60 protein-coding genes, 1 tRNA gene and 2 pseudogenes (2 of these 63 running past the window's edge) are annotated in these 53,935 nt (G+C 64.0%); 37 read left to right on the forward strand and 26 right to left on the reverse strand.

What is annotated here, in order from left to right:
- A protein-coding gene (locus IVB54_RS16680) for a carboxymuconolactone decarboxylase family protein (protein WP_247362381.1) crosses the window boundary here: on the forward strand, positions 1 to 4 show its 3' end. It extends 653 nt beyond the left edge of the window; only the last 4 of its 657 coding nucleotides appear in the window; the start codon falls outside the window, past its left edge; the stop codon is at positions 2 to 4.
- Positions 5 to 150: 146 nt separating this feature from the next.
- On the opposite strand, the gene IVB54_RS16685 is transcribed toward IVB54_RS16680, so the two are convergent.
- The 3 genes from IVB54_RS16685 to IVB54_RS16695 all read right to left on the reverse strand — a co-directional run bounded on the left by IVB54_RS16685 (position 151) and on the right by IVB54_RS16695 (position 2,364).
- Positions 151 to 1,146, reverse strand: coding sequence for a dienelactone hydrolase family protein (locus IVB54_RS16685; RefSeq protein ID WP_247777370.1), 996 nt, complete (start codon positions 1,144 to 1,146; stop codon positions 151 to 153).
- A 79-nt stretch (positions 1,147 to 1,225) separates the two neighbouring features.
- Complete coding sequence (locus IVB54_RS16690) at positions 1,226 to 1,819, reverse strand: hypothetical protein (RefSeq protein WP_247392992.1); 594 nt, start codon at positions 1,817 to 1,819, stop codon at positions 1,226 to 1,228.
- A 140-nt stretch (positions 1,820 to 1,959) separates the two neighbouring features.
- Positions 1,960 to 2,364 (reverse strand): DUF4260 domain-containing protein, encoded by a 405-nt coding sequence (locus IVB54_RS16695; protein ID WP_247362385.1) that lies wholly within the window; start codon positions 2,362 to 2,364, stop codon positions 1,960 to 1,962.
- 149 nt (positions 2,365 to 2,513) lie between these two features.
- On the opposite strand from IVB54_RS16695, the gene IVB54_RS16700 reads away from it, so the two are divergent.
- Both IVB54_RS16700 and IVB54_RS16705 read left to right on the forward strand, forming a co-directional pair.
- A complete protein-coding gene (locus tag IVB54_RS16700; protein ID WP_007603066.1) occupies positions 2,514 to 4,046 on the forward strand; it encodes an acyl-CoA carboxylase subunit beta in 1,533 nt (510 codons plus the stop codon).
- Positions 4,047 to 4,170: 124 nt separating this feature from the next.
- Positions 4,171 to 4,518 (forward strand): hypothetical protein, encoded by a 348-nt coding sequence (locus IVB54_RS16705; RefSeq protein ID WP_247336092.1) that lies wholly within the window; start codon positions 4,171 to 4,173, stop codon positions 4,516 to 4,518.
- 10 nt (positions 4,519 to 4,528) lie between these two features.
- Here IVB54_RS16705 and IVB54_RS16710 read toward each other — a convergent pair whose 3' ends face one another.
- A complete protein-coding gene (locus tag IVB54_RS16710; protein ID WP_018456483.1) occupies positions 4,529 to 4,681 on the reverse strand; it encodes a hypothetical protein in 153 nt (50 codons plus the stop codon).
- Between the two features lie 96 nt (positions 4,682 to 4,777).
- Entirely contained in the window at positions 4,778 to 5,425 is a 648-nt protein-coding gene (locus IVB54_RS16715; protein ID WP_247362387.1) for a glutathione S-transferase family protein, read from the reverse strand.
- 128 nt (positions 5,426 to 5,553) lie between these two features.
- On the opposite strand from IVB54_RS16715, the gene IVB54_RS16720 reads away from it, so the two are divergent.
- Positions 5,554 to 5,868 (forward strand): hypothetical protein, encoded by a 315-nt coding sequence (locus tag IVB54_RS16720; protein ID WP_247777371.1) that lies wholly within the window; start codon positions 5,554 to 5,556, stop codon positions 5,866 to 5,868.
- 129 nt (positions 5,869 to 5,997) lie between these two features.
- Complete coding sequence (locus tag IVB54_RS16725; RefSeq protein ID WP_018456486.1) at positions 5,998 to 6,276, forward strand: twin-arginine translocation signal domain-containing protein; 279 nt, start codon at positions 5,998 to 6,000, stop codon at positions 6,274 to 6,276.
- Between the two features lie 147 nt (positions 6,277 to 6,423).
- Here the strand turns inward: IVB54_RS16725 and IVB54_RS16730 are convergent, their stop codons facing one another.
- From IVB54_RS16730 to IVB54_RS16740, 3 genes are all read right to left on the reverse strand, one after another.
- Positions 6,424 to 6,675 (reverse strand): hypothetical protein, encoded by a 252-nt coding sequence (locus IVB54_RS16730; RefSeq protein ID WP_247362394.1) that lies wholly within the window; start codon positions 6,673 to 6,675, stop codon positions 6,424 to 6,426.
- Between the two features lie 203 nt (positions 6,676 to 6,878).
- Positions 6,879 to 7,886 carry an alpha/beta hydrolase gene (locus tag IVB54_RS16735; RefSeq protein WP_275995258.1) on the reverse strand — a complete coding sequence of 336 codons (1,008 nt, stop codon included), beginning with the start codon at positions 7,884 to 7,886 and terminating at the stop codon, positions 6,879 to 6,881.
- Between the two features lie 198 nt (positions 7,887 to 8,084).
- A complete protein-coding gene (locus IVB54_RS16740) occupies positions 8,085 to 8,783 on the reverse strand; it encodes a winged helix-turn-helix domain-containing protein (protein ID WP_018456488.1) in 699 nt (232 codons plus the stop codon).
- A gap of 193 nt (positions 8,784 to 8,976) precedes the next feature.
- Here IVB54_RS16740 and IVB54_RS16745 point away from each other — a divergent pair, with 193 nt between their 5' ends.
- From IVB54_RS16745 to IVB54_RS16755, 3 genes are read left to right on the forward strand one after another with little or no spacing between them, the layout of a single operon-like run.
- The gene (locus IVB54_RS16745; protein ID WP_007603076.1) at positions 8,977 to 9,285 is read left to right on the forward strand and encodes an NIPSNAP family protein; all 309 of its coding nucleotides are present in this window, start codon (positions 8,977 to 8,979) and stop codon (positions 9,283 to 9,285) included.
- A 37-nt stretch (positions 9,286 to 9,322) separates the two neighbouring features.
- Positions 9,323 to 9,673 (forward strand): antibiotic biosynthesis monooxygenase, encoded by a 351-nt coding sequence (locus IVB54_RS16750; RefSeq protein WP_007603077.1) that lies wholly within the window; start codon positions 9,323 to 9,325, stop codon positions 9,671 to 9,673.
- A gap of 51 nt (positions 9,674 to 9,724) precedes the next feature.
- Complete coding sequence (locus tag IVB54_RS16755; protein WP_247362399.1) at positions 9,725 to 10,534, forward strand: isocitrate lyase/phosphoenolpyruvate mutase family protein; 810 nt, start codon at positions 9,725 to 9,727, stop codon at positions 10,532 to 10,534.
- A gap of 57 nt (positions 10,535 to 10,591) precedes the next feature.
- Here the strand turns inward: IVB54_RS16755 and IVB54_RS16760 are convergent, their stop codons facing one another.
- Positions 10,592 to 10,984, reverse strand: coding sequence for a hypothetical protein (locus tag IVB54_RS16760; protein ID WP_027567464.1), 393 nt, complete (start codon positions 10,982 to 10,984; stop codon positions 10,592 to 10,594).
- A 163-nt stretch (positions 10,985 to 11,147) separates the two neighbouring features.
- Between IVB54_RS16760 and IVB54_RS16765 the strand changes: the two genes are divergently transcribed.
- A complete protein-coding gene (locus tag IVB54_RS16765) occupies positions 11,148 to 11,798 on the forward strand; it encodes a trimeric intracellular cation channel family protein (protein WP_247362400.1) in 651 nt (216 codons plus the stop codon).
- A 1-nt stretch (position 11,799) separates the two neighbouring features.
- Here IVB54_RS16765 and IVB54_RS16770 read toward each other — a convergent pair whose 3' ends face one another.
- Positions 11,800 to 13,026, reverse strand: coding sequence for a c-type cytochrome (locus tag IVB54_RS16770; RefSeq protein WP_247362403.1), 1,227 nt, complete (start codon positions 13,024 to 13,026; stop codon positions 11,800 to 11,802).
- A gap of 279 nt (positions 13,027 to 13,305) precedes the next feature.
- Here IVB54_RS16770 and IVB54_RS16775 point away from each other — a divergent pair, with 279 nt between their 5' ends.
- The 9 genes from IVB54_RS16775 (at position 13,306) to IVB54_RS16815 (ending at position 26,466) form a co-directional block, all read left to right on the forward strand.
- Complete coding sequence (locus tag IVB54_RS16775) at positions 13,306 to 16,797, forward strand: indolepyruvate ferredoxin oxidoreductase family protein (RefSeq protein WP_247362406.1); 3,492 nt, start codon at positions 13,306 to 13,308, stop codon at positions 16,795 to 16,797.
- A gap of 404 nt (positions 16,798 to 17,201) precedes the next feature.
- The gene (locus IVB54_RS16780) at positions 17,202 to 18,359 is read left to right on the forward strand and encodes a thiolase domain-containing protein (protein ID WP_247392949.1); all 1,158 of its coding nucleotides are present in this window, start codon (positions 17,202 to 17,204) and stop codon (positions 18,357 to 18,359) included.
- A complete protein-coding gene (locus IVB54_RS16785) occupies positions 18,359 to 18,748 on the forward strand; it encodes an OB-fold domain-containing protein (RefSeq protein ID WP_018456495.1) in 390 nt (129 codons plus the stop codon). Before IVB54_RS16780 ends, IVB54_RS16785 begins: the two co-directional genes overlap by 1 nt.
- Positions 18,749 to 18,955: 207 nt before the next feature.
- On the forward strand, positions 18,956 to 19,816 hold the full coding sequence (locus tag IVB54_RS16790; protein WP_247362408.1) for a MaoC family dehydratase: 861 nt from the start codon (positions 18,956 to 18,958) through the stop codon (positions 19,814 to 19,816).
- 150 nt (positions 19,817 to 19,966) lie between these two features.
- Positions 19,967 to 20,845, forward strand: a complete 879-nt coding sequence (locus IVB54_RS16795; RefSeq protein WP_018455294.1) for an SDR family oxidoreductase — start codon at positions 19,967 to 19,969, stop codon at positions 20,843 to 20,845.
- Positions 20,846 to 20,873: 28 nt separating this feature from the next.
- Positions 20,874 to 21,827 (forward strand): dihydrodipicolinate synthase family protein, encoded by a 954-nt coding sequence (locus IVB54_RS16800; protein ID WP_247392950.1) that lies wholly within the window; start codon positions 20,874 to 20,876, stop codon positions 21,825 to 21,827.
- A gap of 4 nt (positions 21,828 to 21,831) precedes the next feature.
- A complete protein-coding gene (locus IVB54_RS16805) occupies positions 21,832 to 22,647 on the forward strand; it encodes an NUDIX hydrolase (protein ID WP_247392951.1) in 816 nt (271 codons plus the stop codon).
- Positions 22,648 to 22,727: 80 nt separating this feature from the next.
- Entirely contained in the window at positions 22,728 to 23,654 is a 927-nt protein-coding gene (locus tag IVB54_RS16810; protein ID WP_247392952.1) for a DMT family transporter, read from the forward strand.
- 124 nt (positions 23,655 to 23,778) lie between these two features.
- Positions 23,779 to 26,466 (forward strand): PAS domain S-box protein, encoded by a 2,688-nt coding sequence (locus IVB54_RS16815; protein ID WP_018455290.1) that lies wholly within the window; start codon positions 23,779 to 23,781, stop codon positions 26,464 to 26,466.
- Between the two features lie 96 nt (positions 26,467 to 26,562).
- Here IVB54_RS16815 and IVB54_RS16820 read toward each other — a convergent pair whose 3' ends face one another.
- Complete coding sequence (locus tag IVB54_RS16820) at positions 26,563 to 26,913, reverse strand: GrlR family regulatory protein (protein ID WP_018455289.1); 351 nt, start codon at positions 26,911 to 26,913, stop codon at positions 26,563 to 26,565.
- 255 nt (positions 26,914 to 27,168) lie between these two features.
- Between IVB54_RS16820 and IVB54_RS16825 the strand changes: the two are divergent.
- A pseudogene (locus IVB54_RS16825) lies at positions 27,169 to 27,517 on the forward strand (hypothetical protein).
- 73 nt (positions 27,518 to 27,590) lie between these two features.
- Here IVB54_RS16825 and IVB54_RS16830 read toward each other — a convergent pair.
- Positions 27,591 to 27,974 (reverse strand): VOC family protein, encoded by a 384-nt coding sequence (locus IVB54_RS16830; RefSeq protein ID WP_085351313.1) that lies wholly within the window; start codon positions 27,972 to 27,974, stop codon positions 27,591 to 27,593.
- Positions 27,975 to 28,152: 178 nt separating this feature from the next.
- Here IVB54_RS16830 and IVB54_RS16835 point away from each other — a divergent pair, with 178 nt between their 5' ends.
- From IVB54_RS16835 to IVB54_RS16845, 3 genes are all read left to right on the forward strand, one after another.
- Entirely contained in the window at positions 28,153 to 28,722 is a 570-nt protein-coding gene (locus IVB54_RS16835; RefSeq protein WP_247394782.1) for a hypothetical protein, read from the forward strand.
- A gap of 159 nt (positions 28,723 to 28,881) precedes the next feature.
- Positions 28,882 to 29,427, forward strand: a complete 546-nt coding sequence (locus IVB54_RS16840; RefSeq protein WP_247394784.1) for a hypothetical protein — start codon at positions 28,882 to 28,884, stop codon at positions 29,425 to 29,427.
- 150 nt (positions 29,428 to 29,577) lie between these two features.
- Positions 29,578 to 29,654, forward strand: a tRNA-Arg gene (locus IVB54_RS16845).
- A gap of 48 nt (positions 29,655 to 29,702) precedes the next feature.
- Here IVB54_RS16845 and IVB54_RS16850 read toward each other — a convergent pair.
- From IVB54_RS16850 to IVB54_RS16860, 3 genes are all read right to left on the reverse strand, one after another.
- Complete coding sequence (locus tag IVB54_RS16850; protein WP_247362422.1) at positions 29,703 to 29,855, reverse strand: hypothetical protein; 153 nt, start codon at positions 29,853 to 29,855, stop codon at positions 29,703 to 29,705.
- Positions 29,856 to 30,009: 154 nt separating this feature from the next.
- Positions 30,010 to 30,975 (reverse strand): AraC family transcriptional regulator, encoded by a 966-nt coding sequence (locus IVB54_RS16855; RefSeq protein ID WP_247362424.1) that lies wholly within the window; start codon positions 30,973 to 30,975, stop codon positions 30,010 to 30,012.
- Between the two features lie 435 nt (positions 30,976 to 31,410).
- Positions 31,411 to 31,683 (reverse strand): hypothetical protein, encoded by a 273-nt coding sequence (locus IVB54_RS16860; RefSeq protein ID WP_247362426.1) that lies wholly within the window; start codon positions 31,681 to 31,683, stop codon positions 31,411 to 31,413.
- 312 nt (positions 31,684 to 31,995) lie between these two features.
- On the opposite strand from IVB54_RS16860, the gene IVB54_RS16865 reads away from it, so the two are divergent.
- Entirely contained in the window at positions 31,996 to 32,457 is a 462-nt protein-coding gene (locus tag IVB54_RS16865) for a host attachment protein (protein ID WP_247392975.1), read from the forward strand.
- Positions 32,458 to 32,487: 30 nt separating this feature from the next.
- Here the strand turns inward: IVB54_RS16865 and IVB54_RS16870 are convergent, their stop codons facing one another.
- Positions 32,488 to 32,751 carry a hypothetical protein gene (locus IVB54_RS16870; RefSeq protein WP_247362432.1) on the reverse strand — a complete coding sequence of 88 codons (264 nt, stop codon included), beginning with the start codon at positions 32,749 to 32,751 and terminating at the stop codon, positions 32,488 to 32,490.
- A 290-nt stretch (positions 32,752 to 33,041) separates the two neighbouring features.
- On the opposite strand from IVB54_RS16870, the gene IVB54_RS16875 reads away from it, so the two are divergent.
- The 3 genes and pseudogenes from IVB54_RS16875 (at position 33,042) to IVB54_RS16885 (ending at position 35,300) form a co-directional block, all read left to right on the forward strand.
- Positions 33,042 to 33,488: a hypothetical protein gene (locus tag IVB54_RS16875; protein ID WP_007603109.1), complete on the forward strand. Its 447-nt coding sequence runs from the start codon at positions 33,042 to 33,044 to the stop codon at positions 33,486 to 33,488.
- A gap of 101 nt (positions 33,489 to 33,589) precedes the next feature.
- Entirely contained in the window at positions 33,590 to 34,462 is an 873-nt protein-coding gene (locus tag IVB54_RS16880; RefSeq protein ID WP_247361829.1) for a DMT family transporter, read from the forward strand.
- A gap of 98 nt (positions 34,463 to 34,560) precedes the next feature.
- Positions 34,561 to 35,300, forward strand: a pseudogene (locus tag IVB54_RS16885) (hypothetical protein).
- Between the two features lie 62 nt (positions 35,301 to 35,362).
- Here IVB54_RS16885 and IVB54_RS16890 read toward each other — a convergent pair.
- Together IVB54_RS16890 and IVB54_RS16895 are read right to left on the reverse strand one after the other, a co-directional pair.
- Positions 35,363 to 35,677, reverse strand: coding sequence for a hypothetical protein (locus IVB54_RS16890; protein WP_018455277.1), 315 nt, complete (start codon positions 35,675 to 35,677; stop codon positions 35,363 to 35,365).
- Positions 35,678 to 35,743: 66 nt separating this feature from the next.
- On the reverse strand, positions 35,744 to 37,219 hold the full coding sequence (locus tag IVB54_RS16895) for a deoxyribodipyrimidine photo-lyase (RefSeq protein ID WP_247562902.1): 1,476 nt from the start codon (positions 37,217 to 37,219) through the stop codon (positions 35,744 to 35,746).
- A gap of 95 nt (positions 37,220 to 37,314) precedes the next feature.
- On the opposite strand from IVB54_RS16895, the gene IVB54_RS16900 reads away from it, so the two are divergent.
- Entirely contained in the window at positions 37,315 to 39,045 is a 1,731-nt protein-coding gene (locus tag IVB54_RS16900) for a Cache 3/Cache 2 fusion domain-containing protein (protein ID WP_247777372.1), read from the forward strand.
- A 57-nt stretch (positions 39,046 to 39,102) separates the two neighbouring features.
- Here IVB54_RS16900 and IVB54_RS16905 read toward each other — a convergent pair whose 3' ends face one another.
- Positions 39,103 to 39,762, reverse strand: coding sequence for a peroxiredoxin (locus tag IVB54_RS16905; protein WP_247394796.1), 660 nt, complete (start codon positions 39,760 to 39,762; stop codon positions 39,103 to 39,105).
- A gap of 392 nt (positions 39,763 to 40,154) precedes the next feature.
- Between IVB54_RS16905 and IVB54_RS16910 the strand changes: the two genes are divergently transcribed.
- On the forward strand, positions 40,155 to 40,727 hold the full coding sequence (locus IVB54_RS16910; RefSeq protein WP_247394799.1) for a hypothetical protein: 573 nt from the start codon (positions 40,155 to 40,157) through the stop codon (positions 40,725 to 40,727).
- Between the two features lie 57 nt (positions 40,728 to 40,784).
- Here IVB54_RS16910 and IVB54_RS16915 read toward each other — a convergent pair whose 3' ends face one another.
- The 5 genes from IVB54_RS16915 to IVB54_RS16935 form a co-directional block, all read right to left on the reverse strand.
- Positions 40,785 to 42,650, reverse strand: coding sequence for an alkaline phosphatase family protein (locus IVB54_RS16915; RefSeq protein ID WP_247562901.1), 1,866 nt, complete (start codon positions 42,648 to 42,650; stop codon positions 40,785 to 40,787).
- A 907-nt stretch (positions 42,651 to 43,557) separates the two neighbouring features.
- Positions 43,558 to 43,875 (reverse strand): LuxR C-terminal-related transcriptional regulator, encoded by a 318-nt coding sequence (locus IVB54_RS16920; RefSeq protein WP_247563202.1) that lies wholly within the window; start codon positions 43,873 to 43,875, stop codon positions 43,558 to 43,560.
- A 48-nt stretch (positions 43,876 to 43,923) separates the two neighbouring features.
- Positions 43,924 to 45,147: an ABC transporter permease gene (locus IVB54_RS16925; RefSeq protein ID WP_085384476.1), complete on the reverse strand. Its 1,224-nt coding sequence runs from the start codon at positions 45,145 to 45,147 to the stop codon at positions 43,924 to 43,926.
- Entirely contained in the window at positions 45,144 to 45,869 is a 726-nt protein-coding gene (locus IVB54_RS16930) for an ABC transporter ATP-binding protein (RefSeq protein ID WP_204511439.1), read from the reverse strand. The genes IVB54_RS16925 and IVB54_RS16930 overlap by 4 nt, the downstream gene beginning before the upstream one ends.
- On the reverse strand, positions 45,866 to 47,293 hold the full coding sequence (locus IVB54_RS16935) for an efflux RND transporter periplasmic adaptor subunit (RefSeq protein ID WP_085351325.1): 1,428 nt from the start codon (positions 47,291 to 47,293) through the stop codon (positions 45,866 to 45,868). Before IVB54_RS16935 ends, IVB54_RS16930 begins: the two co-directional genes overlap by 4 nt.
- 643 nt (positions 47,294 to 47,936) lie before the next feature.
- Here IVB54_RS16935 and IVB54_RS16940 point away from each other — a divergent pair.
- The 6 genes from IVB54_RS16940 (at position 47,937) to IVB54_RS16965 (ending at position 50,893) form a co-directional block, all read left to right on the forward strand.
- Positions 47,937 to 48,596 carry a response regulator gene (locus IVB54_RS16940; RefSeq protein ID WP_018455266.1) on the forward strand — a complete coding sequence of 220 codons (660 nt, stop codon included), beginning with the start codon at positions 47,937 to 47,939 and terminating at the stop codon, positions 48,594 to 48,596.
- Positions 48,597 to 48,761: 165 nt separating this feature from the next.
- Complete coding sequence (locus IVB54_RS16945; protein ID WP_018455265.1) at positions 48,762 to 49,163, forward strand: hypothetical protein; 402 nt, start codon at positions 48,762 to 48,764, stop codon at positions 49,161 to 49,163.
- 119 nt (positions 49,164 to 49,282) lie between these two features.
- A complete protein-coding gene (locus IVB54_RS16950; RefSeq protein WP_204511438.1) occupies positions 49,283 to 49,675 on the forward strand; it encodes a curlin in 393 nt (130 codons plus the stop codon).
- Positions 49,676 to 49,707: 32 nt separating this feature from the next.
- Positions 49,708 to 50,085 carry a curlin gene (locus IVB54_RS16955; protein WP_247336127.1) on the forward strand — a complete coding sequence of 126 codons (378 nt, stop codon included), beginning with the start codon at positions 49,708 to 49,710 and terminating at the stop codon, positions 50,083 to 50,085.
- 321 nt (positions 50,086 to 50,406) lie between these two features.
- The gene (locus tag IVB54_RS16960) at positions 50,407 to 50,583 is read left to right on the forward strand and encodes a curlin repeat-containing protein (protein ID WP_247531615.1); all 177 of its coding nucleotides are present in this window, start codon (positions 50,407 to 50,409) and stop codon (positions 50,581 to 50,583) included.
- Positions 50,584 to 50,602: 19 nt separating this feature from the next.
- Positions 50,603 to 50,893, forward strand: coding sequence for a hypothetical protein (locus IVB54_RS16965; RefSeq protein WP_204511437.1), 291 nt, complete (start codon positions 50,603 to 50,605; stop codon positions 50,891 to 50,893).
- A gap of 53 nt (positions 50,894 to 50,946) precedes the next feature.
- On the opposite strand, the gene IVB54_RS16970 is transcribed toward IVB54_RS16965, so the two are convergent.
- A complete protein-coding gene (locus IVB54_RS16970; RefSeq protein ID WP_018455258.1) occupies positions 50,947 to 51,231 on the reverse strand; it encodes a hypothetical protein in 285 nt (94 codons plus the stop codon).
- A gap of 282 nt (positions 51,232 to 51,513) precedes the next feature.
- Between IVB54_RS16970 and IVB54_RS16975 the strand changes: the two genes are divergently transcribed.
- A complete protein-coding gene (locus tag IVB54_RS16975) occupies positions 51,514 to 51,954 on the forward strand; it encodes a hypothetical protein (RefSeq protein ID WP_026232911.1) in 441 nt (146 codons plus the stop codon).
- An 18-nt stretch (positions 51,955 to 51,972) separates the two neighbouring features.
- Here the strand turns inward: IVB54_RS16975 and IVB54_RS16980 are convergent, their stop codons facing one another.
- Positions 51,973 to 52,815: a GNAT family N-acetyltransferase gene (locus tag IVB54_RS16980; RefSeq protein ID WP_247454325.1), complete on the reverse strand. Its 843-nt coding sequence runs from the start codon at positions 52,813 to 52,815 to the stop codon at positions 51,973 to 51,975.
- Between the two features lie 122 nt (positions 52,816 to 52,937).
- Here IVB54_RS16980 and IVB54_RS16985 point away from each other — a divergent pair, with 122 nt between their 5' ends.
- On the forward strand, positions 52,938 to 53,642 hold the full coding sequence (locus IVB54_RS16985) for an SDR family oxidoreductase (RefSeq protein ID WP_085384467.1): 705 nt from the start codon (positions 52,938 to 52,940) through the stop codon (positions 53,640 to 53,642).
- A 266-nt stretch (positions 53,643 to 53,908) separates the two neighbouring features.
- On the forward strand, positions 53,909 to 53,935 hold the start of the coding sequence (locus IVB54_RS16990; protein ID WP_204511435.1) for an outer membrane protein. Its footprint extends 795 nt past the window's final position; only the first 27 of its 822 coding nucleotides appear in the window; the start codon lies at positions 53,909 to 53,911; the stop codon falls past the right edge of the window.

The following is a 53,935-nucleotide window of genomic DNA, read 5'->3' on the forward strand; positions in this document are numbered from 1 at the left end:
GTAGCGGAGGCAGTTTTGTTGCGGCCATCCATCGAGACGCCCGCTTCGCAGGCTCCTCAGGATGAGGACTTGTTTGCGGTAAGAAGACAGACCCTCATTGTGGGGAGCCCGCAAAGCGGGCGTCTCGAACCATGCAGGCCGAGATGCTTCTCAACCCAGCTTGAACAGCGCCTGCAAAAACTCCTCCAGGGCTTTACGTGACTCGGCGGCAGTCGATGGATTGCCGCCGACATGCGGATTGAGCTCGACACAGGAATCCTGGTAGGTGAACGGCGCTTTCGTATCGCCGTTCATCAGGACGCCGCCATCGCCTTCGCGGATCTGGCAGTTGCGCACCGTCTGCGCGCCCGTGGACACGGCAATCGTATTGACGCCGAGCAGCCCACTGTCAAAACCATGCGCACTATCAGGATATTCGGTCAGCACCACGTCGCGGCCGGCCGTCTTGAGCCGCTCGACGAAGGCCTTGCAGCTCTTGACGGGATTGTAGTCGTCGGGCGTGCCGTGGAAGATGCGGATCGGGCGCGCGGCGATCTCCGTGTCGTTCTGATAGGTGGTCGAGCAGTCGGGGTAGAAGGGAATGTAAGCGGCGAACTGGATGCCTGACTTGTTCCAGAGCTTGTGGAAGCGGTCGAGGCTCGCATAGAGCGTCGCCTGTCCGTCACGTGAAAAGCCCATCAGCACGATGCGATCAGGATCGACGCGCGGATGTTTTGCGGAGATCTCGAGCGAGCGGTAGATGTCGATGACGAGGTTGAGCCGGCCGAGGAGGGCCTGGTTCGGACCCACCACCGTCAGCCCGCGGCCCGTAAAGCCGTCGATCACGAAGGTCGAGATGCCCATGGCGTTGAACGCGTGCACCCAGGCTTCGGTCGTTGCGCCGACGCCGCTCGAGCCGTGCATCAGCACCACGACGGCGAGTTTTCCGCTGCCTTGCGCCACACGCAGTTCGCCGGCGACCGTCACCGGCTTGCCGGCCGCGGCGTCACCGCTGAGGAATTGCTGATCGGAGAGGGTGAGCGAGGGGATCGGATAGATCTCGGCGCGGGTGGCGACTTCCCTGGGAAGCGATTGTGCGTGGGCGCCCATGTCGACGAACAGCGTTGAAATGCAGAGCGCCATGGCGACGCGGTATGCCAACGGCATCGGATCCTCCCCCGTGATTTTCAGTGAGTAAAACAACAGGCCCGCGCGCTGTCAATTTGACGCAGGCCGGCGGTTCGCCTCAGGCGGTGTCAGGCTTCTTCACCGTCAGTGCCTGGTCGATCGCAAAACCGCCAATCTCGCTCATCGCCTGCGAGATCACGTCGCCCTTGCGGGCAAAGCCGGCGGAGAGGAAATCGAACTGGGTGCGCGCCAGCCGCAGCACCTCGATTGGCACGGAGATGACGGTCTCGTTGAAATGGTCGATCGAGGCGTGCAGCGTCTCCAGCTCGCTTGTGACTTGGCCGATATGGCTTTCCGCATGCTGCATCAGGCCGAGCAGCTTGCCGCGCTCGGCATCGAATGCCGCGCGCTCGGCCGCCGCGGCCGCGGTGACTTCGGCAAGCTGGCTGCGCAGCCCGTCGATTTGCTTGACCATGGCGTCGGACGCCATCTCTCCGGCCTCGCGCAATTTGCTGTTGCGCGTGTTCTCTTCGTGCTCCCGGTGATAGAGGCGTTCCGCCGACATCGCCCGCTGCGTCAGCGACTCGATCAGCGCGGCGGCGCGCAGCAGCATTTCGCCGTTCCGCCCCGACACCATGCTGGCCATGCGCCGCAGGAAGTCGGTGGTTTCGGACGACGAGTTCGGCGGCAGGGGAACGACCGTCGCGGACATGAGGTGATGCTTGCAGCTGGAAATGATGACCGCCGCCGTACCGACTGAGCTCACGCAACATTCGGCGCCTGATCGTAAGCCTTGAGCAAGCCTGAATCGCCGCGCCCGGTCAACCGGGCGGGACCAGATTTGCAATTGCGTCAGCCGCTCTTCTGCTGGCCGATCCGCCCGAGATGGGTGAAGCCGAACCCGGCCGAGTATTTGAGGCCATAGCCCAGTGCCCGGTCGATGCCGATATGGGCGAGCCAGATCAAGGCGATGGACAGTGTGAGCGGCGAGGCGAGGCCGAAGCCGAGCGTCAGCAGCGCGACCGGCGCCATGTAGCTGTGGGCGGCGTTGTAGACCATCGCGCCGAGTTTGGCGTCGGCAAGATAGGCGAGAAAGCTCAGATCGGGGACAAGGAAGAGCAGGGCAAAGACCAGCCAGGAGCCGTCCCAGGTCCAGTAGAGCATCACCATCCCCACAAACAGGGTCAGGCCCTCCAGCCGCAGCAGGATGTTGACGCCGCCCGTCGCCGCGCCGGTCTCCGCCGTTCCTTCGGTCATGCTCGCCTCCTACGCAAAACTTTGAAATTCCTTGCGCTTTCCCGCTGCGGCAAGGCAGCCCTGCTGGGCCGAAAGCCGCTTCCCGGCCCGCAAAATGCCGTGTTAGAACCCCCGGCAATCGCATTTAGGCTAAGAACTGGCGGGAGCAAATGAAGAATATCCTGGACGCCCTTGAAGACCGTCGTGCCGGCGCAAAGCTCGGCGGCGGGGAGAAGCGCATCGAGGCGCAGCACGCCCGCGGCAAGCTGACCGCGCGTGAGCGCATCGAGCTCTTGCTCGACAAGGGATCGTTCGAGGAATTCGACATGTTCGTCGAGCACCGCTCCACCGAATTCGGCATGGAGAAGAACAAGGTGCCCGGCGACGGCGTCGTCACCGGCTGGGGCACCGTCAACGGCCGCAAGACGTTTGTCTTCGCCAAGGACTTCACAGTGTTCGGCGGCTCGCTGTCCGAGACCCACGCACTGAAGATCACCAAGTTGCAGGACATGGCGATGAAGGCGAGGGCGCCCATCATCGGCCTCTACGATGCGGGCGGCGCTCGCATCCAGGAAGGCGTCGCTGCCTTGGCCGGCTATTCCTACGTGTTCCGCCGCAACGTGCTCGCCTCCGGCGTAATCCCGCAGATCTCCGTCATCATGGGCCCCTGCGCCGGCGGCGACGTCTATTCGCCTGCGATGACCGACTTCATCTTCATGGTGAAGAACACCAGCTACATGTTCGTCACGGGCCCCGACGTGGTGAAGACCGTCACCAACGAGGTCGTCACCGCGGAAGAGCTTGGCGGCGCTTCCGTGCATGCCACGCGCTCCTCGATCGCCGACGGTGCCTTCGAGAACGACGTCGAGACGCTCTTGCAGATGCGGCGCCTGATCGACTTCCTGCCGTCCAACAACACTGACGGTGTGCCGGAATGGCCGAGCTTCGACGACATCGGCCGCGTCGACATGTCGCTCGACACGCTGATCCCCGACAATCCGAACAAGCCCTACGACATGAAGGAGCTGATCCTGAAGGTCGTGGACGAGGGCGACTTCTTCGAGATCGCGGACGCTTTTGCCAAGAACATCGTCACCGGCTTCGGCCGCATCGCGGGCCGCACGGTGGGCTTCGTCGCCAACCAGCCCATGGTGCTGGCCGGCGTGCTCGACTCCGACGCTTCGCGCAAGGCGGCGCGCTTCGTGCGTTTCTGCGATGCCTTCAACATCCCGATCGTCACCTTCGTCGACGTGCCGGGCTTCCTGCCGGGTACCGCGCAGGAATATGGCGGCCTGATCAAGCACGGCGCCAAGCTCTTGTTCGCCTATTCGCAGTGCACCGTGCCGCTGGTCACCATCATCACCCGCAAGGCGTATGGCGGCGCCTTCGACGTCATGGCCTCCAAGGAGATCGGCGCCGACATGAACTACGCCTGGCCGACCGCCCAGATCGCGGTGATGGGCGCCAAGGGCGCGGTCGAGATCATCTTCCGCGCCGACATCGGCGACCCCGACAAGATCGCCGCAAGAACCAAGGAATACGAAGACCGCTTCCTCTCCCCCTTCATCGCCGCCGAGCGCGGCTACATCGACGACGTCATCATGCCGCACTCGACCCGCAAGCGGATCGCGCGGGCGCTGTCGATGCTGAAGGACAAGAAGGTGGAAACGCCGGCGAAGAAGCACGACAATTTGCCGTTGTGAGGGCGAACTTGTAGCCCGGATGAGCGTAGCGGCATCCGGGTTTGTCTATCCAAGTCCCGCATGTCGCTTTGCTCATGCGGGCTACCGATTCTGTTTCTGAGTTGGCATCCTCGATCCAAATCCAATGACCGAAGACGATCCGACCGACGAGATTTCAGACATCGAAGCGCGGATCGAGGCTTTGGCCGAGATCGCCGAGCGATGCCGCAAGTACATCCTGGCGTCCAAGCTCGCGATCGGGGGCGGCGGCGCGCTGTTGTTGATCACGATCTTCGGTTTGCTTGGGATGGGTCAGACCGCCGCGCTCGGATCGATCGCTCTGGTGCTCGGCGGGATTGTCTCGCTCGGTTCGAACGTCAGCACGCTGCGGCAGACGGAGAGCGCGATTGGGGATGCGGAGGCGCTTCGGTCTCAACTGATCAGCCGCATTGACCTTCGCGTGGTCGCCGATACGCCGATGAAGCTCGTGTAACCGAGCAGCCTTACGCCGCAGCCCTGCGCGACAGCACCTGCAGCTCCTCGCGGCATTCGGCTGCAAACGCCTGAAGCTGCTCCGCGGTTTGCCGGTCGAGGATCGCCTTTGCCAGCCGTTCGGCGCGGGCAAGCTGGTCTCTGAGATATGCGATGCGGGCCATGTGTCACCTTCCGCAGGGATGATTTGATCGCCGTAACCCTACGGCCATCGCCGGATTCATTATGTGAGGCACGTCACATCTCACGCGGGCGCGGCGTCAGCGGGTCGCGTCCGCCGCCGCAAAATGCGCCATCTGGTCGGCGTGGGCCTTGGCGAAGGCCGGGCGGGCGGTGGCGCGCGCGACGTAGGCGCGGCAGGCGGGACTGTCTGCGAGGCCATCGAACTGATGGACGATGCGCAGCACGTCTGACATCAGGATGTCGGCGACGGAGAACGTGCCTGCCAACCATTCGCGGTTGGCCAGCACCGCCTCCATGTGCTTGAGGCGGAGTTTTAGGAAGTCGTCGACGAATTTCCACGCGGCCGTATCGCTCGGATGACCCATGAACTTCGACATCGTCCAGGGCAGGCTCGCCATCTCCACCGAATTGAGCGCGGCGAACAGCCATTCCGTGGCTTCGTTGCGGCCGCGCGGATCTGATGGCATCAGCTTCGCGCTGAGGCCGCCGAGATGCAGCAGGATCGCGCCGCTCTCGAAGATCGAGAGATCGCCGTCGGTCAGCCACGGCACCTGCCCGAACGGCTGGTGCGCAAGATGCTCGGCGCCGCGCCCGTCGAACGGCGCGCTCGCGACGCGATAGGGCAATGCGGCTTCTTCGAGCGCCCAGCGCACCCGAAGGTCGCGCACGAAACCGCGCGGGGGCGGGGGAACCCAGTCGAAGGTGGTGAGCGTGAGGTCGGGCATGTGGTGTCTCCGTCTGCTGTTCAGGCATAGGACGGGTGAGAGATGCGCGTTCCGACACCGGTGCCGTCCTTTTTTGTCGTCGCCGACGTAACCGGCTAGTCTCACCCCAAACAACAGGAGGAAATCCGATGCCGTCAGCCTTCTTGGTCGTCCGCGCCGTCGTCACCGATGCCGGCAAGCGCGCCGCCTTCGACAGATGGTACGAGACCGAACATCTGCCCGACGCGATGAAGGCGTTCGGTGTGAGCAAGGCCTGGCGGTTCTGGAGCCTCGACGATCCGTCACTGCATCAGGCGATGTATCAGTTCGAGAGCGAGGCTGCGCTGCATGCCATGTTGAAGGGCGATGCGCTGACGCAGCTGGTAGCCGATTTCAACCGCGATTGGCCCGACGTGACGCGCACGCGCGAGTTGCTGGTGCTGGCGCAGGAGTTTGGCAAGTAGCGCCCGGGCGGCGGGCTGTCACCGTCGGACTCGCAGCGAAGCTGAACGCGCGATTCAGCTTCGGTTCATGTCGTCACCACGACACTCGCCTCTGCATCACTGGCACGACCATCCAGGAGGAAAGAAGTCATGGAGCGCCGGAACTTTTTAAAATTTGCAATCGGTGTCGCGGCCGGAGCTGCCGCGTTCACGACCGCCGCAAAGGCTGCGCCGCTGGCGCCGCAGCCGCTCGGTGACCCCCGCATGCCGCAAGGCAATCCCGACGCTCATCCCGCAGTCACCAGCAGCGAAGAGGCCGCGCAGTTGAAGCCGGAGCAGGTGCACTGGCACGGCCGCCATCGCCATTGGGGTTGGCGCCGCCGTCACTGGGGCTGGCATCGCCGGCGATGGCACCGCCGCCATTGGTAAGCTTCGCGCACCAGGCTTGAACGGGGACCGCGATCGGCGGTCCCCGTTCTGATTCGAAACATCCCGGTGCGACGTCAGGCGTTCAAAAAGAAAATGGCCGCGCAGGCTTTCGCCGCGCGGCCATTTCGCAATGCGAAAAAAACGAGATCAGAACGGGCGGCAGCGGCCGGCGTACCAGCGGAAGCCGTAGGGGCACACACGCGCGCGCGGCACGACGACGACGGGGGCCGGCGCAACCATGATCGGACCCGGGCGGACAACGACCGGACCGCGCATCGGGCGGCAGCCGCCATAGGCGCCGCGATACCAGCCGGGGCCGCAACCGCCGGCGGCGCTGGCCGCCTCGCTGAAACCAACGACCGCGCTGGCGAGCATCACGGCGGCAAACAGGTATTTCATTTGATCTTCCTTCTCGTCCTTGGGTGTAGGTTTTGGGGGCAGGTAGGGGGGCTTGGCGCTTTTCGGCGCACCATGAATTAAAAGACACGATTCGACGCGTTAAAATCCCAACATGCCGACACGACGCCAGCCAAATCTGCCAATCATGACCTGAATGCGGCATGAACATTCCCCGCACGCGGCTCCGGACGACAGCAATGACGCTAGCGGCCGAGAAAACCTAGCACCAGCTCCCTGTACTTCTCAGGCGCCTCCAGGAAGACGAGATGGCCAGTGTCCGGGATCACCTCGGCCTGCGCATTCGGCATCTTCGCCGCGAGTGCCTTCGCCAGCTCGGCGTTCTCTCCCATTTTCGCGCGCAGCGCCTCCGGCGCGTTCGGCCGGCCCGGAGCGTTGTGGTCGTCGGCGCCCATGATGAATAGCGTCGGCTCGGTGATCAGTGCGATCTCGTGCGCCACCGGCTCGCGATAGATCATCTGGCCGGAACTGACGAAGGCGCGCAGCCAGCGTGGATAGTCCGGGCTGCCCTTGATGTTGAAGCGGGCGTCGATGAACGGCGTGATCGCCTCAGCCGGCAGCTTGATGGCATAATTGGTCTGAAGCTGCTTGCGATAGCCATCGGCCGTGAGCTTGTCTTCGGTCTCGATCATCTTCTCGGTCGGCGTCGGCGGCACATAGAGGCGGTAATCTTCCAGTCCGATCGGGGCCGTCAGAACAAGGTGGGCGACGCGGTCGGGAAAGGCGCGGGCGATGCGGACGCCCAGCATGCCGCCGAGCGAATGGGCCACGATCTCGGCCTTGTCGATCTTCAGATGATCGAGCAGCGCGATGGTGTTGCGCGCCAGAGTGTCGAAATGGAGCTCGCCCGTCGGCTTGGAGGATTTGCCGAAGCCGATCTGGTCCGGCACCACGACGCGGTAACCGGCCTCGCTCAGCATCTTGATAACAGGCGCCCAGTAGCTCGACGGGAAATTGCGCCCGTGCAGCAGCACGACGGTGCGGCCGTTCGGCTGCGCAGGCGGCACGTCCATATAGGCCATGCTGAGCTGCTCGCTGTCATTGATCAGAGGCAGCAGGTGCACGGGATAGGGATAGGCAAAGCCTTCGAGCGCGATGCCGTAGGGTTCGCGCGGGGCGGTGTTGGCGGCGTGGGATGTAAGAGGAGCGGCGAGAAGAGCCGTGCAAAGCACGGCCGGGAGGAGGCGGATCATTGAAGGCTCTGAGTCATGTTAGCGCTAGGAGACACATTCTCCGTCATGCCCCGGGCTTGACCCGCCTGCGCGGCCGAAGCCGCTTCGGCGAGGCGAATGCCAGGGCATCCACGTGGTGCCGCGCAAACTGCACTAAAGATTGGGATGGCCGGGTCAAGCCCGGCCATGACGACGAGAGACGCTTACACGCGCTTGTGTTCAGTCCTTCGCAGTCCCGAACAAGGCGGCAAACTGCTTCTCGCCGGTGCGCGTAAAATTTACCACGCGGCTGCCGGGCGTGGCGTCGCGAGCGGCCCATTTCAGCTCGGCGAAACGCTGCATCATGGCGGCGCCCAGCGTGCCGGCGAGATGGTGACGCCGCTCGCTCCAGTCGAGGCAGGCCTTGCAGACCGGCCGGCGCGGATGGGCGAGCATGTCGGGCGAGATCTGCAAATGCTTCGCCAGGAAGCGCTCGCCCTCGGCCGTCAGCTCGATCTCCTGCTTCTTCTGCCTGACCAGGTTTTGCGCGCGGAGGGTGTCCAGCATCTGCACGCCGAGATCGCCGGCGAGATGGTCGTAGCAGATCCGGGCACGCCGCAGCGCCGGATCCTTCGGCCCGGTGCGCACGCGCATATGGCCGGTCCGCGCGGCGAGGCCCGCAAGCCCCTCCAGCACCCCGGCGACATCGTCGTCGGTGAGGCGGTAGTAGCGGTGGCGGCCCTGCTTCTCCGGCTCGATCAGGCCACCGGCCTCGAGCTTGGAAAGATGCGAGCTCGCGGTCTGCGGCGTGATGCCGGCCTCCTGCGCCAGCTCGCTCGCGGTGAGCGCGCGGCCGTTCATCAGCGCCGTGAGCATATTGGCGCGTGCGGGATCTCCGACGAGCGAGGCGATCATGGCGATGTCAGGACCTGATTTCATGCTTCGATGGTAGCCGAAGCATTGCGGTCGGGCAAGCGCGTAGCGTGGGTTGCTCGTTATTGCGAGGAGCCCGTGACAAAATTGCGAAGCAATTTTGCACTGGCGACGAAGCAATCCAGGCTGCCTCCGCAGAGGGATTCCTGGATTGCTTCGCTGCGCTCGCAATGGCGGTGTGGAACCAGAGGAGCCCATCATGTCCGTCACCGTCTTCATCCGCTACCAGCTCGATCCCTTCAAGCGCGCGCAGTTCGAGGAGTATTCGAAGCGCTGGCTCACCATCATCCCGAAATGCGGCGGCGATCTGATCGGCTATTTCATGCCGCACGAGGGCACCAACAATATCGCGTTCGCGCTGATCACCTTCGAGAGTCTGGCTGCGTATGAGGCCTATCGCGCCCGGCTGCGTCAGGATACGGAAGGTATGGCCAACTTCCACTTCGCCGAGGAGCACAAATTCATCCTCGCGGAAGAGCGCACGTTTCTGCGCCAAGTGGTTTTGTAAGTGGTATCGTAGGCCATCAACTCAAGGAGAGACGCCCATGATCGCCGTGATCTTCGAGGTCTGGCCGAAGCCGGAACACCGCCAGGATTATTTCGACCTCGCGGCCGACCTCAAGCCGATCCTGCAAACCATCGACGGCTTCATCTCGGTCGAGCGTTTCGAGAGCCTGACCGACAAGGGCAAGATCTTGTCGGTGTCGTTCTGGCGGGACGAGGCGGCCGTGCAAGCCTGGCGCAACACGATGGAGCATCGCCGCACTCAGGCCAAGGGCCGCGCAAAGATCTTCGCCGACTATCATTTGCGTATCGCCAGCGTCATCCGTGACTACAGCATGAATGATCGCGAGCAGGCGCCGAAGGACAGCCGCGCGGTGCACGACGCGCACTAGCGCTCGCGGCGGCACGTCCCCATCTCTGCGCGGCCAACAAGGGAGAGAAACATGCATGTGACAACTGCTGACAAGCGCGCGACCTTCAGAAAGATGCACGAGAGCGGCTGCTTCATCCTGCCCAATCCGGTCGACGTCGGCAGCGCGAAAGCGTTGCAGCATCTCGGTTTCAAGGCGCTGGCGTCGTCGAGTGCGGGCTTTGCCTGGACCATCGGCAAGGCCGACAACAAGGTCTCTGTCGAGGATGTCTGTCAGCATCTGGCAGCATTGAGCTCCTCCGTCGATATCCCCGTGAACGCGGATTTCGAGGGCGGCTTTGCGGTCGAGCCGGACAAGGTCGCGCACAATGTCGAGCGCTGTGTGCGCACCGGGGTTGCCGGCTTGTCGATCGAGGACTCCACTGGGGACAAGGACAAGCCGATCTACGAGCGCGCACTCGCAGTCGAGCGCATCAAGGCGTCGCGTAAGGCGATCGGCGATAGCGGCGCTCTGCTGGTTGGTCGCTGCGAGGCTTATCTGTGGGGCGTGACCGACCTCAAGCTCGTCATCGACCGGCTCACCGCTTACGCCGATGCCGGTGCCGACTGCCTTTACGCGCCGGGCCTGAAAACGCGCGAAGACATCGCGGCGGTGGTGAAGGCTGTCGCACCCAAACCGTTCAACCTGTTGATCGGCGGCTCCGGGCTGTCATTGCAGGAAGCTGCCGATCTTGGCGTGCGCCGGATCAGCGTCGGCGGTTCACTCGCTCGCGCCGCTTGGGGCGGCTTCATGCGGGCCGCGAAGGAAATGGCGGAGAAGGGGACCTTCGCGGAGCTGGCGAGCGGCTATCCCGGCGGCGAGCTCAACAAGATGTTCAGCTAAGACAAACGAAAGCGGCGGGATGTGAATCCCGCCGCTGTCGCATATTGTTGCAATTCGTTACTTCGCGCCGTCAGCCGGTGCCGGCGTATCTGGGGCCGGCTTGCTCGGCGCGGCGCCCGTGGTTACGCCCGGCCCGGTATTGGTGCGCGGCGTCACGTCGCGCATGCCGGGAGGTGCGGCCGGATTGGTAGCCGGTGCCTGCTGGGCGGTCTGCGTCGCCGGCGTGGTGCTGGCCTGGTTGCTGGTGCCAGTGTTGTTCAGGCCGTAGAATACGGCACCCAGCACCAAGGCGATTGCCACTGCGAACAGGGCTACCTTGCCGCTGGAGGCGGGGCCTTCGCCAAGCTCCGGGTCGACCTGAAGCTGGGCATCCCGTCGCGCCGCATTGCGATACTCATCATCGGCGAGATTCGGGCGGTACGGATCGTTGATAAAACGGTCGTCAGCCATCGATTGGTTCTCCTCGATTATTGCGGCGGGACAACCCGTGGATGCGAGATTCTGTTCCGCCCTCGTTAGTGCTTTCGTCGCATGTTGCGCCCGCGGGGAAATCGGGAACCTGTTCGCTGGGGAACCTGAAGCGTAAGCTCCGCTGACGGAAGGGAATAAAACGATGTGGGGCTTGCCGCCGAGCGATAGCGTGCTGCATCTGTTGTCGCTGGTTGCGGTCGCGGCGCAAGGCATGACCGCCGCGCTCGCTGCAGGCCGCCGCAGCATGGATTGGCTCGGCGTCTGCTTCCTCGGCTGCATCACCGCGCTCGGCGGCGGCACCTTGCGCGATCTCTTCCTGGGGCATTATCCGCTGGCCTGGGTGCAAAATCCCATCTACCTCGCACTCGCCGGGGGAGCTGCCTTCCTCACCATTCTGATAGCGCGGCTGGTGCACCGGTTGAAATTGGCCTTCATCGTGCTCGATGCCATCGGCCTCGTCGTCTTCACCATGACCGGCTGCGACATCGCCTGGCAGATGGATGCCACGCTGCCGATCGTCATCGTTTCCGGGATGGTGACCGGTTGTGCCGGCGGCGTCTTGCGGGACGTGCTCTGCAACGACGTGCCGCTGCTGTTTCGCTCCGAGCTCTATGCCAGCGTCTCGGTGGTGACGGGACTGTTCTATGCCACCGCGTTCGGTCTCAAGCCGAACGCCGAGCTCTGGACCATTTTGACATTCGCCCTCGGCATCAGCTTCCGCCTGCTCGCGGTGCGCTACAAATGGGAAATGCCGAAATTCGTCTTCACGGAAGAGGAGGAGCGGGAGCCTTGAGCTACGGCTCCTGCTTCCGCGCCCTCGCCACCTGCGCCGGCGTCACCAGCGGCGCGGCGTTGCCCCAGGAATTGCGGATGTAGTTCGTCACCGCCGCGACCTCTGCGTCGGACAGCTGGTTGGAATAGGCCGGCATCTCCCCGGTGTTGGGCGCGCGCGGGGTCGTCACGGTGTGGGCGCCGTCGAGGATGATGCGCAAGGTCGAGGACGGATTGACCGATTGCAGCAGCGCGTTGGCGGGCAGCGGCGGATAGATGCGCGGTGCGCCGGATCCGTCGGCCTCGTGGCAGGCGATGCAGAACTTGGCGTAGATGGCCTTGCCGGCCTTCATCTCGGCATCGTCAGGCGGCGTCACGATCGTCTCACGCCGTGCCGGCGGCAGGTTCTTCAGGTAAACCGCGATCGCGCGCACGTCGGCATCGCTCATCTTCGAAGTCGAATTGACGACCACCTCCGCCATCAGCCCGCTGGCATGGCTCCTGGCGTTGCGCCCGCTCTGAAGATATTCCGTGATGTCTTCGACACTCCACGATTTCAGCCCGGTGCGGGCGGCGCCATCGAGCCGTGGCGCGTACCAGCCGCCCACCTCGTTGCCCGCGAGGGCCTGCGCCTGCTTGTCCGCGCCAAAATAGTTCTTCGGCGTATGGCAGGCGCCGCAATGACCGAGCCCGGTGACGAGATAGCCGCCCCGATTCCACGCCGCGCTCTGGCTCTGGTCCGGTTCGAACAGGCCGGGTTTGAAATAGACCATGTTCCAGATCCGCATCAGGCCGCGATAGCCAAACGGCCAGCGTAGTTCCGGCGGCTTGTTGCGGCTGGTGACGGCCGCGAGCGTTCCGAGATAGGCCCGGATCGCCAGCGTGTCGTCCTTCGTCATCCGCGTGAAATAGGGGTAGGGGAACGCCGGGTAATAGTTGGAGCCGTCTGGGGCGACACCGGTGCGCACGGCGCGAGTGAAATCGGTGTCGGTCCAGGCGCCGATGCCGGTGTCGCGGTCCGGCGTCAGGTTCGGGGCATAGATCGCGCCGAATGGTGTGTCGATGCGCTTTCCGCCCGCGAACGGTTTGGCGGGATCGGCGGTGTGGCAGCCGGCACAGTCGCCGGCCTCCACCAGCGACTTGCCGTAGGCGATCAGCTCCGGTGACGGCTCGGCGGCGCCGGCCGCGCTCGCAACCGCACTGCACAACGCCAGGCCCACGAGAGCCAGGCCAGTGAGAATCGTCCGCATCGAAAGCCTCTCCTGCGACCCATCGACGCCGTCCCGGATGACGGGGCGTCAATTCGTTGCGCGACGGCGGGGGTATGGTGACACAAAATGAAAATCGCGGATGCCAATGCAGCCACGAAATTGCGATTTTTACCCGGCGCTCCCTTTGGTCCAGAATTGTGATGCGGAGCGTGAAATATCCGACATAGAGTGGCGGAAATGGTCGGCGCGCCCTAGCTAAAAACAACGGGCAGGCAACGGCTTAAGCAGCCAACGCTCAAAAGGGCGGAAGAGGACATAATGGGCATCAACCAGGGTCCGATCAGTCTCGATCAGAAATACACCCAGGACACCGGACATATTTTCACGACCGGCATTCAGGCTCTGGTCCGCCTGCCGATGGCCCAGATCCGGCGCGACCGTGCCGCGGGATTGAACACCGCCGGCTTCATCTCCGGCTATCGCGGCTCGCCGCTCGGCGGCTATGACCAGCAGCTCTTCGCCGCGCGCAACCATCTCGAGCAGTACAACATCAAATTCCAACCCGGCGTGAACGAGGATCTAGCCGCGACCGCGGTCTGGGGCTCGCAGCAGCTCAACCTCTCGCCCGGCGCCAAGTATGACGGCGTGGTCGGCATCTGGTACGGCAAGGGCCCCGGCGTCGATCGCTGTGGCGACGTCTTCCGCCACGGCAATGCCGCGGGCTCCGCCAAGAACGGCGGCGTCTTGTGTCTCGCCGGCGACGACCACGGCGCAAAATCCTCGACGGTCCCGCATCAATCCGACCACGCCTTCATGTCGGCGCTGATGCCCTATCTCTACCCGTCGAGCGTACACGAGATGATCGAGATGGGTCTTCTGGGTATCGCGATGTCGCGCTACTCGGGCTGCTGGGTCGGCATGAAGGTGATCACGGAGACGGTGGAGACCACCGCCGAGATCGACCTCACCGACGAGATGACGCCGTTCGTGATCCCGACCGATTTCGAGATGCCCGAAGGCGGCCTCAATCTGCGCTGGCCCGACGACCGCTTCGCCCAGGACCGCCGCCTGCAGGACTACAAGGGCTTTGCCGCGATCGCCTTTGCACGCGCCAACAAGGTCAATCGCATCACCATGGATTCGCCCAACGCCCGCTACGGCATCATGGCGTCCGGCAAGAGCTACGAGGATATCCGGCAGGCGCTGCGCGAGCTCGGGATTACGCCCGAGGTCGCCGCCAAGATCGGGCTTCGATTGTACAAGATCGGCATGCCCTGGCCTCTGGAGCCGGAAGGCGTCAGGCAATTCGCCGTGGGCCTCGAGGAAATCTTCATCATCGAAGAGCGCCGCGAGATCGTCGAGAACCAAGTGAAGCAGGAGCTGTTCAACTGGCGCGACGATGTCCGTCCCCGCATCATCGGCAAGATGGACGACCACGACAAGCGCTTCCTCCCCTTTGCCGAAGAACTCAGCGTCGCCTCACTGGCCAGCTCGCTCACCGAGCGGCTGCTTCGACTTGATCTCAATCCCGAAATTGCAACGATGCTGCGCGCCAAGGCCGATTGGTTCAACGGCCGCCAGGCGTCGCAAATGCAGGCGACCGCGCCTGTCGCCCGCACCCCCTATTTCTGCTCCGGCTGCCCGCACAACACCTCGACCAAGGTGCCCGAAGGCAGTCGCGCCTTTGCCGGCATCGGGTGCCACTTCATGGCACTGTGGATGGATCGCTCCACCGAGACCTTCACCCACATGGGCGGCGAGGGTGTGCCGTGGGTCGGCGTTGCCCCCTTCACAAAGGAAGAGCACGTCTTCGCCAATCTCGGCGACGGCACGTATTTCCACTCCGGCAGCCTCGCGATCCGCCAGGCGATCGCCTCCGGCGCCAACATCACCTATAAGATCCTCTACAACGACGCGACCGCGATGACCGGCGGCCAGCATGTCGACGGGGAATTGTCGCCGCAGCAGATCACCTTTCAGCTACACAGCGAAGGCATCCGCGAGATCTATCTGGTCTCAGAAAATCCCGACGCCTATCCGGCGAACGAGATCGCGCCCGGCGTCAAGACCGCGCATCGTGACGAACTCGACGCGGTCCAGAAGACCCTGCGGAAGGTCAAGGGCGCGTCCGCGATCGTGTTCGTGCAGACTTGCGCCGCCGAGAAGCGGCGCCGCCGCAAGCGCGGCACGATGGAGGATCCGGCGCGCCGTGTGCTGATCAATCCTGCCGTGTGTGAAGGCTGCGGCGATTGCTCGGTGCAATCGAACTGCATTTCGGTCGAGCCGCTCGAGACCGAGTTCGGCCGCAAGCGCGCCATCAACCAGTCGACCTGCAACAAGGATTATTCCTGCGTCAAAGGCTTTTGTCCGTCCTTCGTCACCGTCGACGGCGGCAAGATGCGCAAGCGCGCGCCGGCGGGCGTCGGCGATATCGGCGATCTGCCCGAGCCGGCATCGCGCCCCAACCTGGACAAGCCCTACAACATCGCTGTCGGCGGCGTCGGCGGGACCGGCGTGCTGACCATCGGCGCGCTGCTCGGCATGGCCGCCCATATCGAGGGCAAGGCCTCGATGATCCTCGATATGTCGGGCCTGGCGCAAAAGGGTGGGGCGGTGCTGAGCCACGTCCGCCTGTCCGATCATCCGGCAGAGGTGACCTGCTCGCGCATCGTCACGGGCACGGCCGATGTCGTGCTCGCCGCCGATGAGGTGGTCGCGGTTGCCAAGGACACCATCTCACTCTGCGACACCAGCCGCACCCGCGGCATCATCAACAGCCACGTCATTCCCACCGCCGACTTCGTTCTCAACCGCGATTTCAACTTCCAGACCCGCAAGCTGAACGGGCTGCTGGAAACCGCGCTGCACAAGGACTCGGTATTCTTCGACTTCACCAAGCCGGCCGAACAGCTGCTCGGCGACAGCATCGCCACCAACATGATGATGATGGGCTACGCCTATCAGAAGGGCCTCTTGCCGTTGTCAGCGGAGTCGATCGAGCAGGCGATCGAGGTCAACGGCGTCTCGATCAAGATGAACAAGGAAGCCTTCCGCCTCGGCCGCCTCGCGGTCGCCGATCCCGCACGGCTTGCCGGCATGCTGAAGGGAACGGATGAGGTCGTTGCGCCCAAGTCCCTGGACGCAATGACGCTCGACGAGGTCATCGAGCATCGCACCAGGCATCTCACGGCGTACCAGAACGGCCGCCTCGCGAAACGCTACCGCAAGCTGGTCGATCAGGTCAGCGACGTCGCCAGGCAGGGCGGCTATGACGAGGCGCTGACCCGCGCCGTTGCGGTCAACTACGCCAAGCTGCTGGCCTACAAGGACGAATACGAGGTCGCGCGCCTCTACACCGATAGCGCCTTCGAAAAGCAGCTCCGCGACCAGTTCGAAGGCGACTTCAAGTTCAACTTCAACCTGGCCCCGCCCATTCTGAGCAGGGGCGTCGATGCGCTCGGCCGCCCGAAGAAGCGCGCCTTCGGCCCGTGGATGCTTCCGGTGTTCCGCGTGCTGGCAAAATTTAAGTTCCTGCGCGGCACGCCGCTCGACATCTTCGGTCGCAGTGCCGACCGCAAGCTCGAGCGCGATCTGATCGCCGGCTACGAGAAGGACGTCGCCACCGTGCTCGGCCTGCTGTCGCCGCTGACGATCGATACCGCGGTGGAGCTGCTCTCGCTGCCCGACCGCATCCGCGGCTACGGCCCGGTGAAGGAGAAGGCCGTAGCAGACGCCAAGGCCCGCTACGCCCAGCTCGCCGCCGACCTCGCGAACCCGCCGCCGGCGCCGAGGCAGATCGCGGCGGAGTAGAATTTTCGTGGGGTGGACTCGCTAATCCACCCTGCAAATTCCTGTTTGAAATCAACCACCGTTCTACTGTGCATGGGGTTGTTTTCGCGAAAAAACATTTTTCGATAAAACGAAATCACTTGTGCCGTCGGGCAAAACAGCTTTAGGGTTCTGCCCGTCGTTCCCATCATTGCGAGCGCAGCGAAGCAATTCCAGAGTGCGTCCGCGGAAAGATTCCTGGATTGCTTCGCTGCGCTCGCAACGACGACTGCGGCAGCAGGGCCTTCCACCGCACCTCGGATGATGCGGCGGCCATTTGCGCCAGCCCGCTGCCCTCTCGCCCGACGGAATATTTCCGCGCTTGCCAACAGGGCGGCAGCGGTTCAGAAAAAACCGGAAGTGAGAAACGCCAGCGGAGACCTTATTTGACCATCAAGGGCAAGGCCTACATTGCCGGGATCTACGAACACCCGACCCGGCACGCGCCGGACAAATCCACCGCGCAGCTCCATGCCGAGGTCGCCAAGGGCGCGATCGAGGATGCCGGGCTCAGCAAGGACGACGTCGACGGCTATTTCTGCGCGGGCGACGCCCCGGGCGGCGCCTGGCCGATGGTCGATTATCTCGGCCTCAATACCAAGAAACTGCGCCATGTCGATTCAACCGAGACCGGCGGCTGCTCCTACATCATCCATCTCGGCCACGCCGCTGAAGCGATTGCCGCGGGCAAGTGCTCGATCGCGCTGATCACGCTGGCCGGCAAGCCGCGCACCGGGGCGATGCCGCCGCGCGCGGCCGGCGCCGAGGCCGATTTCGAGACGGCTTACGGCGCGACCACGCACAATGCCTACGGCATGTGTGCCATGCGCCACATGCACGACTATGACACCACCAGCGAGCAGCTCGCCTGGATCAAGGTCGCGGCCTCGCACCATGCGCAATACAATCCGCATGCGATGCTCAAGGACGTCGTGACCGTCGAGGACGTCCTGAACTCGCCGATGATCTCTGATCCCTTGCATCGCATGGATTGCTGCGTGGTCTCCGACGGCGGCGGCGCGCTGATCGTGACCACGCCTGAAATCGCCAAGAGCCTGAAGAAGCCTTTGGTCAAGCTGATCGGACATGGCGAGGCGATGAAGGGCCCGCGCGGCGGCAAGGATCTCGACCTCACATACTCCGCCGGCATCTGGTCCGGCCCGCGTGCCTTCGAGGAAGCCGGCATCACGCCGAAGGACATCAAATACGCCTCGATCTACGACAGCTTCACCATCACCGTCCTGATGCAGCTCGAAGACCTCGGCTTCTGCAAGAAAGGTGAGGGCGGCAAGTTCGTCGCCGACGGCAATCTGATCTCGGGCGTCGGCAAGCTACCGTTCAACACCGATGGCGGTGGCCTCTGCAGCAACCATCCCGTCAATCGCGGCGGCATGACCAAGATCCTCGAGGCCGTGCGGCAACTGCGCGGCGAGGCGCATCCGAAGGTGCAGGTCAAGAATTGCGATCTCGCCATCGCCCACGGCACCGGCGGCCTTTTGGGTGTTCGCCACGCCGCCTCGACGGCCATTCTGGAGCGCGTGTGATGAGCGAAGCCAAGAAATATCCGGCCCCGGTGACGAACCCTGAGACAGCCGCGTTCTGGGATGCGGCCAAAGAGGGCAGGTTCATGATCAAGCGCTGCACCGCGTGCGGCGAGGCGCACTATTTCCCGCGTGCGATCTGCCCGTTCTGCTACTCCGACAAGACGGTGTGGGAGCAGTCTTCGGGCGAGGGTACGATCTACACCTACAGCTTGATGCGGAAGTCGCCGACCGGCCCTTACGCGATCGGCTACGTCACGCTGAAGGAAGGCCCATCGCTCCAGACCAATTTCGTCGATTGCGATCTGACGACGTTGAAGATCGGCCAGAAGGTGAAGGTGGTGTTCAAGCCGACCGACGGCGCGCCGCTGCCGTTTTTTACGCCGGCGTAGTCGCTTTCTTCCCTTCTCCCCTTGCGGGAGAAGGTGGCGCGAAGCGCCGGATGAGGGGTCTCTCTCCACCGAGAGATTGTTCGATGCGGAGCGAACCCCTCACCCAAACGAGTTTGTTGCGAGCACCTTGGAGCCCTCTCCCGCAAGGGGAGAGGGCGCATCAATGGGCGCCGCCACCGCTGAAACTGCCGGGAGGAATTAACAAAAATGTCCGCCAGATACGAAGAACTCAAAGGCCTCAAAAACCTCGGTCAGAAATATGCCTACACCGACCGCGAAGTGATGCTCTATGCCTACGGCATTGGGCTTGGCGCCGATCCGATGGACGAAAACGAGCTCGCCTTCGTCAACGAGGGCACGCTGACGCCGCGACCGCTCAAGGTGGTGCCGACTTTTGCATCCGTCGCCGCGTGGGGCGCGGGGCCTGGCGAGATGAACCTCAACCGCGTGATGGTGGTGGACGGCGAGCGCGACATCACCTTCCACCAGCCACTACCGGTCGCCGCGCATATCACCGCCGATTCCTCCGTGGTCGAAGTCTACGACAAGGGCAAGGACAAGGGCGTGGTCATCAGCCATCAGACCGTGCTCAAGAACGAGAAGGGCGAGAAGCTGGCAACTCTGGTCGCCTCCCGCTTCGCCCGCGGCGACGGCGGCTTTGGCGGGCCGAACCTGACCCAGCCGGATCCGCACAAGAGCCCGTCCCGCGCACCCGACACGACCATCGACATCGTGACGCGTCCCGACCAGGCGCTGGTCTATCGTCTCTGCGGCGATCGCAACCCGCTGCACTCCGACCCTGAGTTCGCGAAGAAGGCCGGCTTCCCACGTCCGATCCTGCACGGCATGTGCACGTACGGCATCACCTGCCGCGGCGTGCTCCAGACCTATGCCGATTACGACGCTTCCGCCTTCCGCCAGCACGTCGCGCGGTTCTCCTCGCCGGTCTATCCCGGCGAGACCGTGACCATGGACCTCTGGAAGGACGGCAGCGTGATCTCGTTCGAAGCCAAGGTAAAGTCGCGCGGCGTCACTGTGATCAAGAACGGCAAGACGGTGCTGGGGTGATGATGCCGCTCGACGCGCTCTGAGTTATTTCGTCATGCCCGGGCTTGTCCCGGGCATCCACGTTCTTCGCGCGGTTGGCGATCAAGTTCGTGGATGGCCGGGACAAGCCCGGCCATGACGGAGCAAAAGAACAAAACAGGGAGAGCCACCATGGGACTACTCGACGGCAAGGTTGCGCTGATCACCGGCGCGGGCGGGGGGCTCGGTGAGGCCTACGCAAAGCTGTTCGCGCGGGAAGGGGCCTCCGTCGTCGTCAACGACCTCGGTGGGCCCCGTGACGGCTCCGGCGCCGACACATCGATGGCGCAGCTCGTGGTGGATGCGATCAAGGCCGAAGGCGGCAAGGCGGTCGCCAACGGCGCCGACATCTCCACCATGGAAGGCGGCCAGTCGGTGTTCGACGACGCCATCAAGCATTTCGGCCGCGCCGACATCCTCGTCAACAATGCCGGCATTCTGCGCGACCAGACCTTCGCCAAGGCGTCTGAGTCCGACTGGGACAAGGTCATCAAGGTGCATCTGAAGGGCACCTTTTGTTGCACCATGCCGGTGTTTCGCTGGATGCGGGAAAACGGCGGCGGCGTCATCGTCAACACCTCCTCGACCTCGGGCCTGATCGGCAATTTCGGCCAGAGCAATTACGGCGCGGCCAAGGGCGGCATCTGGGGCCTGTCCAACGTGCTGGCGATCGAGGGACGCAAATACAACATCCGGATCTGGACGCTTGCGCCAGGCGCGCTGACTCGCATGACCGCAGACCTGCCCCGCTATAAGGAGAACCCCGGCGCGGCGCTGGGGCCGGACGGCATCGCGCCGGCCGTGCTATACATGGTCAGCGACTTGTCCGGCGACCAGACCGGCAAGGTGCTGGGCGTGTCCGGGCCCCGCGGCGTGCGCGAAATGCGGATGATGGAAATGGACGGCTGGAAGCCGCCGCACACGGGCTGGAAGGCCCAGGACATCGCCGATCATGCCAAGGAGATCTTCTTCTCCGAAGAGCAGATCAAGATGGGGGCGCGGCGGTTTTAGCCATCGACAGAGAGAAACAAGGACAACGATGAAACTTACCGCCGACGCCAAGGGCACCTTCGCAATCGCGCCGACGCCGTTCCACGATGACGGCCGGATCGACGAGCGCTCGATCGACCGCCTGACCGATTTCTACGAGGAGGTCGGCTGCGATGGCGTCACTGTGCTGGGCATCCTCGGTGAGGCCCCGAAGCTCGATGCCGCCGAGGCCGAACAGGTGGCGGTACGCTTCGTCAAGCGCGCCAAGAAGATGCAGGTGATCGTCGGCGTCTCCGCGCCGGGCTTTGCCACCATGCGGTCGCTGGCGAAGGCCTCGATGGATGCGGGCGCGGCCGGCGTCATGATCGCGCCGCCGCCGTCGTTGCGGACCGACGACCAGATCATCGGCTATTACAAGCAGGCGGCCGAGGCCATCGGCCCCGACGTGCCCTGGGTGCTCCAGGACTATCCGCTGACCTTGTCGGTGGTGTTCACCCCGGCCGTGATCCGCAAGGTCGTCACCGACAATCCGAACTGCGTGATGCTCAAGCACGAGGACTGGCCGGGGCTGGAAAAGATCTCGACACTGCGCAGTTTCCAGAAGGACGGCTCGCTGCGGCCGCTCTCGATCCTCTGCGGCAATGGCGGGCTCTTTCTGGACTTCGAGATGGAGCGCGGCGCCGACGGCGCCATGACCGGCTATGCCTTCCCCGAACTCCTGATCGACATCGTGCGGCTTTCGAAGGAAGGCAAGCGCGACGCCGCCCATGATCTGTTCGACGCACATCTGCCGCTGATCCGCTACGAGCAGCAGCCCGGCGCGGGCCTCGCCGTGCGCAAATACGTGCTGCAGAAGCGCGGCATCATCGCCTCCAGCGCCCAGCGCAAGCCCGGCGCCACCATCACGCCGGCGGCGAAGGCAGAGGTCGAGTACCTGCTGTCGCGCGTCGCCCGCGTCGACAAGCGCGCCAATCTCGGCCCGCAATCCAGCGCCGCAGGTTAATCGAATGGCCGAGGCATCAGCATCACGCCCTGCGTCGACGATCCTCCTGCTGCGCGACGGCGCGAAGGTCGACGGCAAGAGCCGCGACGAAATCGAAGTCTTCATGATGGTCCGCCATCATCAGATCGAGTTCAATTCGGGCGCGCTGGTGTTTCCGGGTGGCAGCGTCGATGCCGGCGATCAGGAGATCGTCAAGCGCTCCGACTTGTATTCAGGCGGCGAGGGCCTGAGCGAAGCGGACCGCGGCTTTCGGATCGCCGCGATCCGTGAGACCTTTGAGGAAAGCGGCATCCTGCTGGCGCGCTCGAAGGACTCGGGCACGCCTGTTGACGCCAAGCGCGCCGGCGAAATCGCCGATGCGCATCGCGTCGCGCTCAACGAGCACATGATCACCTTCCTGAGCATTCTGGCCGACAACGGCCTCCAGCTCGCGCTCGATACGCTGGTGCCTTACGCACACTGGATCACGCCCGAGGGGATGCCAAAACGTTTCGACACTTGGTTCTTCCTTGCGGCGGCACCGCCCGACCAGCTCGGCGCGCATGATGGCCGGGAATCGACCGACTCGATCTGGGTCTCGCCACGCGAGGCGGTGGAGGGCGGCGAGAGCGGCCGCTTCAAGCTGCCGTTCCCGACCACGCGCAATCTGATCCGGCTCGCCAAGCAGGGCAGCGTGAGCGCCGCGCTCGAGCACGCCCGCGGCATGTCCGTCGTGACGGTGATGCCTGTCATGACCAAGACCGAAACCGGCCGTCAGCTCCGCATTCCCCGCGAGGCCGGCTATGACGGTGAGGTGTTCGAGGTCGGGGCCATCGGCTAGGACACTTCGATACAAAGCGAAGTATCGGCGAGGGCAGACGCGCTAGGTTCCGTCCCTGACAACGGGATCGAGCGCGCGACATGGACAACCGACAGGGCAATCGGCAGGACAACAACATCGCCGTCGAGCTGGCGCTGCTGCTGGCGCTCGCAACGCTCTGGGGCGGCTCCTACACCTTCATCAAGCTCGGCGTCGCCACCATTCCGCCGATTACGCTGATCGCGGCGCGCACCACGATTGCGGGCCTGCTGCTGCTCGCGATCATGTGGGCGCGGGGCATCAGGCTGCCGACGGATGCCGCGACCTGGCGACGCTTCGCCTTCCAGGCCGTGCTCAATAGCGTGATCCCCTGGACATTGATCGCCTGGGGCGAGCGCCACGTCGATGCCGCGCTTGCGACCATCCTCAACTCGGCCGGCCCGATCTTCACCTTCCTGCTCACGGCCGTTGTGACGCGTCACGAGGCGACGACACCGCGAAAGCTGGTCGGGGTGGTTGCCGGCATGGCCGGCATCCTGCTGATCGTCGGCGTCGATGCCTTCCACGATGTCGGAAGCGGCCTCGTCGCGGAGGCCGCTATCGTTGCCGCCACCATCTGCTACGCCTGCGCCGCGATCTTCGGTCGCGGCTTCAAGGGCCTCGATCCCATGGCGCCCGCGGCCGGCTCGTTGCTGGCGGGGGCGGCGGCGCTGATCCCGGCCTCGCTCATCGTCGAGCAGCCCTGGACGCTGTCGCCCTCGCTGAGTTCCGTGCTGGCGCTGCTCGCGCTGGCGACCTTCTCGACCGCCGCGGCCTTCGTGATCTATTTCCGCCTAATCCAGACCCTGGGCTCGGTCGGCACCACCGCGCAGGCCTATCTCCGCGTGCCGATCGGGGTTGCCATCAGCGTCGCCTTCCTCGGCGAGAGCCTGAGCCGGACCGCCTGGATCGGCCTTGCCTGCGTCGTCCTCGGCGTCGCCGCCATGACCATCCCGGCGCGGCGGCCGGCCGGCGTCAAAACGTCATAAAACCGGGGCCAAGGAGGCCGGCAGGGCTTCAACATTAAGGATATTCGGCGGCCAGACGCATGTTCCCCCGGGACTGCAATACGTCGTATATTGGAGCTCCAATGGCCCGGTCCCCACATCACCAATGTCCGCCGAATTGACGCCGACCCCTGAGAAAAAGCGAACATTCTCGCTCTCCATCGGCCAGCTCACGTTCGGCAGCTTCCTTCTGGTGCTGGCGGTGATCATCGTCACCTCGACCGCGAGCGTGATCGCGATCCGGCACATCGACACGACCTTCGCCGAGCTGCAGCGGCTGCAGAGCGTCGGCGACCTCGCCGAGGACATCGACCGCCGCATGAACGAGCTGCGGCTCGCCGCGCGCGACTTCGTCACCGACCCTGGCGCCGGCATCCAGTTCAAGCAGGTGGGCGAGGCGGCTTCGACGCTCAGTGACATCCTGAAGAAGACCCGCATCGAGCTCGTGCCCGAGCAGCAGGATATGATCGACGGCGTCAGCGAGCGGCTTGCGACCTATCGCAGCGGCCTGGAGCGGATCTCGACCTTGATCGACCGCCGCGCCCAGCTGCTTGCCGGGCTGCCGCCGCTCCGCGACCAGTTCGACGCAGCTGTCTCCGGCACTGCGGACCGAGAGCTGGCGTCCCGCCTGTCGGAAGCGCAGAGCCGGATCGCGCTTGGGTTGCTTGCCCGCAACCCGTCCGCGGCCGAGCAGGCGGCGCAGAGCATGCGGGCGATGGGCGTCACTGATCCCAAGCTCAGATCGGCGGTCAACGAGTACGCCGAGGCGATCATCGCGGTCGCGGTCCGTGAACGGCAGATCGCCGACATCGACCGCGAGGTGCTGGGAACCGAGGGTCGGCTGATCGGCCGCGTCACCGAATTGCTGCGCGAGGTCAGCGCCCGGCGCGGTCACGTGCTGTCGCGCGACTTTGCCCGCACGTTGACGGAGGCGCGCTGGCAGAGCATCGTGCTCGGTACCATCGGTGTGCTGATCGGCATTCTCGCGGCCGGCTTCGTGGTGCGGCGGACGGTCCGTCCGCTCGCCCAGATCGCGCGGTCGATCCGCGCGCTCGCAGCTGGCGAGAAGAACACCTCGATCCCGTCCGCCGATCTCGACAACGAGATCGGCGACATCGCGCGGGCGGCCGAAGTGTTCCGCCGTGCGCTGGAGGAGGCCGACACGGCACGCGAGGCGGCGGTGCGCGCACTGACCGAGCAGCGGCTCGCCGAAGAGAGCTACCGGAAACTGTTCGAGGGCTCGGTCGACGGCATCTATGTCACGACGCCGGCCGGCGACCTCCTCAACGCCAATCCGGCGCTGGCGCGGATGATGGGCTATGACAGCCCCAAAGACCTCATCGACAGCATCAACGACATCGCCCACACCATCTACGTCAATCCCGAGGCGCGCGTCGAATATCAGCGGCTGATGGCACGCGACGGCATGGTGCGCGAGTTCGAATACCAGGTGCGCCAGCGCGGCGGCGACATCCTGTGGCTGTCCGACAGTGCCACCGGCGTCCGCGACGAGGCGGGCAACATCGTCCGCTATGAGGGCACGCTGCGCGACATTACCGACCAGAAGCGCGCGGAAGACGCCATTGCCGAAGGACGGCGCCTGCTCCAGCAGGTCATCGACACCGTGCCAGCGGTCATCAACGTCAAGGACCGCGACCTGCGCTACGTGCTGATGAACCGTTACATGGCCGGCATCTTCGGAATCGAGCCCGGCGATGCGCTCGGCCGCACCACGGCCGACCTGATGTCGCGCTACGGCGCGGCCAAGTCCGACGAGAGCGACAAGCGCGTGCTGACGCTGCGAAAGGGCCTCGGCTTCTACGAAGAGGAGTACATTGATTCTTCCGGCCACATGCGGCAATGGCTCGTCAACAAGCTGCCGTTGCTCGATGCCGAAGGCGAGATCGAGCGGATCGTCACCGTGGCGCTCGACATCGGCGAGCGCAAGCGCGGCGAGCAGGAGATGCGGAAAGCCAAGGAATCCGCCGAGACCGCGCTGCGCAATCTGCGCGAGACCCAGGCCTCGCTGATCGAGGCGGAGAAGCTGGCGGCGCTCGGGCGCCTCGTCGCCGGCGTCGCGCACGAGGTCAACAATCCCGTCGGCATCAGCCTCACGGTCGCCTCCGCGCTGGAGCGCAAGACCGCGATGTTCACCGCCGAAGTCGAACGCGGCGAGCTGCGCCGCTCCACGCTCAACGACTTTCTCCATACCAGCCGCGACGCTTCCTCGCAGCTCGTCGCCAATCTCAATCGCGCCGCCGAGCTGATCCAGTCGTTCAAGCAGGTCGCCGCCGACCGCAACTATTCGGACCAGCGCAGCTTCGATCTCGGTGACCTCACCGAGCAGGTGGTGATGAGTCTGCGGCCCGGCCTTCGCAAGCACAATCTGACGCTCAACGTCGAGTGCCAGCCTGATCTGACCATGAACAGCTATCCCGGACCCTACGGCCAGGTGCTGACCAATCTGTTTCTCAACGCGGTGGCGCACGCCTTCCCGGACGGCCGGCCGGGGACCATCGACATCCAGGTGCGCGAGTCCGGCAAGGACAATGTCGAGATCATCTTCTCCGACAATGGCTGCGGCATGTCGCTCGACGTCCGCCGCCGTGCCTTCGATCCGTTCTTCACGACGCGGCGCGATCAGGGCGGCACCGGCCTCGGGCTGCACATCGTCTACAGCATCGTCACGAACAGGCTCGGCGGACGGCTCGATCTGGATTCCGAACCGGGCAGCGGCACACGTATCCAGATCATCCTGCCGCGCGTGGCGCCGCTCGAGCAGGCCGCCGAATAGCTTGCGGTTTTCGAGCGAAGTGGATGCCGTTCGCGTGATGAAAACGCGTCGAATCAACAATTGAGAGCTTTGGTTGATTCAATCAGAACCGAAGTCCTAGTCGACCTCCGCAAGCTTGTGCAGCGTCGCGCCGAAAATCTGGCTGGCCTTGCCGACCAGCGCGGTGCCCGTCATGTCCCCGCGCGTCTCCGTGAACGTGCCGCTGACGCCGATGCCGACCGCGGCAGGCCCGCCGAACAGCGGATTGTCGTCGCCCCGCGGCGAGGTGTGACGCTGGACCAGCACCTCACCCTTGAAGGTGTTGTCCTTCACCGTGTAGCTGCCGGTGTAATAGAGGTACGCATCGCCGCCAAGAATCTTGCCGTCGCGAAAAAGAATCACGCCGCTGCCCTTGCCGACCCGACCATCGAGCAGGTTCACGTGAATCGAATAGAGGCCGTTCTTCATAACGTCCCGAGGCCGGCCGCCATCGCCCAATGGCGTAACCGGTAGAGCATTTATGCCAAAGCGGATGTGCCCACGCAACGCGGGAGTTTGGCCGCCGGCCTTGTGAGCCTGCCGTGAGCCGTAGTTGTCCCGGCTTGTCTATGACACCGCCATGACGGTCTGATCATGAAGCGAGGCCAGTCGTTGGGAATCAAGTTGGCCCGCGAAATGCATAACATTGTTGCACTGGCCGCGGGGTGCTGGAGCAAGACAAACGTGAGCAACTGGATCGATTCCGGCGGCGAGAAGCCGCGTCTGTACCGTGTGCGTCCCACGATTTGCGAAACACGACAACGGCGGATCGGCGGCGCGGCACGCTGGCGAAGCGTGGCGAGCCTCGCTTGCGCCCTGACCCTGATCGCACTCGCAGCCCCCTTCGGGCAGGCGCGCGACCGCGGCCAGTTCGTCAACACCCATGCCCCGAATTGAAGGCCTGGTTCGATGGACTGCGAAGCGGCAAGGGGTCTTGCTGCTCCGATGCAGACGACTCGGCGCTCTCGGATACCGACTGGGACGCACCATGGTCTGGCCGATCTACGGCTACATGGGCGTCGCCGTCCGCTGATTCATGCCCGGTAGCATGACTTAGGCGCACCGGGCGGCACGACGACCGGTGAGCCGATGCGACGCGCGCCTTATCAGGTGTATTTCTTGTCGCGCTCGAGCAGCTCGATGGAGATGCCTTCGGGTCCGCGGATGAAGCAGATGCGCACGCCGGGGCGGATCGTGGTCGGTTCGCGTGTGAATGTGACGCCCTTGGCCTTGATCTCGGCGGCGACGGCGTCGATGTCCTTCACCGTGAGACCGAAATGGTCGAGGCCCTGATGCGGGTGCGGCGGCGGCGGGTTAACCACGTTGTCGCCCTCGAGTGGAGCAATGAAGATCCTTGCGCCTCCAAGATTCACGTCGATCCGTCCGGGCGCTTGCACGATCTCGCCACCAAGGATGTCCCGCAGCCAGGCCGCCGTGGCCTCCGGATCAGGGCTGCGCAGATGGACGTGATCCCAAGTGACGACTGGCATTTCATGGTCTCCCGACGGGTCTTGATGTTGCAGCGCATGTTAGCGGCCTGGGCCGCCGACCGCCACCGCTCTTCCCGACTCGACAGTGCGCGGGAACCTTAGTTCGTCTTCCGGATTAAGGTAAGCAGTGGCGGAATCCGTTGTCGAACGTGCTCCGGCCGCGGGCGGTGAGGCAACCATGAACGCTGGGTTTGACCGCATCGGGTTAGGGCGATTCGCCGGGACCGGCGAACGACTGGCGCGGGCGGTGACGATCGCGAGCGTTTCATTTGGGCGAGGCCTGCTGTGGCTGTTGGCGGCCATCATCGTCGGTTGCGGCATCTGGATGCTGCTCCCCGTCTCCAGAGGCAACAGTGCCGAACCGGTGAGGTCTGACGTGGCAGCCGTCGAGACGGCGCCTTCGCGCGATGCGGTCGCCGTGTCGCCGGCCTCCGAAGCTCAGATTCCGACAATGGCAGAACTCGGCCGGATCAGGATTTCATCTCAGACCTGGCGCCGCGGCGGCCTTGGATCGAAGGCGCTGGTGACGCTCACGCTGCGCAACGACAACGACTATGCCGTAAAGGATGTCGAGATCGTCTGCGCTTTTGCGCGGCGTGATGGCAGTCATCTCACCGACCGCACCCGCGTTCTGGCGGATCCGGTCAGCATGAAGAGCCGCAAGACTTTTGCGCGCATTCCTGTCGGCTTCGTCAACGTGAATGCCGATCAGGCGAAGTGTTCGCTTGTGGCAGCACGCCGGACCTAAGGCCGGCAGTGCCGGGTAGCGGAAAAGTTACTGTCCTGGGGGTTGGTCGAAAAACTTGGCGTCGCCATTTGAACCGAACGGCTGGGCCAGGAACTAATTAAATGATCGCCTGTTAAGGCGGAGAGCCCACGCGGGGATGCGGCGGGCGGAGCGTGGCCAATGCCCATCTTTCGGTATTTCATCTTTGTCGGTGGAGCCTTGCTCGCACTGCTGTTCGCAGCGGACTACGTTCTGCCGACTTCGCCCGTGACACAGGCCATCGCAACCGCAAGCAACGAACAGCCGTTGATCCGGATCCGGTCCGATCGCCACCTGCCAGAGCGCGTGGTGCTTGACACCAGTCAGCCGACGCTTGCCGTCCCTGCGGTGAACATCGCCGCCGTCGCGGCTCCCCAGCCGCCCGTGGAGGGCATGTCACCCGCTATGGCCGAGATATCAGCCAAGGCGCGGGTCCGCGAGACGTTCGCCCAATTCACGCCGGCCGCAAAGGCCGACGCCGCTGCGGCCAAGAAGACCGAAACCAAGACGCAAGTTCAGCCGCAGGTTCAGGCGCAGGCCCAGCTTTCTCAGGCCCAGCCCGCTCGGACCCCGGCGCAGCAGCCCAAGCGCAAGGTCGCCAGAACTCATCCGATGCCGCAGCAAGGTGGGCCGATGATGGTGATGGCGCAGCAGCCGCATTTCGGCTTCTTCAACAGCACCTGGTAAGGGCGGGTCTGACCCGTCTCGAAGCGGGGTGGAAGGGCTTTTTATTGGCCGGCCTCTCTGCTAATTCAACCCATCCGAACGTCGCCCGGCCTGCTGGCTCGCCAGCAGCGATCTGGGGCGTGTCGGTTGCGGCCCAATCTCTGGGCCAGGGCGCTCGTAGCTCAGCTGGATAGAGCATCGGATTTCGATTCCGAGGGTCGGGAGTTCGAATCTCTCCGAGCGCGCCAATAGTCAGGCCAGAATATTCGGATCTGGCGGGAGGCCGTGAGCCGCCTCTATTTGCCCTGGATCTTCAGCCCGTTGGGACCGACATTGATTTGCAGGCCGTCGGGCTGCTTCTTCGTCTGGTAAAGATTGTAGCCGAGCACGGCTGCCGTGACGACCAAAGCACCGATGACCAGAAACAATAGGTTGCGGCTGATAGACATTTTTTTCTGAACCACTTGGTTGACGGCGAGAAAAACCCCGCGTGTGAACGCGGGGTGCCTTCAGTGCGCCGCCGGCGCACTGCTTGGATAATGCGGTTCGAAGGAACTGGTTCCCTTGAGGCTCGCCGCGTCGGAAAGGCCGGAGCCTATCTGGTCAGCGTGCCGTCGGGCCGGCTTGCCGGCCCCGTGCCAGCGTGTCGGACGGCGCTTCGTGGAAGGTCGCGCGGTAAGCTGCGGAAAACTCCCCCAAATGGTGAAAGCCTTGGGCGCGCGCGCATGTGGTGACGGTGGCGCCGCCGCCTTTGAGAAGGCGAGACCGGGTCGCCCACAATTTTTTCAGGCGAATGTACTGGTGCAGGCTCATGCCACGCACCTTGCTGACGGCGCCGCCAAGCGTCCGGATCGAGACGCCAAACTCGCCGGCGAGCTCGGCGGTATAGATCGGGGCAGTCGGATGTGCTGCGACATAATCGTCGATCCGCTGCACGAGCTTGATCGACCGCTCGCCCTGGACGGAGGCACTCCGGTCTGAGAGCGAATCGATGCGAAACAGATCGTCGAGCGCGAGCAGCAGGCCTTCCTGGAGATGGGCGGCGACCTCGGTCGTTTCGAACAAGGCCGGCTGCACCGACGCGGTTCGCAGAATGTCGAGCAGGAGCTGCCGTGCGTGGAGCAAAGCGGGGCGGTTCGCGCCATAGGTCCGCAAATCGTCCGCCTGATCAAACCAGCCCCGGTCACTCAGGCCGGGTGAGAAGATGATCATCGCATGATGATTGGTCCGCCGCTCGACGAAATGGCATTCATCGCTGCCGCGGAGCGCGATGAAGAAACGCGCGTCCAGATCCATGCCCTTGGAATTGACCTGAAGGTCGTCCGTCATGGGCAGGATCACCATCCCCCCGGGCATACGATAGGCGCCGTCGAGGATGCGCGCGAACGAGCGCATCATGACGATGCGGCAGCCGGGCAGAGAGACGACAGCGCGGGCCGCCGCGAAATTCCGGACGTCGAGCGGAATGCTTCTCGCATCCTCCATCGACTCGATCGGCCGAAACGCATCGACGTCGGCAAAGCCGATCAATTGAAGCGCCGAGGATGGGGCGAGGGCGTCGAACAACATGCGTGCGACCGGCTGCTGCAATATGACAATCAAATGAACGTCGGAACATCGCCATCAATGGCGAAACATCGCGCTTCAGTAAACCGGATTCCGGGCCGTAGTATTGCGGACATCATGGCATGAAGCCCGGCGGATCGATGTCGTCTCAACGATCTCGAGTCATCGGCCGGCTGGAGGCGAGGTCGATGAAATGCAGCCGCGTGCAGGCGGGACAGGCGATGGAGGCAAAGCTCTGCGCCTCCTGTGTCTGTTGCTTCTCAAAATGTGTCTGCACATTCATGCCCGTCTGGGGACATCGAAAAACGATCAAATCGACCATCGTCGGAGAATGACGGTGGCGGATTGCGTCTTTGATCTAGATCAGTTTTGGAATGACTCCAGACCAACATCCTTGATCTCGCAAAAGCGAAGGGGCCCCGAAGGGCCCCTTTAGAATCACCAGCGGCGATAGCGTGGTCCGTAATAGCGAGGGCCACCGTAAAAGCGCGGTGCATATCGGGGACCGTAATAGGGCCGCGGGGCGTAGTATCCATAGTAGTTCGGGCGCCAGAAGCAGCGTCCCCAGGCGTCACAGACCATGCGGACCTGCTCGACGTCGGAAACCTGCGGCGTCGCAGGAGCAGGCGCGATGGGCATGGCGGACGCCGCCGATGATGCGACCAACGCACCCAACAGGGACGCGGCGACGAGGCCAATTCTAAGCTTCATGATGTCTTTCTCCGCTTACGCAATACAGGGATATCGAAGTTTGTTCTGATCAAATTGTGGCGGGACCGAAATGTAATGCTGATGAACAGGTCTTCAGCCCAGCCCGCCGCAGGCCTGACCTTTAGCTCCGCCAGACTATCCCAGGTTCGCGCTCTTGACCAATGGCGCGCTTGCTTTGCGCTCCGCAGGACATCGCCGCCATCCTTGATCCCGCGCAATTCGTTGGTGCAGCTTCGTCCCTAATTTTGGCGTCGTGGCCAGCTTTCGAGCATTTCGATGAGCTGGCTCGCGAGGTCGCTTTGGAGCTGTGCAATGGACAAAATGAGAATCGACAAGGGTGACTGGCTGGTCGTGTGCGACGGGCGCAAGGCGCTTATTCTGGAAAACCTCGGCGACGAGATGTTTCCGAACCTCCACACCAGGGAGGTGCACGAACAGCCCAATCCCTCGACCGGTGCGCAAGGGACCGACGCGCCGGGCAGGCTTCACGGCGCGGCCGGTAGCACGCGCAGCTCGGTGGAGCAGACTGATTGGCACGACGAGGCCGAGCGCGCCTTCCTGCGCGGCCTGGCCGGACGGCTCGATGCCGCCGTCAGCTCAGGCGAGACCTCGGCCTTGACCATGGTGGCCTCGCCGCGTGCGCTTGGGATGATTCGCGCCGATTATTCGGATTTGGTGCGCAAGGCACTCCAGGGCGAGGTCGGCAAGGACCTCGTCAAACTGCCGGTCTACGAGATCGAGAAGCAATTGCTGCTGTCCGGCGCCGCCAAATAGCGGCCCCCGCAGAGGACGCGCCTGCACCCCTCAGAAGCAGGGGTGCCGACGGCGGTCCTGGCCGACATAGGCGGCTGCGCTCTGGTAGCAATGGTTGGTCGACGGGCCGTCGTAAAAGGCGAACGTCCCGGGCGTGATGCCGGGCCCGTAATTGTGCAGATAGCTGATCGGGTAGGGCAGCGGGTTCGGGTAGTGGCGATGGTACCGGTGGTATCCCCGCGCCTCTGCGAGGCCAGGGGCAAGGATTGCGGCCGACAGGGCTGCAATCGCGGCTACAAGCTTCAACTTGCTCATCTCGAATCTCCGGAACCCGCACGAATAGGTCGGCTGTTTATAGCCAGTTCGGGCGGCCGGAACACCCGTCTGCAGCCCGGAAATCGACGCCAATCCCGCAGATTCCCGGGTGGGTGTGACAGAATTGCCGGTTCTGTGGTCCGGACTTGCCCATATTTGGCCTTTTCGAGATGCTTAACGAATTCCCCACACAAGTATGACCAAAAGGGAATTAGCTCAAGACTCCTGTTGCCGGCTTCTCGGGGTTCATAGACCGGTCCATTCCTGAAGGCTTTCGCCGTCACCTCGCCATGCGCATCACGCTTCTGAGCCTGCTGTTGCTCTCGGTCGTCGCCGCCACGCCGGCGCGGGCCGAACTGCATATTACCCGCGACCACGGCGGCTATGTCGAGGAATACAAGGCCAAGTACAAGCGCGTCCGCGAGAAGGGCGAACGCGTCATCATCGACGGCATCTGCAACTCGGCCTGCACCCTGGTGCTCGGCATCGTGCCAATGAACAAGATCTGCGTGACGCCGCGCGCCAGCCTCGGCTTCCACCAGGCTTACTACGACAAGGCCTTCACTTTCGGCATCAAGGTCACCAGCGCGGAGGGGACGTCCGACCTGATGGCCTACTACCCCGACACGGTGAAGGACTGGATTCGCCGCAATGGCGGGCTCACCACCGACATGAAAAAGATCAAGAACGGCGTCGAGCTCTGGAAGATCATCGATCCCTGTCCGGACGAATGGTGAGCGGCTGAGCCGTCCGGTCCGTCGCAGCGCAGCATCGTCCGGACGAATTTGGCCGAAATTCGCATTGCCGCATTGGCCCCCGGTGGGGCAATGAGGCGGCAATGAATCATAATCAAGAAGCCCTGACCGCCCGCGCCGCGCCGATCCTGTTCGTCCTGCTTTGGAGCACGGGCTTCATCGGCACCAAATACGTCGTCAACAATGCCGATCCTTTGACCTACCTCGCCATCCGCATGGCGTTCGTGGTCGGTCTGATGGCGATCATCGTCGCGATCGCGCGACCGAAATGGCCGGACCGGATCGGCATCGCGCACAGCGCCGTCGCCGGCATTCTCGTCCATGGCTTCTATCTCGGCGGCACCGCAATCGCGATCGCGCACTCGATTCCGGCCGGGCTCTCCGCGCTCATTCCGGGCCTTCAGCCGATCCTGACCTCGACCATCGCCAACCGCTGGCTCGGGGAGAAGGTGACGCCGGTGCAATGGGCGGGGCTCGTCCTTGGCCTCGGTGGCGTCGTGCTGATCCTGCACGGCCGCCCCATGACCGGCGAAGCCGGGCTCGGCTGGCTCGCCTCCGTCGTCTCGCTGATCAGCATCACGCTCGGCACGCTCTATCAGCGCCGCTACTGCAATCACATCGACTGGCGCGCCGGCAATCTCGTGCAGTACGTGTCCGTCACGATCTTCTTCGCGATTGGTGCGTTCCTGTTCGAGGACCGCGTGGTGCACTGGACGCGCGAGTTCATGCTCGCGCTGGCCTGGCTCGCCGTGGCGCTTTCGATCGGTTCGATCGGACTGCTGTACTGGCTGATCCGCCACGCCGCCGCCACGTCGGTTGCAAGCCTGTTCTATCTAGTGCCCGCCGTGACGGCGCTGATGGCTTATCTGCTGTTCGGAGAAAAGCTCGATGCGCTGGCGATCGCGGGCATGGTGATGTGCGCGGCCGCGGTGTTCGTCGTCAACCGACGCTTCTAGGGTTGGCGGGCCAAGCCGCTCGAATACATCCCTGACGTGCGCGGCAAGATCGTGCTACGGTCCGCGCATTTCAGTGCCTCTTTCACAGGTGATTTTGCATGAAGAAGGCGAGACGCGCATTGCTTGGCAGGTCCCTGAAGCCAGTCCGGATTGCCTGCATTAATTATGCAGAGGAGATGATGAGCGAGCAGATGATGGCGCGGCTCACTGCCGCGCTGCAGAAATGCTATGACGAGCACTTCCTGCCGGTCTGGGGCTACCCCGTCGATCTCGACGTTACCGCAAGCCGAAGCCCACCGACTGGCAGTTGGTCTATTTCGACGATGCGACCCACAAGAATTTTCTCGGGCGGCATGAATTGACGCATCGGGGACAGCCGATCTCGAAGATCTTCCTCAAGGCGCTGTCCAAGGACGATCCGGTCAGTCTGGCAGCCTCGCATGAGCTGTTCGAGATGGTGCTCGACCCTATGGCCAATCTGTGGGCCGACAAGACCCGGCACACCCAATACGCCTACGAGGTCTGCGACGCAGTGGAAGAGGACGCCTTCGTCGTCAACGATCTCCCGATGTCGAACTTCGTTTATCCGTCCTGGTTCGAACCCTTCAAGCATCCCCGCGGCACGAAGTTCGACCACATGGGATTGCTCAAGGAGCCGTTCTCGATGACCGAGGGCGGCTACGTCATCAAAAAGGTGAACGGCAGGAGATTGATCAAGCAGTTCGGCTCGCCCGAGAAGCGCCGGCGCTTCAACGCCGAGGACCGGCGCGGCCATCGCAGCGAATTTCGCGATCCGCAAGGCGAGCATCACCCGGGCCGGCGCGCAGCCAAGCGGTGAGGGTAGGGTATCGCTGGAGCCGTCTCCGGGCGCGTCCGCCCCCGGAGACTTGAGCGTTGCGATCAGCGCTTGGCCTTCGTGGCCTTCTTTTTCGACTTGGCAGCTTTCTTGGTGGCCTTCTTTGCTGTTTTCTTGGCCGCCTTCTTCGACGACTTCTTTGCAGCTTTCTTCGAAGTCTTCTTGGTGGCCTTCGAAGTTTTCTTCGGAGCCTTCTTGGCTTTCTTCTTGGACGCCTTCTTCGGCGCTACCTTCTTCGCAGCCTTCTTGGCGGCTTTCCTGACCTGCTTCACCGCAGTGACAGCGGCGTCCTTGGTCGCTTCCACGGCGGTGGTGATCGTGTCCATCGCCTGTTCGGTGATCGGCTTGTCGTCGTCCATATCGTCCCCCACGGTTTGCATGGAGCGGTGACGATAGCGCGTTTCATGATTGTGTCAAAGCAACGCTCAACCTTTGCGGATCTTTGCGTAGGCGGTGAGCGCGCGCTCTCGTCCCTTGGCATGATCGACGATCGGATGCGGATAGCTCTTGCCGAGCGTGACGCCGGCGCTCGCAAGCTCGATCGGTGTCGCCTGCCAGGGCTGATGGATCAGCTCGGGTGGCACATCCTTCAACTCGGGCACCCAGCGTCGCACATAGGCTCCATCCGGGTCGAACCTCTCGCCCTGGAGCACCGGATTGAACACGCGGAAATAAGGCGCCGCGTCGGCGCCGCAGCCGGCGACCCACTGCCAGTTGGCGGGATTGCTGCCGGCATCCGCATCGACCAGCGTGTCCCAGAACCAGCTTTCGCCGTCGCGCCAGTCGATCAGGAGGTGCTTGACCAGGAACGAGGCGACGACCATTCGCACCCGGTTGTGCATCACGCCAGTGTGCCAGAGCTCGCGCAGGCCGGCGTCGACGATGGGATAGCCGGTGCGGCCGCGCTGCCAGGCGGAGAGCGCCTTGGCGTCGGGCTTCCATGGGAAGCCGTCGAAATTCGCTTGCAGGTTTTCGGTTGCAAGATTGGGGTGGTCGTGCAGCAGGTGCCGGCAGAACTCACGCCAGCCGAGCTCGCTCAGGAACTTGTCGACGCCGGGTCCGATCGCGGGATTTTCCGCCGCGGCGAACCGCGCGGCGTGCCAGACCTGGCGCGGGCTGAGCTCGCCGAATCTCAAATGCGGTGACAGATGTGAGGTGCCCTCGCGGTCCGGGCGGTCGCGATCGCCGACATAGCCTTGTGCGGTGTGCTTGAGGAAGTCGCGCAGGCGAGCGCGGGCGGAAGCTTCGCCCGGGGTCCATGTCTCGCGCAGGCCGCCGGCCCAATCTGGCTTGCCAGGCTCGAGCTTCCAGGTCTCCAGCGTGTCACTGGTGACCGTCGGCGCAGGACGCAGGTCCTTCGGCGCCGGCAGGGGCTTTGGCGGATCGCCGAGCGCCAGCACGCGCCGCCAGAATGGCGTGAACACGCGCAAGCCGTGGCCTTCCTTGTTGCGGATTACCGCTGGCGGAACGAGCAGGTCGCCGGGGAAACATTGCGACTCCACGCCGATCTTTGCCAGCGCGGATTCGAGCTGCCGCTCAACCGCCTGATGCGGCGCCTGTGCGATCCCGTTCCAGTGGACCGTGCGGGCTCCGCTCTCACGCGCCACCTCCGCGATCACCCTGGCTGCCGGCCCCTTGCGCAGGATCAGCGATCCGCCGCGCGTGGCAATGTCGGCGCCGAGCGCCCGCAGCGACTGCGCCAGCCACCAGCGCGCCGCGGCGCCCGGCGCTCGCCCGGCCGAATCGTCCAGCACATAGAGGCAGATCACCGGCGCGCCGGTCTTCGCAGCCGCCTTGGCGGCAGCGTGGAGGGCGGGGTGGTCGGACAGGCGGAGGTCGTCGCGAAGCCAGACGATGATAGGCGGAGCGCTTGGCGTGGTCAGGGTGTCCTCGTTTACCATTTGGAAAGCATTGGCGTCCGGCGATTGGAACCGCCGTTAATGCGACCGTAAGCCGATTGCACGAACATGCAGGAATTACAGGAGTCATTCCATTCATGTACGGACGAGCAACGGCGAAGTTTCTGCCGCAATTCAAACTTGGCACCAAGGCGCTCCTGTGCGCGGTGTTGCTGATCGCCATGAATACGGCGCTCGTGGTTGGCGCCGGCTATTGGTCGCTCAGCTCCGCTTTCAACGATCGCGCGCTCCGCGACATCGAGGTTAGCCTGCGGACGCTGGCCCTGGCCTTTGCCGAAATCGTTCCCGATGCGAAGATCACGATGCGGGATGGCGCGGTGGCGCGCGCCGAGATTCCCAAGATGCCGGACTTCAGGGATCACGCCATCGTCGATCGCGCGGTGTCCTATGTCGGCGGCAACGCGACCCTGTTCGTGTTCGACGATGCGAGCGGGCAGTTCGTGCGGCGGTCGACCAACGTGAAGAAGGAAAATGGCGACCGCGCCGTCGGGACCCAGCTTGCCGCCGATCATCCGGCGCAGGCGCTGCTGCGTCGTGGCGAGGCCTACAAGGGCCCGGCCACCCTGTTCGGCAAGTCCTTCATGACCGCCTATTTCCCGATCGCCGACGCCAGCGGCAAGGTCGCCGGCATCCTCTATGTCGGCATCCCGATGGCCCAATTCGAGAGCATGCTGGCCCACACCATCGAAAGCATGGCGATCGCCGCCGGGCTCGCGGCGCTGCTGGTGCTGGTTCTGACCTTGCTGGTCGTCCGCCGCGTCACCAAGCCGCTCACCTCAGTGACGCGCTCGCTGACCGCGCTCGCCGAAGGCCAGAGCGACGTCGAGATCGATTGCGAGAATCGCGCCGACGAGATCGGCGAGATCGCCCGCACGGTCGGGGTGTTCTGGAGCAATTCGCAGGAGCGGGCGCGGATGCGCAGCGAGCAGGCGGCCGCTTCGGCTGCGGCCGCCGAGCAGCGCAAATCCGAGCTGCGCAATTTCGTCGAGGAGTTCCGGGGCGGTGTCGGCGGCATTCTCGACAAGGTGCTGACATCGTCAGGCGAATTCGAGCGGACGGCGCGGCAGCTCACCGACACTGCGCGCTCCACCGCCGATCTGTCGGCGCGGTCGGCCGGAGCTTCCGAAAGCGCCTCCGAGCACGTGCGTTCGGCGGCGTCCGCCTCGGACGAGCTGTCTCAATCGATCTCCGAAATCACCCGGCGGGTGCAGGAATCGAACGTCATTTCCGCTGAGGCCGTGCGGCAGGCCGAGGCGACCGATCAGCGCATCGCGCAGCTCTCCGAGGCGGGCGCGCGCATCGGCGATGTCGTCAAGCTGATCACCTCGATCGCCGAGCAGACCAACCTGCTGGCGCTGAACGCGACCATCGAAGCCGCGCGCGCGGGCGATGCCGGCCGCGGTTTTGCGGTGGTGGCCCAGGAGGTCAAGACGCTCGCCGGCCAGACTGCCAAGGCAACCGACGAGATCTCGAACCAGATCGCCAGCATGCAGCTTGCGACCGAGGAATCGGTTGTCGCCATCAAGGCGATCAGCCAGACCATCGAGCGCATCAGCGGCATCGCGGGCTCGATCTCGGCGGCGGTCGAGCAGCAGAAGAGCGCGACCCAAAACATCGTCGCCAGCGTTCGCGCGGCGGTATCGGGCACGGCCGATGTCGCCGTCAACGTCCGTCAGGCCGCCGAGGGTGCGAACGAGACCGGTGAGACGTCCAGCCGGATGTTTGCTTCCGCTCAGGCGTTGTCGGGCGAGAGCCTGCATCTGAAGGCCGAGGTCGAGGGCTTCCTCGAACGCGTGCGCGCGGCGTAAGAGCTAACGTCGTCGTTCCCGGGCGATGCTGACGCATCGCCCCGGATGACGATTGGGTTATTTCGGCTGCGGCACGATCCGGATGTAGGGCTTCGGCTCCTTCCAGCCCTGCGGGTAGATCGTCTTGGCCTCGTCATTGGAGACCGAGCCCGCGATGATGACGTCCTCACCCTGCGACCAGTCGGCCGGGGTCGCGACGCGGTGCTTGGCGGTGAGCTGGAGCGAGTCGATCACGCGCAAAATCTCCTGGAAGTTCCGGCCCGTCGTCATCGGATAGACCAGCACCAGCTTGATCTTCTTGTCCGGCCCGATGACGAAGACGTTGCGGACCGTCTGATTGTCAGCGGCGGTGCGGGAGAGGGGATCGCCCGAGATCGCGGCCGGCAGCATGCCGTACAGCTTGGAGACGTTGTAATCGGTGTCGCCGATCATCGGATAGTTCGGGGCCGCGCCTTGCGTCTCCTTGATGTCCTCCGACCATTTGGCGTGGCGGTCGACCGGATCAACCGAGAGGCCCATCAGCTTGACGCCGCGCTTGTCGAATTCCGGCTTCAGCTTGGCGAGCGCACCGAGCTCGGTCGTACAAACCGGCGTGAAGTCCTTCGGGTGCGAGAACAACAGCGCCCAGCTGTTGCCGATCCAGTCGTGGAACTTGATCTTCCCTTCGGTGGTCTCGGCTTCGAAGTCGGGTGCGGTGGCGCCGATCGGAAGTGTCATGGTTCTACCTCATCTCATTGAATCTACTTGCGAATTCATCTTTGACCGTCGCGACCATTATAGGGTCTCCGCGATCCCAAGTGAACGCAAACTGAACCGCTTCAAGTAAAATGTGAATTCCTTCTTTGAAGGCCTGATTTCCCAGCAGCTTTTTGTTACAGCCGCGCCTGCGGCGAAACATCTCCACCGGGGCTATACGGGCGTGATTGCCCCGAGAAAGCCTTTTATGACTCCCATCACGCTCGCCCGTCGCTTCCCAGAACCAAAATGGTCCTGACAGCGACCAATTGGCAACTATCTCGAAAAGTCGCGATCCCGGTACCGAATCATTAACCACCCCTTTACGCCGGCATGAAAATGCTGGCCGATCAGAAGAAATCTGGAAGTGAACTATGTCTGCCGCTGCGCATAAGTCTGTTGAGTCGCCGTCCCTCGAACCGTCCTGCCGTGATACCGCGGCCCATGCACTGACCATCGTGCGCGACGGCGTGATCACGGGCGAAGGCCCGACCACCAAGGGAAGGGTGCACTTCTCCCGCTCGCTCGATGCCGATGACACCGCCTGGTGCGCCCGCATTCTGACCGCCACGGCCGTCAACGACCAGCCCGTCAGCCGCGCCGAGGCCGAAGTGCTGTTCGAGATCAACGAAGCCGCGACCGAACGCACCGATGGCGGCCGGTTCGACGACCTGCTCGCCAAGGCGGTGGCCCATTATGCGGCGAGCGCCTCCGGCCTGAAGGTGCCGCCGCGCAGCGTCGCGCTGTCGGCCGAATCCGATATCGAGGGCTGGGCGCCGTCCTATGCCTCCAATGTCAACAGCGAAATGCTGGAGTGGATCGCCGGCCAGATGCGCGGCAAGCGCCACAACAACCGTCGCCTGATGGCGATGGTGGCGACCTTCCTGGGCGCCACCGCGCTGCCCCTGGCAGGCCAATTGCCGAACGTGTTCGACATCGGCATGTAAGATTTTGGGCATGTAAAATTCTGCGCCCTTCACGAAGGACGCATTTGAACGGCGGGGTTACTTCCCCGCCGTTTTTTGTTTGCCGGCGTCCGGCTCCAGCCCGAGGGTGCGACCCGGGAAACCGGCGGCGTCGAAATAGCGTTGGCTGCCGACGCGCTGGAAGTTCAGCACGGTCTGCAGGCCGTTCTCGGACTTCTTCGACTTCTCGACCCCCTTGTACGCCTTCGGCACGGCGCCGTTGGGCAGGGCCTCCGACATCACGCGGCCGACTAGGCCGCCGTTCTGCGAAGCGCGCAGTCCGAGGAGCTGGGCTGCCGTCATGCCGACGTCGGCATTGCTGACCGGGATCTCGCTGACATAGCCGGCTTTGAAGTCCGGACCGATCGCGGCCATGAAGTTCATGGTGTCGCCGCGGCTGAAGCTGCCATGCATGCCCTGACCCTGGCGCAGCACGGTGTCGGCGACGTGCACCGAGCAGTTGGTCGGCGCCTCGCCGCAATCGCTGGCATAGGAGCGGAAGTTGACAACGATCGCCGGCGTCGGCGTCGCCGCCTTGCCGCGCAGGTTGACGCTCGACAGCGGCAGCGTACCGGGGAGGCGGCCGAGCGAGTCGTCGACGAACAGGCCGGAGACGTAGTCCTGCTCGAGCAGCACCTTGACGGTCCTGGCCGCCAGCTTCTTGTCCTTGGTCGGCAAATAGATCAGGTCGGAGCCGCCATTCGTCGCGACGATGAGATCTGGTTTTTCCGGATCCTTGCCGAGCACGCCGTTGCCGGCCTTGGGGTGCTTGTTGCCCTCGACCCTGGCGTTCTTGTCGTTGGGATCGAACAGCGGCAGGTCGAGCGCCTTGGCAAGGTCGAGCGCCAGAAAGCCCATCGGCAAAAAGTCCTTCGGCGTGTCGTCATAGCTGACCTTGGCCGAGGGGCTGGTCTTGCTTTCCTTGGAGATGGTCGAGAAGCCGTGGTCGGCCTGGACCATGATGTTGGTGGTGGCAGCAAGGCCGAGCTCGTCCAGCGCCTTGCGGAGCTGGGCGAGGTTGTTGTCGGCATTCTTGATGCCGGCCATCGAGGTCGGCCCGTTGATGCCGGGCATGATCTGGTTGAGGCTGTCGCCGGTGTTGTGCTGACTGCCGTCGGGGTCGCGCGACCAAAACACCAGCACGAACGGCTTGTTGCGCGCCTTGAACATCGGCAGCACGACCTTGGCCGCGACGTCGGCGAAATAGGCCTGCTGCGCGACGTTGGCCGCCGTGGTGCCGGGCGTCTTGGCATCGCCCGCCTTGGAGTTGTCGCCGCGCGGCGGCGTGGCGAGGGGCAGGCCAGCCTTGGTGAGAGCGGCCTTGACTTCGTCCGACAGCGCCACGCCGTTCTTGCCGCCGGTCGCGTCGTCGAACACGACCGAATGCAGGCCGGCCTTTTCGGGCTTGTCGGTGTGGTCGAACTGATAGGTCGGACCATGCTTGCCGAGCGCGGCGGTGCTGTAGCCCTTGTCGCGGGCCAATTTCAGGATCGTGTCCTCGTTGAGGTAGTCGCCTTTGAAATGCTCGTCGATGTCGCCGAGCACGGCGTCGTTCTCAATGAAGGGGACCACGGTGTCGCCGGCGGGTACCGAGGTGTAGTTGGTCCAGATCGTATTGGAGAACACGCCGGTATCGCCGAGATAATGGCCGGTCGACATCGCCGAGCCGTTGGCCATGGTGAAGGTCGGGAACAGCGAGTGCGAATTCTTGAAGTTGACGCCCTTGTCGCGGATTTCGGCCATTGCGGGGGCGGTCTCAGGCGTGACCTTCAGCGCCCGCAGACCGTCCGGAATGAACAGGATCAGGTTGCGGGGCGTGTTGTTCTCTGCGGAGGCAGGTCCGGTCGAAAGTCCGGCGGACAACACTGTCAGTCCGGCTGACAGCAACACCAGTGAACGGCGCATCAAAATCTCTCCCTGCGAGGCGGCTTGGCCGCCAACCGCGGCCCCCGGCTTCGTTTAGTTTCGCTGCATGACGGTTTTGTTACAAGAGCGGAGCGGCATGTAAAGAAGGACCCCGCTCTGCGCGGCGTCCGGCGGCACGAGATCGCGGTGTCGGCACGCGCTGCTTCAGCATCGTTATTGCGAGCGCAGCGAAGCAATCCAGAATCTTTCCCCGGCGGCAGACTGGATTGCTTCGCTGCGCTCGCAATGACGGAGTGAGTGGCTGGCAGCGTCGCGCTTCGATTCGCATTCCGAGCGGCAGACACACCTTCGCCCTCTCGCGGCGCATTTCGCCCGAGCTTTGCTTGGTCGCCTCACCCTCAAAATGAAAGAGGGCGCAGGGAAGACCGGGTGCCGGCTGGCACCCGCGGTCCACTGTGCGAGATTGTCGTAAGAACAATGCACAGCGGCATACAGGTGAAGCCCAACATCCGGCCTTCCCTGCGCAGTGGCTTTACGGCTTATGTCGTGCTCTCCCCGGGGAGCGATGCACTATTGCCCCCGTCGCCTTGCGGATGGCTGATGCGTGTGCCCGGTTGGGCAACCCACATCACCGCAACGCTTGACGCACAGACCCCGGGCGTCAGGACCACACGATTTTGCCGTACGCCGATCGCACCGGTCGTGTGCGCGACGCCTTCACTCACGGTTGCCCGCCCTGCGAAGCCGATCGCGCCGATGTGACCAACGTCCACCGCCGTCCGGCCCGCGTTCGTGACGATCGCGATACGCCCCTCTTCCTTGCCGGGTTGAGAAAATATCTAACAAAAATCCGAATTCTAATAAAGAGAAATATTTTGTCGCCGTTGCGTTGACCCCGGACTTGGGTGTTTCGCTCGAAATGACGCAAGGGATTGTGGCCGAGCGGTCAATCCGGTGCCGTCGGCACCGGCGTATTCTGAGCGACCGCCTTGGCCGGCGCGGCCGTCGTGAAATTGCGGCCGCCATTGGCCAGGTTGCGGCGAAGCGATGGCGGCGCCGCCTGCAGGGCAAAGATGATCGCGATCTGGGTCCGGTTCTGGAGACGGTATTTGCGCATGATATTGCCGATATGCGCCCGCACCGTGTTCTCCGAGATCTTGAGCTCGTACGCGATGTTCTTGTTCTGCATTCCGCGTGCGATCAGCATCATCAGGTCCCGCTCGCGTGGCGTTGGTGTGATCGAATGTTTCGGATCTGGACTCATAACTGCTCCTCCGTGGCCATTGGTCGATGCGAACACTCCAGCATGTTCTCACTCCGTCTTGAGTGCCTCGATCGGGCTGAGCTTGGATGCCTTGTGGGCGGGATAAAAACCAAAGATCAGGCCGGTCGCGATCGAGAAGGCGAGGGCAAGGCCGATCGCCTGACCGTCGATCGAGGTGATCCATCCTGCCATGCGAGCGACCGTCATCGAGAGCGTGACGCCGGCACCGACGCCGATCGCGCCGCCGAGCAGGCAGAGCACGAGGGCCTCGCAGAGAAACTGAAGACGGATGTCCCGCATCCGCCCGCCAAGCGCGCGGCGGATTCCGATCTCGCGTGTGCGCTCGGTGACCGAAACGATCATGACATTCATGATGCTGATGCCGCCAACGAGCAGCGAGACCGAGGCGATAGCGACGAGCAGGAGCGCGACGGTGCGGATCGCTCCCTGCTGCGCTTCCATGGCGGCGGCCGGATCCTGAACCTTGAAGTCGTCCTCCTGCCCAGCGGGAATACGGTGGCGCTGCCGCAGCAGGTTTTCGATCTCCGTTCGCGCCCCCGCCATCTGTCCGTCGGCGGCCACCTTGGCGATAATATAGGCGACCGAATCCCGGTTGATGTTGCTTGCGCTGCCGAGGAAGCGCAGCTTGGCCGTGGTGAGCGGCACGAAGGCGACGTCGTCCTGCGCCGGTCCCTTGCGATCGAGAACGCCGACCACTTCGAGCGGCACCTTCATGATCCTGATCTGTGCGCCGATCGGGTCCTCGCCGGGCGCGAACAGCTCATGCGCGACCGTGCTGCCGAGGATCACGACCTTGCCGGCGCCTGCCTCCTCGCTACCGGAAAAATAGCGCCCGCTCGCAAGCTGCCAGTCGCGCACCATGAAGTGCCCGGTCGTCGTCCCGTTGATCGTCGTGTTCCAGTTCTTGCTCTCGTGAATGACCTGGGCCGTTCCTGCAATCGAGCCGGCCGCGGCCTGGATCTCGGGGATCTGCTCGAGGATCGCCTGCACGTCGCTCTCGGTCATGGTCAGCTTGCTGCCATCCTTGAGGCGCACGCCGCCCTGGTAGACCGCGCCGGGGTTGATCATCAGCACGTTGGCGCCGATCGAGCGGATCTGCTCCTGCAGGCGAAGCTGCGCGCCGGACCCGATCGCAAACACCGTCACGATCGAGGCGACGCCGATCACGATGCCGAGCATGGTGAGGATGCTGCGCAACGGATTGAGGCGCAACGCGTGCAAAGCGATTTGAAAGCCCTGGAGCATGGTCATGGCGCAGCGTTCCGTTTCGGCAGGATCGGGACCAGCGTTTCGTCAGCGACGAGCTCGCCGTCGTGCAGGCGGATCGTGCGCCGGCACTGGGTCGCGATGCCGGGGTCATGCGTGATCATCACGATGGTCTGGCCGGACCGGTTCAGCGCGGCGAACAGGGCCAGTATCTCGGCGCCGGTACGGCTGTCGAGCGCGCCGGTCGGCTCGTCGGCGAGCACGATCAGCGGGGAGGCGATCAGGGCGCGCGCGATCGCGACCCGCTGCTGCTCACCGCCCGAGAGCTGTCGCGGGAAGTGGTGGGCCCGGTGCACCATGCCGACGGCCTCCAGGCTCTGCTCGGCGCGGGCCAGGCGTTCCTTGCGGCTGATGCCGCAATAGACCAGCGGCAGCGCGACGTTCTCAATCGCATTGTGGCGAGCGAGCAGATTGTAGGACTGGAATACGAAGCCGATGCTGCGGGCGCGCAGGGACGACCGGTGGTCTTCCGAGAGATCGGCGACGTCGGCTCCCTCGAGATAGAGCGCGCCCTCGCTCGGCAGGTCGAGCAGCCCGATCATGTTCATCAGCGTCGATTTTCCGGAGCCCGAGGGTCCCATCACCGCGACGATCTCGCCTCGTTCGATGTCGAAGCTGACATTGCGCACCGCAGTCACCGCTACTCCGTCGGCGCGATAGGTCCTGGAGACCGACTGCAGGCTGATGAGGGGCGGGAGGGCCGTCATGATCCGAACCTTATGCCGAGAAATTCCATGCCGGCCGGCCGGATGGCCTGACCCACGGCGACCTGGCTGCCCTCGACGAGGTCTCCGCTCCTGAGTGCGACCTGTTCGGTGCCGGCCGCGCCGACGGTCACCGGAATACGCCGGAGTGAGCCGCTGGCGGTGCGCGCCCACACGGCGCTGCGCGCCGCGGCGTCCGGCCGCGTGCCCGAGGGCTGGAAGCGCAATGCAGCAAGCGGCACTTTCAGCACGTCGTCCTGCCGCTCGATCACGATCTTTACCAGGGCGGTCATGCCGGGCAGCAACGCGCCGTCGAGATTGGAGGTGGCCAGGACGACGGTGTAGGTCACGACGTGCTGCTGGTTCTGCGGTGCCTTGCGCACCTGCCGCACCACCGCCTCGAAGCGACGGTCCGGGTAGGCATCCACCGTGAAATGCGCGCGCTGGTCGGGGGCGATGCGTCCGATATCGGCTTCGTCGACCTGCGCGTGGATTTCCATGTCCTCCAGTCGATGCGCGACCACGAACGTGGTGCGCGATTCCAGTCCGACCGCGAGCGTCTGGCCCTCGTTGACGAACCTGCCGACGACGACGCCATCGATCGGCGAGCGGATCACGGTGCGGTCGAGATCGGCCTGGGCCGCAGCGAGAACGGCCGCCTTTTCCGGCACGGCCATGCGTGCCTGCTGCAATTCCGCCTCGATCCGGCGGACGTCGGCCTGCGCCCCATCCACTGCATAGGAGTTGAGGGACATCAGAACCTCGGCCTCGCGTTCCTGGGCCAGACGCGCGGTGAACTCCGTCTGCGCGTCGTCGACCGTCGTCGTGGCCACCACGTTTTGCGACTGGAGTGCCTGCTTCCGCTGCAAGGTCTTTTGCGCCGAGCTCTTGACTGCCTGGGCACTCTCGAGCTTGGCGGCGAGCACGTCCCGGCTACCCCTTGCGTTTTGCAGATCGATCCTGGTGCGATCGAGCTTGGCCCGTGCGACGTCGACCAGAGAATTGGCAACGGCCAGAGAGGCCCGGGCTTCGTCGACCTTGGCCGCAAAGCTGCGCGGATCGATCAGGGCGAGCGGCTGATCCTTGCTGACCGTGTCGTTGAAATCGACATAGACCCGGGCGAGCTGCCCGGACAGCTGGGAACCCACCTCGATCGTCTTGACCGGCTGCAGGGCTCCGGTGACGGTGATGGTCTGCTCGATGCTGCCGCGCTGGATTGAGGCAAAGCGGAATACGGGGGCGTCCGATCCGAAGCTCCGTGCTTCCAGCCCCACGGGTCTGAGCAGCCGTTGGCTCGATGCGTAGGCAAGGGCCGCCTTCTGCGCCGCGGCCCCGGCCGCGTCGGTGATGACGGCCGGCCCCGCGGCGTAGACCGCGGCGAGGCCACATGCAGTTCCGAGCAAGGCAATAACTGGCACAAATCGCATATCAAAAACCCGCCTCTTGAAATGGCATCGTTGGCGGCAAAGGCAGAGACCGCGCTATGGTTGTAAACCCGCTATGGTTGTAAATCTTGAAAAACGCGGGCGATCGTCAGTGTGTCGCCGCTGCCGGGGCGACGGTCGGGTGCGCTTGATGATCCAGAAGTAAAGTCCGCGGGTGCTATTTTTCACGACTTGCCCGAAATGCATACGGAGCGTATCGATATGACGCGCGCGGTATCGAACTCGACAAGCTGACTGAACGTCTCGTCTGCTCTGGCCGAAGCGGCCAGCGCCCGGCGTTCAAGTCGGCACGTGGGTGGCGACGCCATGACGCACTCGGCGATACCGAAGTTCCCACGCCAGATCGTCGCGTTTCCGGTCGTCGCATTCCCAATCGCAGCATTGCCGATATCGCGCCTCGCCATGATGCCGCAGGTCGCGAGGGCGCATCCCCGCAATCACGAAACCCGATGTGTGAACACCTTCACTCGTCTTGAACGGGTGTTGGGCCTAAGACGTCGAAGCGGCGGATCGGAGCGACTCGCTCGATCCCCGCGAATTCATCCGAGCACCTTGATCTCGCTTGCAAGAAGAATGGATGGCTCGTTGCTTGTTCATCGAGCCCCAATCCGGGGAGCCCGTTTCCATGAGTTCAGGTCAAGCCACAGTTTATGTCATTGACGACGAGATCCAGATTCGAACCGCGATAGGAAGTCTCTGCGAGGAGACCGGGCATCAGGTGAAATTGTTTGCGTCGACCGACGAGTTTCTCGGGGAGACTATTTCCGGCGGGCCTTCATGCCTTGTGCTCGACGTCCGCTTTCCCGGCACGGCGCCGACCGGCCTCGAGCTTCAGCGCCGGCTCGCCGAGACGGGCGTGCTTATCCCGATCGTCTTCATCAGCGGCCATTCCGACGTCCGCGTCTCGGTCGAGGCCATGAAGCGCGGCGCAGTCGAGTTTCTTCCAAAACCCTTTCGCGAACAGGAGATCCTCGACGCGATCAGGCACGGCATCGAGCGCGACCGCAGGCGGCTCGAACGCGAAGATAGCGTGCGCGAAGCGCGCCAGCGCGTCGAGACGCTGACGGCGAGGGAGCGGGAGATCATGCTGTTGATGGCCGAAGGTCTCGTCGCCAAGCAGATCGCGGCGAGGCTCGGGGTGAGCGAAGTGACGGCCAAGGTCCATCGCACCAGGATGATGCGAAAACTGGAGCTTCGCTCGCCGATCGAGGTGGTGCGGTTGGTCGACAGCATGGGACGCGAAGAAGAGACGACACGAACCGGCACGGGACAACCGTACAGCTAGTGCCGCAGGCACCAAGGCGCCGCGCAACGTCTAGTCCGTACCGATTAGCATGAACTGCAGTCTGTCGCACGCAGCACGATCGGTTCAAAGTCGGTCCTGCGATGTCGGCCTCCTCCAAGACGGCATCCGAACCCAGTCAGAGATCTTAGCCAGAAAGGATATTCCATGCGCAAATTGTTTTTTGCTTCCGTTGCCGTGCTCGCCCTCTCCTCCGCCGCGCAGGCCGCCAACACTGCGACCACGGTGCAAGTGGGCGTCGTGAACGGTTCCAGCGTCTCGCAGCAGGGCCTCACCAACGACAGCTCGTCGACCAGCCAGCTCGGCATCATCAACAGCGCGACCACGATGCAGGGCACCAGCGCGGCCTCGCTCAACAACGGCAGCACGGTCAACCAGGTTGGCGTGCAGAACTCGGCGACGACCGGCCAAGTGGCGTTCGGCAACAACGGCAGCGCGATTACCCAGAACTCGTTCGGGCCTGCCGCGCTTCAGAACAACGCCGCCGCCGTCGGACAGCTCAGCGTGTTCGGCGTCAACAGCAGCACCGTCTCGCAGACGGCGCACTAAGCCAGCCCCGTTTGGCCGGACGCGTCATCTGCGGCGCGTCCGCGCCATCCTTGAAAGCACCGCCTCGGGCGGGACGACTCGGTGAGAGCTTGTCCGCCGACTTTCGCGGAGGAAATGTCATGCATCAAAAATATCTCGTTGCCACGATCGTCGCGTTCGGCTTGCTGACCGCTGTCGATGCCCAGGCCGGCAACTCGGCCAGCGTGCTGCAATTCGGCACCACCAACAACTCCTTCATCTCGCAGAGTGGCGGCACCAACAACAGCGCCACCACGATGCAATTCGGCGCCACCAATACTGCGACCACCCTGCAGACGGGCTCGCTCCTGACCGTCAACACCTCAGTGATCGGGCAGGGCGGCACCACCGCGACGGCGTCCAACACCGCGTTACTCGGCCAGGCCGGTGGCTCCAATTCGAGCCTGATCGGCCAGATCGGCGCGAACAACGCGGCGGCCGTCGGACAGCTCGGAATCCTGAACGGCTCGACGATTTTGCAGCAGACTCCTTGATCGCAAATCCATTTTCAGTCGCGAGGCATGTCATGAGACATTTTTCCGGCGCCGCCTGCGGCGCGTTTCTCACCTTGTGTTGCATAGGCGCCGGATCGGCCGGTGCCCAGACCGCCGACATCAAGACCATCGTGTCGCTCGGCGGCCCGCCGGTCGTGCTGAACCAGAACAGTCAACTCAACATGGCCGGCGTGTTCATGATAGGCAGCAGCACCAGCGCGACCGTCACTCAAAACGGCACGAACAACGCGACCGGAATCCTGCAATTCGGCGGGACGACGTCGGCATCGGTCGGGCAGGCGGGCGTGAACAATGTCGCGTTTGTCGGCCAGGCCGGCCAGTCGACCAGCAGTTTCCTGTCCCAGTTCGGTGCGTTCAACTCGGCGACTGTTGTCCAGAATAGCCATTGAGTTGGGCGCGACCTCAGCGTCGTCAGAAATGCAATGGGGGCAAGGCAATGATATGCGGTAGACTGCTCCTGGCATTGGCGGCATTGCTCGCCGCCGTCAGCGTCGCGTCCGAGGCATCCGCCGGATCTGTCCAGCGCGGCGTGACGAACCGGAACGTGAGCATCGAAACGATCGTGCAATTCGGCAACGACGTCCCAGCCGGTCACGATCGAGGAGAACAGCAGCATCAATATTGCGCGTGTCATCCAGATCGGTGGCACGGGAACGGTCGATGCGACGATCATCCAGAACGGCACGCGAAATTATGTCGATGTGATCCAGGTGGGTGGCACCACCAATTTGGCGATCGGTCAGTCGGGTGTGAGCAACATCGCCGATATCACTCAGGTCGGCAATTCCACCAATGCCCTCCTGCTCCAGATCGGCGATATGAACACGGGAACGGTGCGACAATTCGGGCGCTTCAACTGGCTGTCGATATTTCAGTTCAGCCGGTGATCAGAAGGTGAGGTGCAATATGAGGTTCATCGTACTTGCAGCAGGAATGAGCATCATGATGGCAATGGCAGCGAGGCCGGCCGGAGCCGGCGAGTCAGGTGACGGCCACACCACGATGGTTCAGGACGAGAACGGCACGTCCGTCATCACCCAGAGCGGCGATCCGGCGCAGGCTGAGGTCAAGATCGAGAAGGAGCCTGGGCGCACGACGGTCTATCGTCGCAGCGGCGGCAACACCGCCATTGTGACGCAGGGCACCGGAAATCCACAGGACATGCTGGACTGGCTACGCAAGCAGCAGGGCCGCTGACGCACGAAGGCCCATCGTCCGTGATGGACGATGGGCCTCATCGTGAGCGGGCGTTACCAGCTGCGATAGACGCCGGTCAGGGTGCCGTTGTTGTTGCCCTCCGGGCCGACATCGCCCTGCGTCGAGCTCGGCGCGGGATGGTTGGTGCCGTTGAGCGCACTGTAAGGTCCGGCCACATCAGGATAGTACGCGCGTGGCTGAACCGGTTGGTAAGCGGGGGCGGTGCGATCCCAACCCGCGCGGGATCCGTTCCAATCATAGCCCTGGGCCGAGGCGGCCGTCGTGCCCGCGACGAGGGAAGCCGTGATCAGGCAGAGGAGTTTCGATTTGTTCTGCATTGGAGATGCTCCTTGCTGGTGTCGGGAGCCAACGACCGCAGTGCGGGAGCGTTCCGGGTGTTGTCGGCCGAAGCGATCAACTCCGATCAACTGGTTATGAAGTCCGTTTCCCGGGAACACGAGCGACATCAGCCGGAATCCCGGGCGTCTTGCCGCAGCTTGTTCCCTGTTCATCCCGTGCCTTAACCAATAATTAATTATACGTTTGCGGGTGGGCGACAGCCCGGCCTAGCGTGCGGTGGGGAGCCGCTATTCGCGAAGCCAAACGAGTTGGTGCGTATCATGATGTCGAGATCATTTGGGGCGTTGCTCGCCTCGCTCAGCGCAGCCGCGCTGCTCCTTGCCCCCAGCGTCGGTTTTGCCAGGCCCGGTGGCACCGTCGCGCATGCCGCCACGCCTTCCGGTCCGGCGGCGCGTCCGCCCATTGCGCCGGGCGCCAGGTTCCGTGGCCGCAACACGCCCTGGGTCTACTGGCCGGGCGGCGGCGGGTTCTACTATGACAATGCTGGCTACGGCCAGCCTTTCGCCGAGACCGCCCAACCCGTCTCCAGCGACGTGCGCTACACCTATACGTACGACGTTCCCTGGGACTGGACGCATCGCTTCCCGCCCAACGTGGTGCCGTCAGACCGGCCCTACGTGCCGAGCTGTCCGACGGAGCAGGTCACTGTGCCCGGCCGCGGCGGCGGCGAGCACACCGTCAACATCATGCGCTGCTACTGAGCAGCGAGTTCGGCTCAGCTAGCCCAGCTCAAAACTGGTCACGCCGAAGACGCGGTCGGTCCGCAGCGGCGCGATCGGCCCCGTGTACATCCGCGCCGTCTCGAACACCGGCTTCAGCCCGAGTGATTCCACAAGCGCAATCGCCTCGCGATTGACGGCGGGGACGTCGAGGAAGATCTCGCCGCCGTTTGCGCTTTCCAGCAAGGCCTGCACGATCGCGTCCGCCGCCGCGCGGTCGTCGGCGACGAGCGGGCCGATCTTGCGGCCGATCCGGCACGGCCGGATCACGCCCCATGCAGCGAGCTTGCCGTCGCGCAGCAGCGCGCGCCCGACATGTCCTGATGTGCCGATCCAGGCACGCAGGAAGGCACTGCGCGGAGCCGGAAAAACCGTTGCATCGTCGGCTTCAACGAGCGCGAGCGGGATCGTGTCGAGCGCAACGACATCGGCGGGCGGCCTCGATGGCGCGGCGACGAAGCCGCCATAGCGGACATTGGCGTGAGCAAGCTGGAAGCCGGACTTTCTGTAATTGTCCTGCTGTGCCACGACGCCGTCGAGGCCGATCACGCGAGCGCCCGCATGCGCGATCGCCGCGTTCCACATGCGCAGGCCGTGGCCTCTGTCGCGAAAACCCGATCGCACGATGTAGAAGCCGAGAAACGCGAAGCGATCGTCGTAGTTGACGCAGGAGACGGTCGCGACCGGCTCGCCGTGGATCTCGCCGACGAAGAAGCCCTTCGCGTCCGGGATCGCGAAACAGGCGGCGTCGGAGTGGCCCGGATTCCAGCCCTCGGCCGCGGCCCAGTCGACGGCGATGGCGATCTCCTCGGGGCGCAAATTGCGGATCTCCAAATCGCTCATCTTTCAAGTCGCCTTCGACGGTGGACCTTCCGGCCGGTCCGGCGGTAGAAGGCCTCATGATAGGCCGGGCCCACGGCTCGCCTCCACGATATCACAAAGGATGATCGCTCATGGCAGCAGAGATGGCAGCAGAGAAGGTCGCACTCGTGACCGCCGGCGGCAGCGGCATGGGGGCAGGGGCTGCGCGCCGGCTCGCAGCCGACGGCTTTCGCATCGCCATCCTGTCTTCTTCCGGCAAGGGCGAGGCGCTGGCAGCCGAGCTCGGTGGGTTAGGGATCACCGGTTCCAACAAATCGAACGACGATCTGAAGCGGCTTGTGGACGGGGCGCTTGCCCGATGGGGACGCATCGACGTGCTCGTCAACAGCGCGGGCCATGGGCCCCGGGCGGCGATCACCGAGATCACCGACGAGCAGTGGCACACCGGCCTCGACACCTATCTGCTCAACGTGATCCGTCCGACCCGGCTGGTGATGCCGATCATGCAGACGCAGAAGGGCGGAGCCATCATCAACATCTCGACCGCCTGGGCGTTCGAGCCGAGCGCGATGTTTCCGACCTCTGCGGTGTTCCGCGCCGGCCTCGCCGCCTTCACGAAGATCTTCACCGACACCCATGCCGCCGACAACATCCGGATGAACAATGTGCTGCCGGGCTGGATCGACAGCCTGCCGCAGCTGGATGCACGCCGCGACAGCGTGCCGATGCGGCGCTACGGCAAGGTCGAGGAGATCGCCGCGACGATCTCGTTCCTGGCGTCCGACGGCGCGGCCTATATCACGGGACAGAACATCCGCGTCGACGGCGGACTGACGCGTTCGGTCTGAGACGCGGAGCGTCGGATCGCGCGCGGGTTGTCGCGATGCGACAGTGGTGTGCGTCGCGCGTCACGGAGGAGGGATGACGCGTGGCCCTCCAGTCACACCCGTCACGCGTTCGCGTGCCGCACGGCTCACACTACGTCACAGTCCCTATGAACTTCGCCGCAGCCCAAGACGGCCAGGGACCGGCAGCCTATGCCCAATCTGCGCCGGACAACTTCCGCCCGCGCATTCGAAACGCGAGATCAATCGCGCGGGGCAAGGAGACTGGAATGAAGAAGTTTTTGCTGGCGGTTGCC

Origin of the sequence: Bradyrhizobium sp. CW1, from assembly GCF_023100665.1 — a bacterium.
GTDB lineage: Bacteria > Pseudomonadota > Alphaproteobacteria > Rhizobiales > Xanthobacteraceae > Bradyrhizobium > Bradyrhizobium canariense_D.

Coding starts and splice junctions, on each gene's coding strand:
- IVB54_RS16775 (WP_247362406.1), top strand. CDS start 13,306: ATGGGCATCAACCAGGGTCCGATCAGTCTCGATCAGAAATACACCCAG.
- IVB54_RS16890 (WP_018455277.1), bottom strand. CDS start 35,677: ATGGACGACGACAAGCCGATCACCGAACAGGCGATGGACACGATCACC.
- IVB54_RS16860 (WP_247362426.1), bottom strand. CDS start 31,683: ATGAAGCTTAGAATTGGCCTCGTCGCCGCGTCCCTGTTGGGTGCGTTG.
- IVB54_RS16835 (WP_247394782.1), top strand. CDS start 28,153: ATGAACGCTGGGTTTGACCGCATCGGGTTAGGGCGATTCGCCGGGACC.
- IVB54_RS16855 (WP_247362424.1), bottom strand. CDS start 30,975: ATGTTGTTCGACGCCCTCGCCCCATCCTCGGCGCTTCAATTGATCGGC.
- IVB54_RS16685 (WP_247777370.1), bottom strand. CDS start 1,146: ATGCCGTTGGCATACCGCGTCGCCATGGCGCTCTGCATTTCAACGCTG.
- IVB54_RS16735 (WP_275995258.1), bottom strand. CDS start 7,886: ATGATCCGCCTCCTCCCGGCCGTGCTTTGCACGGCTCTTCTCGCCGCT.
- IVB54_RS16710 (WP_018456483.1), bottom strand. CDS start 4,681: ATGGCCCGCATCGCATATCTCAGAGACCAGCTTGCCCGCGCCGAACGG.
- IVB54_RS16850 (WP_247362422.1), bottom strand. CDS start 29,855: ATGTCTATCAGCCGCAACCTATTGTTTCTGGTCATCGGTGCTTTGGTC.
- IVB54_RS16700 (WP_007603066.1), top strand. CDS start 2,514: ATGAAGAATATCCTGGACGCCCTTGAAGACCGTCGTGCCGGCGCAAAG.
- IVB54_RS16985 (WP_085384467.1), top strand. CDS start 52,938: ATGGCAGCAGAGAAGGTCGCACTCGTGACCGCCGGCGGCAGCGGCATG.
- IVB54_RS16905 (WP_247394796.1), bottom strand. CDS start 39,762: ATGACACTTCCGATCGGCGCCACCGCACCCGACTTCGAAGCCGAGACC.
- IVB54_RS16740 (WP_018456488.1), bottom strand. CDS start 8,783: ATGAAATCAGGTCCTGACATCGCCATGATCGCCTCGCTCGTCGGAGAT.
- IVB54_RS16965 (WP_204511437.1), top strand. CDS start 50,603: ATGAGGTTCATCGTACTTGCAGCAGGAATGAGCATCATGATGGCAATG.
- IVB54_RS16955 (WP_247336127.1), top strand. CDS start 49,708: ATGAGACATTTTTCCGGCGCCGCCTGCGGCGCGTTTCTCACCTTGTGT.
- IVB54_RS16880 (WP_247361829.1), top strand. CDS start 33,590: ATGAATCATAATCAAGAAGCCCTGACCGCCCGCGCCGCGCCGATCCTG.
- IVB54_RS16795 (WP_018455294.1), top strand. CDS start 19,967: ATGGGACTACTCGACGGCAAGGTTGCGCTGATCACCGGCGCGGGCGGG.
- IVB54_RS16940 (WP_018455266.1), top strand. CDS start 47,937: ATGAGTTCAGGTCAAGCCACAGTTTATGTCATTGACGACGAGATCCAG.
- IVB54_RS16840 (WP_247394784.1), top strand. CDS start 28,882: ATGCCCATCTTTCGGTATTTCATCTTTGTCGGTGGAGCCTTGCTCGCA.
- IVB54_RS16925 (WP_085384476.1), bottom strand. CDS start 45,147: ATGACCATGCTCCAGGGCTTTCAAATCGCTTTGCACGCGTTGCGCCTC.
- IVB54_RS16800 (WP_247392950.1), top strand. CDS start 20,874: ATGAAACTTACCGCCGACGCCAAGGGCACCTTCGCAATCGCGCCGACG.
- IVB54_RS16930 (WP_204511439.1), bottom strand. CDS start 45,869: ATGACGGCCCTCCCGCCCCTCATCAGCCTGCAGTCGGTCTCCAGGACC.
- IVB54_RS16720 (WP_247777371.1), top strand. CDS start 5,554: ATGCCGTCAGCCTTCTTGGTCGTCCGCGCCGTCGTCACCGATGCCGGC.
- IVB54_RS16690 (WP_247392992.1), bottom strand. CDS start 1,819: ATGTCCGCGACGGTCGTTCCCCTGCCGCCGAACTCGTCGTCCGAAACC.
- IVB54_RS16870 (WP_247362432.1), bottom strand. CDS start 32,751: ATGAGCAAGTTGAAGCTTGTAGCCGCGATTGCAGCCCTGTCGGCCGCA.
- IVB54_RS16760 (WP_027567464.1), bottom strand. CDS start 10,984: ATGGCTGACGACCGTTTTATCAACGATCCGTACCGCCCGAATCTCGCC.
- IVB54_RS16945 (WP_018455265.1), top strand. CDS start 48,762: ATGCGCAAATTGTTTTTTGCTTCCGTTGCCGTGCTCGCCCTCTCCTCC.
- IVB54_RS16980 (WP_247454325.1), bottom strand. CDS start 52,815: ATGAGCGATTTGGAGATCCGCAATTTGCGCCCCGAGGAGATCGCCATC.
- IVB54_RS16820 (WP_018455289.1), bottom strand. CDS start 26,913: ATGAAGAACGGCCTCTATTCGATTCACGTGAACCTGCTCGATGGTCGG.
- IVB54_RS16915 (WP_247562901.1), bottom strand. CDS start 42,650: ATGCGCCGTTCACTGGTGTTGCTGTCAGCCGGACTGACAGTGTTGTCC.
- IVB54_RS16810 (WP_247392952.1), top strand. CDS start 22,728: ATGGACAACCGACAGGGCAATCGGCAGGACAACAACATCGCCGTCGAG.
- IVB54_RS16705 (WP_247336092.1), top strand. CDS start 4,171: ATGACCGAAGACGATCCGACCGACGAGATTTCAGACATCGAAGCGCGG.
- IVB54_RS16950 (WP_204511438.1), top strand. CDS start 49,283: ATGCATCAAAAATATCTCGTTGCCACGATCGTCGCGTTCGGCTTGCTG.
- IVB54_RS16730 (WP_247362394.1), bottom strand. CDS start 6,675: ATGAAATACCTGTTTGCCGCCGTGATGCTCGCCAGCGCGGTCGTTGGT.
- IVB54_RS16900 (WP_247777372.1), top strand. CDS start 37,315: ATGTACGGACGAGCAACGGCGAAGTTTCTGCCGCAATTCAAACTTGGC.
- IVB54_RS16785 (WP_018456495.1), top strand. CDS start 18,359: ATGAGCGAAGCCAAGAAATATCCGGCCCCGGTGACGAACCCTGAGACA.
- IVB54_RS16975 (WP_026232911.1), top strand. CDS start 51,514: ATGATGTCGAGATCATTTGGGGCGTTGCTCGCCTCGCTCAGCGCAGCC.
- IVB54_RS16920 (WP_247563202.1), bottom strand. CDS start 43,875: ATGAGTCCAGATCCGAAACATTCGATCACACCAACGCCACGCGAGCGG.
- IVB54_RS16910 (WP_247394799.1), top strand. CDS start 40,155: ATGTCTGCCGCTGCGCATAAGTCTGTTGAGTCGCCGTCCCTCGAACCG.
- IVB54_RS16725 (WP_018456486.1), top strand. CDS start 5,998: ATGGAGCGCCGGAACTTTTTAAAATTTGCAATCGGTGTCGCGGCCGGA.
- IVB54_RS16695 (WP_247362385.1), bottom strand. CDS start 2,364: ATGACCGAAGGAACGGCGGAGACCGGCGCGGCGACGGGCGGCGTCAAC.
- IVB54_RS16755 (WP_247362399.1), top strand. CDS start 9,725: ATGCATGTGACAACTGCTGACAAGCGCGCGACCTTCAGAAAGATGCAC.
- IVB54_RS16715 (WP_247362387.1), bottom strand. CDS start 5,425: ATGCCCGACCTCACGCTCACCACCTTCGACTGGGTTCCCCCGCCCCCG.
- IVB54_RS16745 (WP_007603076.1), top strand. CDS start 8,977: ATGTCCGTCACCGTCTTCATCCGCTACCAGCTCGATCCCTTCAAGCGC.
- IVB54_RS16935 (WP_085351325.1), bottom strand. CDS start 47,293: ATGCGATTTGTGCCAGTTATTGCCTTGCTCGGAACTGCATGTGGCCTC.
- IVB54_RS16970 (WP_018455258.1), bottom strand. CDS start 51,231: ATGCAGAACAAATCGAAACTCCTCTGCCTGATCACGGCTTCCCTCGTC.
- IVB54_RS16865 (WP_247392975.1), top strand. CDS start 31,996: ATGGACAAAATGAGAATCGACAAGGGTGACTGGCTGGTCGTGTGCGAC.
- IVB54_RS16830 (WP_085351313.1), bottom strand. CDS start 27,974: ATGCCAGTCGTCACTTGGGATCACGTCCATCTGCGCAGCCCTGATCCG.
- IVB54_RS16765 (WP_247362400.1), top strand. CDS start 11,148: ATGTGGGGCTTGCCGCCGAGCGATAGCGTGCTGCATCTGTTGTCGCTG.
- IVB54_RS16875 (WP_007603109.1), top strand. CDS start 33,042: ATGCGCATCACGCTTCTGAGCCTGCTGTTGCTCTCGGTCGTCGCCGCC.
- IVB54_RS16790 (WP_247362408.1), top strand. CDS start 18,956: ATGTCCGCCAGATACGAAGAACTCAAAGGCCTCAAAAACCTCGGTCAG.
- IVB54_RS16750 (WP_007603077.1), top strand. CDS start 9,323: ATGATCGCCGTGATCTTCGAGGTCTGGCCGAAGCCGGAACACCGCCAG.
- IVB54_RS16895 (WP_247562902.1), bottom strand. CDS start 37,219: ATGGTAAACGAGGACACCCTGACCACGCCAAGCGCTCCGCCTATCATC.
- IVB54_RS16815 (WP_018455290.1), top strand. CDS start 23,779: ATGTCCGCCGAATTGACGCCGACCCCTGAGAAAAAGCGAACATTCTCG.
- IVB54_RS16805 (WP_247392951.1), top strand. CDS start 21,832: ATGGCCGAGGCATCAGCATCACGCCCTGCGTCGACGATCCTCCTGCTG.
- IVB54_RS16770 (WP_247362403.1), bottom strand. CDS start 13,026: ATGCGGACGATTCTCACTGGCCTGGCTCTCGTGGGCCTGGCGTTGTGC.